This is a genomic window from Pseudanabaena mucicola FACHB-723 (assembly GCF_014696385.1).
GTDB lineage: Bacteria > Cyanobacteriota > Cyanobacteriia > Pseudanabaenales > Pseudanabaenaceae > Pseudanabaena.
The window spans coordinates 1-56,192 of record NZ_JACJQB010000010.1 but is presented as its reverse complement, the minus strand read 5'-3'; the positions used below and the strand labels follow the sequence as shown (position 1 = coordinate 56,192).

The following is a 56,192-nucleotide window of genomic DNA, read 5'->3' as shown; positions in this document are numbered from 1 at the left end:
ACCGCTTTGGATTCCCTTTGGGGTTGTGGAATATCTCAAGGAAACAGGAGATTTTTCAATTCTTGAGGAAGTGGTGCATTACCATGATGATACGTCAGGGACAGTATATGAACATTTGGTGAGAGCGCTGGACTTTGCGATCGCAAATACAGGTGAGCGAGGAATGCCGCGCATTTTCACAGGTGACTGGAATGACACCCTTGACCATGTTGGCTCACAGGGCAAGGGTGAAACTACTTGGGGCGCATTTTTCTTGGGGTATGTACTCAAAAAATCTCTGCCAGTCTGCGAACAACAAGGCGATCGCGAGGCTTTTGAACGGTTCCAAAAGTTTTATGAGCATCTTCGCAAAGTAACTAACGATATCTGTTGGGATGGCGAATGGTATTTACGAGCCTTCCGTGACAATGGCGAACCGATCGGCGTAGCTGCCGCAACTCAGGGCAAAATCTTTTTGAACGCGCAATCATGGGCAGTTATTTCCGAACTCGCGCCACAGGATCGCGCCGATAAAGCGATGGCAAGTAGCCGTGAATATTTAGCAACTCCCTTTGGAATGCAAATCGTTGCGCCATCGTTTACAGAAATTGATGACACAGTAGGTTTAATTAGCCGTTGTGTGCCGGGCAAGAAAGAAAATGGCGCAGTATTTAACCATGCCTCTTCATGGTTTGTGCTAGCTTCTTTACTCAATGGTGATACTGAATTTGCATGGGAAATCTATCGCCGCATGATGCCAATAAATTCCTCACAGGCGACTGAGGCAAAATGCGATCGCTTTGAAACCGAGCCTTATGTTTATCCTGAATATGTGACTAGCCCAGATCATGAAACCCAAGGTCAGGCAAGCCATTCATGGCTTACAGGTACGGCTGTATGGATGTTACGCATCGGCATCGATCATATTTTAGGATTTCAACCCACCTTTGAGGGCATGATTATCGATCCTAAAATTCCTGCGGCATGGTCAGGATTTACAGCCCAGCGCAAGTTTCGCGGTAAAACTCTCTCTTTGACCGTGACCAATCATTGCGAAGTCAAACAGATGACGGTTAATGGCGAGGTCATAGAGGGCAAGTTGATCGATCTGGCTAAATATGCAGATGATGAAATTGCGATCGCAGTTAGTCTCTAACCTTAAACAGGCATAAAAAAAGCGCCGCATTGCGGCGCTTTTTTTATGCCTGTTTAATATTCTCTTCCCATTTCCGAGGCTCACTCGCACGGCGAATATTGCGCCAGATTTGAGTTGCCGCCAAAGTGCCATCAGCCACTGCAATCGACACTTGATTCAAACCTTTTTTCAAATCACCAAGGGCAAAAATGCGATCGTGACTGGTCTTGCACATATCGTTAGTAACAAGGCTCTGCCCATCCCATTCCAAGCCTTCGATACCCTTGAGGTATTGATTATGGTAAATCGAACCCATACCCACTAAACCAGTAGTCGCTTCCACGATTGTACCGTCGGTTAGTTCTACACCACTGAGTTTATGGTTTTCCCCATGAAATTTTGCGATCGGTGCTTCGTACAGAGGATAGCCATGGTCTGCTAATTTTTGCTTCATCGCATCGCTGACAGAACACAAACCATGGGTCAGCACAGAAATATAAGGCGTGAACCAGTTCAATACGAAAGCTGCCCCAATCTGCCCTTCCGTATTCGCAATTAGCACTGCTTTTTGATCCCACATGTCAAAGCCATCACAGATCATACAAACATGAAGCGTATAGCCAGCATAGTCATAGACATTCTGCATATCTTCTAGCTGAGGCAAATGGTCAATAATGCCCGAAGCTGCAACTACATACTTACTGCGAAATATGGGATAAATGCTGTCTTTTTTCCCAACTTTTACCTTAACAGCAAAGGTTTCACCTTCATCGGTTACCTCTTCCACATAGCCACGCAGATGATCAGCTCCCCAATCTAAAGAAGTCTTAGTAGCATGGTTTAAAATATCGCGGCCGGGGGTATGGGGATCTAGTCCTACATAGTTCCGCAGATCCTGCATCCATAGCGATCGTCCTTTTCCCTTCTCAATCACTAAGCATTTCAGACCGTAGCGAGCCAAATAGATTGCCGCCGATAGCCCGCCCATGCCACCACCAACGACGATCGCATCGTAAACCGTCTCAAGGCGCTCATTTAGATTTTTGCTAGAGAGTTTCATAGCACCCCATTTTAAGTACATTAATAAAAATAAGAAAGTACGCTGCGCGTACTTTCTTATTTTAGTGATTAGCCTTCAAAAGCTAGACGAGGAGAGGATACGCCAGCAGGAGCAGCACCCTTTAGGTAAGCCAACATGGTGTCAGCGTCAGAAACTTCAAAAGGATCGGTTTCACAGTTATCAGAAAAACCAGGCTCAACGAAGATCTTCTCGATCTTGCAATCGTTTACGAGCATAGAATAGCGCCAAGAGCGAAGACCAAAACCGATGTTGGACTTGTCAACTAACATACCCATCTTGCGGGTAAATTCGCCAGCACCATCGGGGAGCAAGAATACATTCTTAGCGCCGATTTCCTTGCCCCACTTGAACATTACGAAAGCATCGTTAACAGATACACAGATAACTGCATCCACACCTAGACCCTTGAATTCTTCATAAAGCTCTTCGTAGCGGGGTAAGTGATTGGATGAACAGGTAGGAGTGAATGCACCAGGTAGAGAGAAAACAACTACTTTTTTGCCAGCAAATAGATCTTGAGTAGTTTTGTCTTCCCAACGATAGGGGTTAGGACCACCAACGGACTCGTCACGTACACGGGTCTTGAAAACTACGTTTGGTACGGTTTCGATAACTGCCATATTTTTTCTGGTTTTAATGCTTATCTGAACAAAACTAAGAATAGTTCTTATTTAAAAATTAGTCAATACCTAGATTAACTCAAATCTTTGAAAAACTTTAATAAATTTGTAGTTCCTAAATAGAGATGATATAGTTGCAATCCAAGTGATTAGAGATTTCTATAGCACTTGAACAAGGGATCAAAAATTTTAGTGAAATCTTTTTGGTAAATTTCCCTAACTGGGATGTAGGGAAATACAGAAAGAATTTAGGAGGAAGTCTATATGCAAAAGCAAGCAGATCAGGTTGTCCAAATATTGAAATCAAAGGGTTTGCGGGTCACCCCACAACGTTTTGCTGTGTATGCAAATTTGCTTGAGCGCCAAGATCACCCCACTGCCGAGCAAATCTTGCATGATCTCAATCAAAATGCACCTACTTCCTCTCAAGCAACGGTTTATCTATCACTGCAAACCTTGCGAGATGCAGGACTAGTGCGTGAGGTGCTGCTAGAGCAGGGTGTCTGTCGTTATGATGCCAATATTGAACCACACCATCACTTTCGCTGTCGGTGTTGCGGTGAAATAGAGGATATTGAATGGAATGCTTTTCAGGGTTTGGGTTTTCAGCAAGTTCGTGCAGGCTTAAAGGTGGATAGCTATGAAGTAACCGTGAGTGGCGTTTGCGATCGCTGTCATAAATAAAAATGAGGGTCGCTTTGCAACCCTCATTTTTTAGTCATCGTCACTGTCACTTAAATCTCCCATAAACCCCTCAGAGCGAATATCATCTGGGGTAATCAACCTTTGTTGCTCAGTAATATCATTATCTTCATCTTCCTCTAATTCTTCCGCAGGGACATTACCAGAACGTAAATTGTCTGCATACAAATCTGACGCTGATCTCTGTTTGCGACGAGGGCGACCAAGGGACTTTAACCCCGCTTTAATGCCAGCAAAGGCACTTTTAGTGGCAATTGTGGCATTAGAAGCCCCTTGACGTACTCCTTTAATCCCATCATTAACCTGTTTCACCGCTTCACCCGCGCTTTTTGCCCCCTGATTTAGCTCATCACTTAACTCACTTAGCTCTAAACCTGTCATGCGAATTGCCTCAAGGGTTGCAGGCAACTCTCGCGTTAAGGTGTCAGCGAGCCTAATAATGCTATTTGCTGCCTTCGCTAATTCTTGGAATGTGGGGATTGCGGTTAGCAAGAGAATTGTCAGACAAACAACTACTAACAAAAATGACAAACCCAGTAGAAAGATTGCTTCTGACATAATTTCTTATAAGTAATTACCCTTGAAAGAACTCTTTAGAGAACGGTGCAAGCAGCTATTGTTCATCATCTAATTGATCATCTTCTATCAATGAGCCAATTGATGAACTGCTCATTGATGTTGCTAATTCTTCCTGTAGCCTGCGACTAGCTTCTTGTCCTGTTGCGATCGCTTCCTGTAAGCGGACTAGAGCTTCATCGATAGTACGTTGTGCCTGTTCTGTAAAGCGATCAGCTTGATACTGCACGGTTGAACCCAATTCTTCAGCTATTTGGGGTAAATCCTGCGCTGATTTTTTTAGAGCTAGACGGGTTTGCTTTCCCGATCGCGGTGCAAATAGAATGCCCACTGCTGCACCGATCGTCGTACCGACTATCAGTCCACCAAAAAATTTACCTGCGCCGTTTGACATTTTGCTTGCTCCCTGACGACTTGCTGCCTGACGACTTTTTGTTGAGTTTGTTGTTTAGAGAATTTGACGTGCCTCTCGTATTTTTGCGAGATTGCTGCCAACGACTCCCTAAAAAGGATACACCACGGGCTACTACAGACAGTAATTTACGGATTTTATCCAGTTGCGTTTGTAAAATTAGATATTGTTTACGAGTTGTATCAACCCCACCGCGAGCTACCTCAAGACTAGGGGTGGAGACTTCTAAGCCATTTTGACAGGCTTCTGTCCAGCCATCTACGGTTTTGACCGTCGCATTTAGGGCTGCCCGAAATTTCCAGACTTGCCATGAAGCCCATAATAATCCTGCGCTCAGTATTAATTGTGTTGCGATCGCAATCCAAATCATTTTTTAGTAGTAAATAATAATAAATATCAAAATTTTTAGGATTTATAATAGAGGGAACAATAAATTAATTACTCCATCCTTTACTATTTTTGCGAATTTCTTAAATCTTCCTCTATTACATTCTTCGATCTTGATCAAATTAGGTGTTTTACTAAAAATACAAGCTTTCGACAGACAATCCCATAAATTGTCTGGGACTGAAGTCTAGGTATTTTCATTATGGCCAGCTATTGCTAAAGTAATGCCTTCTCATTGCTATGTTAAGTGAGACACAAAATTATTGAATTTTATTAGTTGCTTTGATCTAAATTTGGGCTAAACAAGTGACATAATATGCCATCAAAAGCCATGGATTTGCAAAAGGAACTCAAAATTCATTAAACTAGTCTCACAATATAGAAATAGGTTATATTGGCAATTGATTGAGATGCACACAACAAAGTTGTCTAACGGTTCAGTGACCCTTTTATATCCATACCCATATCTGATTATTTACGCAGACGAGGGGCAGCAGACAGTTCCACTCATAGACGCAAATTATTGGACAATTGGGAGAGGCTACGATAACTCAATTGTACTAAGCGACAAATGTGTCTCGCGCTACCATGGTGCGTTGCAGGTTGCTGGCGCTAACCCTGAACATGCTGACATGAATAGCAAGGGAGACTTAAAAAATCGTAACACTAATGCATCGAGCAATTTCTACCTAGTAGATTTTGATAGCTGCAATGGCTCCTTCATTCGTGGTCAGCGCATTACTGTTCCTGTCTTGTTAAAAAGTGGCGATCGCGTAACCATCGGCAAGACTGATATAGATTTTTTCTCTCCCCATAAGCGTGAGCCGCATCGACCATCAAGCGCCCCTCTACGTTGGCTAAAAGATACCCGAAGAGTTTTCCATCAAAATGATCACCCGCTCACACCGTCTGAAGACAGAGTGTTCCAACAGGTTGTCAAAGGTTTTACCAATAAAGAAATTGGCAAACGCCTCCAAATCAGTCCAAGGACTGTCCAAACCCATCTCAGCAGCATTATGACTAAGCTCAATCTAGAAAACCGTTCTCAGATTGTTAGGTATGCTTTTGAGCAAAGTTATCGACCTAAAGCGGGTGATAGCGTTGATAGTTCTGATGCAGTGGATGCGATCGAAAACTCTAGCAATACTGATGAAAGCAAGTAAAATTTGCAGTAATTCCAGATAAGTAAGGGCGGCGCAGAGCGCCGCCCTTATTTATTTCCTAGCAATGGTTCTAAAAACTAAAAATGCCATATTCGCTCTGCCAAATCTTAAAAAACAAGCTGTAGGTTGCTACCTCCGTCTAATTTGACATTAAAATAAGCTCACAGTTTTCTTTTATTCTTTACCTAACTCAATTAACTGATCAACATGCTTGACCTTAAAGTGATTTTGCCAGCCTTGACAATTTTATTTACCGTTAGCTGCCTATTCTTTGGTACTCGCAACGGATTTTATGACACTGATAAATATCATGGCAATGGCTCGGCCCATTAGACAAGATAACTAGAAATGCTCCGCCCATAAAGCCCCAAAAATCGTGGCGTATACTGCGCGTACGCCACGATTTTTGGGGCTTTATATTTAATTGCACCTAGCTGCTTATATAAAAATATCTGCTCAATATGTTAAGCTAGTTTGTCTGAAAGTTAAAAGCTTTAGAAAAAGGCGATCGCATCGTCACGCAAATGTACTCAGAGACTACTGAGGAAAGGAAACCGCCTAAGCAGTCGTTCTATCAGGACAAGAGCTTCTATATTCTGATAAGTGGCGCAACCCCAACTATGACAGTAGGCAAAGATGGGAATAACTAGGAAATCTCAATCGAAAGGTTGAGAAGCTCGCATCGTAGCGCCTTAGTGCGCTTAATGTCGGGTACATGTCACGTACACCCTTAAGACACGTCAAGTTTTTATCATGGCACTTTTGCAAGAACGCAAATTAGAAATATTCTCCGAATATCAAAAACATCCTACCGACACTGGTTCATCTGATGTGCAGGTTGCTTTGCTAACCGAGCGAGTAATTCAGTTGACTGCTCACCTCAAGTTACACCCAAAAGATTTTTCATCTCGCCGCAGCTTGCTAAAGATTATTGGTCAGCGTAAGCGTTTGCTGTCCTATGTTCGTAATCAAGATCGTAATCATTACAAACAGCTAATTCAAAGCCTTGGTATCAGAGGCTAATGTAAAAAACAGCCGACGCGAGGAACAAAAGTGAGTAAGCCAAACGAGCGCATTCCTTTCGAGCCTAATAACCGCAACAAAAAGTCAAAGGAAGCAAAAAAGCCTTCTATTGCTCCTGTGGCTGTAAAAAAAAGCAGCGCTGACACCAAGCCAACTGGCAAGCGTAGTAACTCTTTGGGCATACCAGATGAAGTAAATCGGCGCATTATCCGCCGTGCAGCTTTATTTTGTGGTATTCCCACGGGGCTAGGTCTAGCAACTTTTTTTGTTAGCTACATCCTCGTTAGTAAGCACATAATTGATCTACCAACTTCAGCAGTTGTGTTAGTGAGTATGTTGTTTTTAGGGATCGGTGTTGCGGGACTCAGCTATGGAGCAATTTCTGCATCTTGGGATGAGGGAAGAGTTGGTAGTTGGTGGGGTGGCGAAGAATTTAAGAAGAATTTTGGCTATTTAACTGAAGCGTGGAAATCACAGCAACAGATAGCCAGAGCTTCCCAGAAACCTCCAAACAAATAAAAACTTAATCCCTGTGGCGTAAGCCACAGGGATTAAGTTTTTACAGATCAAAAAGGCTAGCCTAGCTAGCCTTTTTGATTATTTGAGAATTCTCTGGAGGATTGTTTCGTGGGGTAAACCTTCAGCCAAAAATGAATCAACGATTTGTAGTCTTTCAGGTAGCCCAATAATATAGGTATTGCAATCAGCCCCCAAAGACTCACAGGTTGTCTGGACAGCGAAAAGTTCACGACCTGTAAGCCGACTAAAAAATGATGTCAACACACCTGCTTCTAGATAACCCGTTGGCATGGTGTTACCCACAACAGCACGGACATAGGGGGAATTGAATGTTTTGATGAGAATAAATCCTTGGGCTTGGTATTGGGGATCAAATTCAAACTTGCCCCAACCATGGGTACGCCAACATTCCTTTAAGCTTTGAATGAAGGTGATCATATTCATCTCAGCAAGATTCTGAGAATAATATTCTTCAATTGATTCCGTGAATCTGGTGTAAAAGTTTTTGCCCCACCACTTACCACAATTAAATAAAACCAATTTCGATGCTTGTCCCGTCTCTTTTGCCAAGCCTGCATAGAGTGATGAGATCAAGGTTTCTGGTACTGCCAATAGCCGATCGCCACGACGATTTTCTAACAGACCAATTTCTAAGTCCCCTTTGACATAGGCATTGTAGTCAAAAAAGTTAGAGGGGATACGATTTTCTTTGATGATATCGGCGACAGAAATCATAGTTTTTTGTCTCTAGTAGATTAACGTGACTTGGGCAGCAGTAATCAAAGGCTGAATCAAGGTAAGTTGGGTAGGACTTAACTGTTGACGCAATTCTTGGTTTAGCAATTTATAAAGAGTTTCGTTAAGACGACGCATGTCTCGCATAGACATGATGCCCTCTAACCAATTCAGCAATCGCTCCTTTAAAAAGTTTTCGTCGTTCAATAGCATTGCCATTGAGCTATATCTCAGAACCAGAATCAAGTTTCTGACTCCAGTTTCAAGATCTTCGTCAGTGATGCTTGGCAACTCATTGGGTACTGAGTCTGCTACGGCTTGTAAAATTGCGATTTCGCGATCGCGAATTAGTTTATAAAGCTTGAGACGATCAGGTAATGAACTAATGTAGCTTTCCATTAGTCCTAGTTCATCGGAGGCAAGATAGCGATCCTGCGCTTGATTAATTAGTTCTTGAATCTTCGGAACCATAGTTCTTGTATTGCGTGCTTAGAAAAATTTATAGATATCGTCAAGAAAATCTTCAAGGGTTTCCTTAGTCTCATCGATCGGCTCGCTGACCTTTGGTGCAGCCGTAGCTGCGATCGCAGGGATTCCTGTCCAAGAAATAGCTCGAAAATATTCCCTGACTGACATGGAAAAACTCAGCGTTTGGGTGACTTTGCCATTGCTGTCATTGCTCAAAACTGGGGCAATCTCACGATTTTCCCAATTAACATCCTGCCAAAAACTGCGTAGTGGCAATAACCTCCAGTCTGGGATGCTCATTTTAGAAATTCTCCGTTTCGCAGGCGACCTTCAATATCACGGGTAGTCGCACCTTCATTGAGCCAGAACGAAGCTGCATCAATACGGTTTTTGCCACCGAGCAAGAATTTACAGTAATTTTCACCCATGGAATAGCATTGAATCTCGATGCACTCCAACTCTTTATTAACTAGGTGGGTAAAGAAGCCCGAAAACAGTCCTGCATAGAGGTGACAAACTGGCTTGCCCACGTCACCAAGGCTACGCGCAACGGCGGAGTCAAACACACTAATAAACATGAACCCCTGCTTGCGATCGCTCATGTCTACCTGCCAACGTCCCCACCCTTGCGATGTAAACGGCCACCACCAAGTTTCTAGCAAAAATGGCAGATTGGTTTGACGAATACTACGCCCAAAATCGCGTTCAAACCATTTCGTAAAAAACAGTGCATCCTGTTGTCCCCATTCGCAGCCAATTGAGTACATAACTGCTGCTGATGCATCACCAACTTCGTCCTCTAGCCCTTCCTGTAGGCCAATAATAAAATCTTCGCTGGTCAGGATATTTCTAGAGCCATTCCAATCCTCGATAATTCCCTGTTCGAGATTAGGAATAAAGAAATCTTGCAAACTGTAATGATTGTTTTTTCGCTTGCCTCGGCTAGCACTATTGGGACGCTCTACAGCAACAGTCATGAGTAAATACTCCTATCACTAAAAATTTGTTTTGAAATACTGATGTGGATAGCAAGCAAGTTAGTAACTTGTTCGAGTAATGCAGTTACTCTTACTCAAAAACATCGGCTCTTTTGGTATTTGCCAATTGTTCACCAACACTGAAATTAGTATTTTCAAGCTGACGCACAACCGATCTGGTAATTAGTTGTCCAACTTCTACCAAGGTTTGACCAGTAATCGGGCTAAGTAATGGTTTTTCGCATCTTCTGCCAATAAGTGCTTCGATATCTTGAATCGACTGCACATACATACCGACAGGTAGCTCAACGACAACCCCTTCACCCATAACTTTGGCTTGGCAAGCTAGTCTAGAGTTGGGTTTGCACGTGGTAATTACCTCTAAAGTGCGTTGTTCGCGCTTGCCCATAGGACTAAGCGAAGACATGCCCTCTTGAATATAAACGTGACAGGTTGCACACATGCCACGGCCGCCACATTCCTTTAAAATACTTAACTCGTCTCCCATTAAGCCAGAGAGTAATGCCCCGTTTGTTGCAATATCTGCTACTTGGGCAATTGGCTCGATTCTTACACGCTTCGCCATTATTTAGCTCGCCTCTGCGATGGTTCCCCTTAGTATTAAAGATTAGTTTAGCTCATTTAAGGTATAGGCTTTAGTCAGTTTCCGCCAAAAAGCCTAGAGAAGCAATTGCTTTTGTCTTGCATCAAGACAATCTTCACCTAGCATTTGATCAAAATTACGGATTACTTGTTTGCAACGTTTTATGTAGGCAGAGACCCATTGATGAATTTGTGTAAGTTGCTCAGGATTGCAAACAATTGTAGTTTGTTTGGGGTGGGATACTTGACCACTTCGATCTACCTCAAACTCACCCAGCCAAGAGGAATCAGGGCGGCTCGATTTCCAATAATTAGTGACTACAACTTTACCTAAATATTGAGTCGTAAAGCTGCTGAGCTTATTCATGGCGACCACAAGTTCATCTAACTTATAGTCCTGTGGGTCATTTTTCGCTGATACTGGGCTAGGGCTGACACTTTGAGTAGTGACAGCAGCCCTAGTTGTTGGAGTCGTCGCTGTAGGAGGTGTTTGTGGTTTGGCGGTACTTTGAGGAGCGTTCTGGGCTGGCGAATTTTGGGTTTGGACACCAGCAGATGGCTGTGGGGTTTGTCTTTGCGGAATACCTGTTTGTGTAGCTGATACATTCTGTTGTGGTGCTACTCGTGCATCGATATTACTGGAGCTAATCGGGCTAGCGACAGGAGCAGACCTCGCAACTTGTTGGGTTCCCGTAGCTGGACTAGGCGATGGCTTATCAATAGTTGGAGGAGAATTATTGTTTTCATTCCAACTCGAACTTGGTAAAGAATGCTGGGTGACCGCCCCTAATAAAACCTTAAAGTATGCGACTGTGTTGTAAGTATCTGTTTCAATCAGATATTTGACTTTGGTAATTACGCCTTGATACTCAACTTTTTTGATGTCTCTGTCTGTTAGCACAACTAAAACCATTCCATGGTTTAGCTTGTAAATAAAAACAGTGTTAACTCCAAAGTGAAATTCAAATGACTCAAATCCCTCTGGCACGTTCTCAACAACTTGTAAAACTCCTTGCCCTAATGCTTGCTTTGTCCGATCTAATACGGTATCTAATCCGTAAAAATAAGGACGCATACGGCGATTTGTGAGGGCGATCCCCACAACTCCTGCTAAATTCAAGAAATCCTGAATAACCTCCCGACTCATCTTTTCTCACGCTGCTTCTATGATCGACATACCGTTCACCCTAGACCAATTACGCATTCTCAAGGCGATCGCTGCTGAGGGTAGCTTTAAACGCGCCGCCGATAGCCTGTATGTGTCTCAACCCGCCGTTAGTTTACAAGTGCAGCATCTAGAGCGACAGCTCGATGTACCTTTGTTTGATCGTGGGGGCAGAAGAGCACAGTTAACAGAGGCTGGACAGTTATTGCTTTCCTATGGTGATCGCATTTTAAGCCTTTGCCAAGAGACTTGTCGTGCCATTGATGATTTACAAAATCTCAATGGTGGGACTCTAATTATAGGTGCTAGTCAAACGACAGGAACCTATTTAATGCCACAAATGATCGGGTTGTTTCGTAAGAAATACCCAGAAGTCTCAGTGCAGCTCCATGTTCATTCTACAAGGCGAACGGCATGGAGTGTTGCTAATGGACAGGTGGATTTAGCGATTATTGGTGGAGAAATTCCTGCGGATTTACACGACTCATTAGAGATTACACCCTATGCTGAAGATGAGCTAGCCCTAATTTTGCCGACTTCGCATCCACTGGCTCAGGCAGGAGCTTTGCCGATTGAAGAGTTGTATAAATTGCAATTTATTACGCTCGATTCGCAATCAACGATTCGTAAGGCAATTGATCGGGTGCTACTTGATAGTGGGGTTGATCCGAGGCAATTAGCGATCGCAATGGAGTTAAATTCGATTGAGGCGATTAAAAATGCAGTACAGGCAGGGTTGGGGGCAGCATTTTTGTCGGTAACTGCGATCGAGAAGGAGTTGCAGATGGGAGCATTGCAGCAAATGCGGATTGATGGGGTGGTGATCAAGCGGATGTTATTACAAATTCGTAATCCTAATCGTTATCGCTCTAAGGCAACGGAGGCTTTTTGTAATGAGGTCTTGCCAGTTTTCCGAGATAAAGCTACTTAAGCAAAAGGGGACGCATAGCGTCCCCTTTTGCTTGAGGATGATTGAGATACAATGATAGACCTGACATAAATTTCCACCTTGAGCTATGAGCTATTTTCGCCCCGCTATTGATGCAATGACTGGCTATGTTCCGGGGGAACAGCCAAAGTCTGGGATCAAAGTTATTAAACTAAATACCAACGAAAATCCCTATCCACCTTCACCAAAAGTGATCGCAGCTTTACAAAATATCGATAGTGATGCTTTGCGCCGCTATCCTGACCCCTTTGCCCATGAGTTTTGTCAGGCAGTCAGTGAGGTCATGGGTGTGCCTGCGGATTGGGTGATTGTTGGTAATGGTAGCGATGATGTGCTGAATATTTTGATTCGAGCCTGTGCGGAAGGTTTTGAGCGGAAAGTGGTTTACCCGATGCCAACCTATGTGTTGTATCGGACGCTCTCGGCAATGCAACCTGCGGAGGTGGTGGAGGTTCCCTATGGTGATAATTTTCAGTTACCCATCGAACAGTTGGTGGCGGCTAATGGTGCAGTTACCTTTATTGCTTCACCCAATAGCCCATCAGGGCATGTTGTACCTTTGGCGGATTTACGCCAATTGGCGCGGCTAGTGTCAGGGATTGTGGTTATTGATGAAGCCTATGTAGATTTTGCGGAAGGTTCGGCTCTAGAGCTAGTTAAGGAATTTGACAATGTGATTGTGTTACGCACTTTGTCGAAGGGATACTCTTTGGCTGGCTTAAGACTAGGGTTTGGGATTGCGAAGCCGCAGCTTTTGGCGGGATTATTTAAGGTCAAGGATAGCTATAACATCGATGCGATCGCAATTTCGATGGGGACGGCGGCGATGCGTGACCAATCCTATAAGCAGGATTGTGCTGAAAAAGTCAAAATTTCGCGATCGCAATTGACCAAGGATCTGAGAAATCTTGGCTTTAAGGTTTTTGAGTCCCATGGCAATTTTGTATTGGCAACTCCTGCAAAGGGCAATGCTGCGGAAATTTATTTAAAACTAAAGGAATTAGGTATTTTGGTGCGCTATTTCAATCAGGAGGGACTGGCGGATAAGTTGCGGATTACGGTTGGCACTGATGAGCAGAACCAAGCTTTGATAGAGGCTTTGGGTAACTTGTAGACGAGATGCGGCGCAAAGCGCCGCATCTCGTCAGTTTTGTTTGGCTAAAAATTCACCAACCAGATAAAGTGATCCACAAAGAATCACGATGTCGTCGCCAATGTCATCAAAGGCTGTCTCTAGTCCCAATGGCAAGCTGTTATAGGCTTGCGGCGTGGTTTTGAGGATGGCGGTGGCAATTTTGGCTAAGGATTGCGGCTCTGTGGTGGCAGGGCTAGATACTGGGACTGGAAAAAATAAATCATCGGGATGCAAAATTTCCTTGAGGATGCCTGATTGATCCTTAGTGTTAAGGATGCCAACTACCCAGCGCTTGCGTTGACTGGGGAACGCCTCATCAACAAATTGGCGCAGATATTTCGCCGCCGCCACATTATGCGCCCCGTCAATCAATATTTTTTGAGATTTGCCCTGTAATTGCAACTCTATCCATTGCAACCGTCCCGCCCACTGGGTGTTTGCCATGCCTGTGATGATGGCATCACGGCTAATTTGCCAGCCTTGACTTTGTAAGGATTGAATAACGGCGATCGCGATCGCCGAATTGATCAGTTGATGGTTTCCTAATAGCGGTAAAGGATACTCAAAACCTTGCCAGCTTGCCCCCGTGGTAGTGCGCTTTGCGGAACTAACCCAAGTGACGGGAGATTGTAAATCTGCGGATCTTGCCTGTAAAACTGCGATCGCATCAGGCTCACCCCCCGCCATAACCACAGGACATTGCGGCTTCATAATTCCTGCTTTTTCTGAGGCGATCGCCCCCAAAGTATTGCCCAACTGTTGGCAATGGTCTAAACCAATCGAGGTAATTGCACAAACAAGGGGATGATCGCAAACATTGGTTGCGTCAAGTCTGCCGCCTAAACCTGTTTCGATGATGGCAATATCAACTTGCTGCTCGGCAAAATACCACCACATCGCGGCGGTAATTACTTCAAACTGGGTGGGGGGAAATTCAGGTGCGATCGCATTTTGGACTGCACTTAAAGCTTTGCCTAGATCTTGATCACTAATCCATACTCCATTGATGGTGATGCGCTCCCGCCAATCCAGTAAATGGGGGGAGGTGTAGCGCCCGACCCGATAGCCTGCTGCTTGCAAAATTGACAGCAAAAAGGCACAAACCGAGCCTTTGCCGTTTGTGCCTGCCACATGAATGACGGGAACCCGTTGATGGGGATTGCCCAGAGCATTGAGCAATTGATGGATGCGGTCTAAACCTAAATGAATACCAAACTGCTCAAAGCTAGCCAGATATGCGTCGGTTGATTGATTAAGTAGCTGTGGAGACATGAACTTCTAATGCGTAGATTTTGCCTTGGGCATCCACTTCGGCAATATGTCGGCCTTGCATGGCGAATAGTTCGCCACTGTTGCGTTTGCCTGCGACTGCCCAAATAGCTTCTAGTCCATTCTCTGTCTTTCTGGTTGTCCAGACCCTGTTCATTCCTGAATAGGATTGAAAAAATTGCCGATATAAATTTGCGATCGCATCTCTGCCCACCACTTTACGCGCCCCCGCAGGTTGAACTTCGGCTTGTTCCGCAAACAATTCTACCAATGCGTTAAATGCGCCTTCATCAACACTAGCGCGATCGGAAAGTTCAAAATATTTGTCTAAAACGGTCATAGTCTTTGCCTCAGCATCTCTGAATCTAAAGTCTTTGCTGCATTGCAGATTTGCTTTAGATTTATTTGGTTGTAAACATATGTTAAGCATTGCAGCGCAAAATGACTTCACCCAAAGGATGGTAACTAATAAAAAAGCGCCACCTGCATCGCAGGTGGCGCTTTTTTATTAGGTTAACCCCAAACCTTTAAACTACCTAAACTCAGAATCAGGAAACCCACAATTCCTAACAAAGTTTTTTGCAATCGGTTGACCACAGGCTTGATTTCATAGGCAACTAGGAGCCGATCCTTAGCGAGGTCAGCTTCAGGCTTTTCCCATGTTTGTCCGTCATACCAACCCGATTCTTCATAAAAAATCTTGGCACTATCAAGGCGTTGTTTCACATGATTCCATCCCGATAGCATGAGCAATACGGGTAAAATCAAGCCCACACTGCCGCCAATACTCGCCACACAGATAAATTGCCACAAATGCCGACTCGGTGACTCAATGCTCATGGCAACTGGCAAAAATATAATCGTGAAGCCTAGCCACATTAATAATAAAACGCGCAAATATTGCGATCGCGTTTTCTTTGCCCAACGATAAAAGAAAGCTTCCTTCAGCTCGACATATTCATTTAGGGGTTGTTGATCTTTAGGAACAGGACAAGTCATGGCTGATTTGATAATGAGCGGATATTTTTTCACTCTAGCCAATTTAACCTGATTTTTAAAGGGATGATTTTCATTTGCTGAAAATTATCCCTTAGATTTAAGTCAGGCGATATGCCTGAAAGGCTATCCAAAGCTGATATCAAATTAACAAAGTTACAAATCACTAGGGACTATACTAATATTTACCTATTCGTAACTTCTGAACTTTGACGAAGATTCATGCCATCTCCTACTTCTTCTCTCCGAAATACCTTTGCCAGAACAGAGATCCGTCGTCTGCAAGATTTGCTGCCGCCCGAATTGCAGGCATGGGTAAAAGTGCTTAACGCTGATGGTGTCCGCCCCCCATTGATTACCTGTGAAGAAGCGGGTGGTGATGAGGTGGTAATTTTAGTTGATATGGTGCGCTGGGAAAGATTGGCTGAAGATCAGCGTAATCTTTTGTACTGGCATGAAGTCGCCCGCATTCAAAACGATGCTGTCCCCAAAGATGGTTGGGAGGTCGCAGCCCTAGCGATCGGTTTAGGTGGTGCTGTGGGTGAACTATGGGTACAGAATGGCTTGCTATTTGTCCTCGCTCTAGGAATCTGTGGTATTGCAGGTTTTCAACTATGGCGCAAAGGTACGAGCAAAAAGGATATTCGCAATTTGATCGAAGCTGACCAAGGGGCAATTCGCCTAGCTGTCCGAAACGGGTATCCATTACCTGCGGCATACAAAAGTTTGGGCAGTGCGCTCAAGATTATGCTGAGTGATGTATCTAAAGGTCGTTCACGGACGTTAATTGAAAAGAGACTAGATGCTCTGCGTGCTGAAGCTAACAAAGCAAGACGCAATTACGAAAACTGAAAAAACAAAAAAGTTGGCTAAGCCAGCTTTTTTTGTTTTAAACCGATCGCAATTCTAATCCCAACACTTGCGTATGCTCGCCGCGTGCTTGAGTTACACCGATCGTGCGCTCTGATGCTTCGATCATGGGGCGGCGCAGGCTGACTACGATAAATTGTGCGAGATTGGCTTGCTTACGTACCATTTTTGAGAGGCGTTCCACATTTGCCCCATCGAGAAACATATCGACTTCATCAAAGGCATAGAAAGGTGATGGACGATAGCGTTGGAGCGCAAAAATAAAACTAAGGGCAGTGAGGGATTTCTCGCCCCCAGACATGGATGCGAGGTGCTGCACAGGCTTGCCTTTGGGGTGAGCCACTAGGGTCAAGCCACCACTGAGCGGCGCGTTAGGATTTTCTAACTGCAAATAGCCATCACCATCCGACAATTCGGCAAAGATTTCTTTGAAATGTTCATTTACCGCATCGAAGGCTTGCATAAAAGCGCGTTGCCGTAATGTCGTGAAATTCTCAATCCTAATTAAAAGTTCCGTGCGTTCTTGATTGAGGGTTTCTAGGCGGTTGCTCAATTCATCAAGCCGCTCGGCAGTTGCCTCGTATTCGGTGATTGCCATCATATTGACAGGCTCCATCGACTGAATCCGCTTGAGCAAACGACGTTGCTCTAGTTGCAACTGCTCAAGGGTCATGGTTTCGGGGACTTCAGGCAATGGATCAGGTAGCTCCAGTTGTTCTAGTTGTTCAGCAAACTGGGCAAGTTGTTGTTCTAATTCAAGTTGCCGTTCCCGATTTTTTTGCAACTGCCATTGTTGCTGATGCTGTTGTTGTTGCTGAGCGCGGAGTGAACGCTCTACGGAGTCCCGTTCTTGCTTGGCTGCACCAATGGTTTGCTCCAGCACATCCAGTCGAGACTGATAGGAGACAATCGCTTGCTCAGTTTGCTTAATTTGATTCTGGACTTGCGAGGTACTGTTAATTAATTCCGATTGGGTACTGCGTAACTCCTGTAAGCGAGTTTGTCGCTGTGCCATTTTTTCGAGAGCTAATTTATGCTGATTTTCTAATTCTCCTAGTTGTTGTTTAGCCGTTCTTAGTTCAATCTCCGCAGTATTTAGAAGGGCTTCTTGACCCTGTAAGGCATCCTGAGCCTGTAACCAACGACTATGGGTTCCCGACTTTTCGAGTTCGGCTAGTTCGGCACGCTTTACCAATAATTTTGCTTCAATTTCGGCAATATTCCCATCGAGGGTACTCAGCTGGGCTTGCCCAATTTCGATCGCAGAACGGGTTTGTTGGATTTGAGCTTGGAGACGATTGCGATCGCGACTATTGCGTTCAATTTGCTCATAAATGCGATCGCGTTTTAGCTGCGATTCACGATGCGTAGTTCGGGCAACTTGTAGTTGCTCTTCGTATTTAGCAATCCCTGTTAATGCGCCCCTTAACCTTTGATTGAGTCTGGCAAGCATTTGATCGATTTCCATGAGGCGATCACGCAGTTGCTTTGTCTCTGCTGACTCAGTGGGTGTAGAAGTGCCAAAATGTAAACTCGTGTGATTGGGCGAGCTGCCACCCGTCATTGCCCCTGATGTTTCGAGAATTTCACCTTCAAGGGTGACCATGCGATATTTACCGATGTGAAATCGCGCTTGGTCGAGATGTTCGAATACCAGCGTATTACCAAACACAAAGGAAAATACATCTTGGTAGCGATCTTCATAGGTGACCAGATTAAAGGCATAGTCAATCGCACCGAGTTTTTGAGCTTCTTTACGAGATGGGAATCGGGCGGACTGTAATTTATTTAAAGGCAGGAAAGTCGCTCGTCCAGCTCTTTCTTTTTTGAGTAAGGCGATCGCTTCGGCGGCAACTTGATCATCTTCTACAACCAAGTTCCCTAATCGTCCACCTGCACAAATTTCTAGTGCTAATTGATAGCGAGGTTCGACTAGTCCCAATTGCGCGACTAGTCCATACACACCCGATAGGTTTGATTCGATGACAACCTGCGAGGCTCTAGTGCCTTGGACTTCACGACTAGCTTGAACTTGCGCTTCTAACTTATCAAGTTGACGGGTTTTGACGCGCTGCTCTTGTGTAATCCGTTCAATGGTTTCATTTTGCAGTTGCACTTCTAACTGTGCTTCAGCCAAATTTTTGGCAAGGGTCTGCACCAAAGATTCCGCGCCACTCACTTCTGCTTCTTGCAGACGCAAAGCATCTTCTAGGGACTGATTGGACAGCATATCTACGGCATAGCGACCCTCTCCTGCAAGAATTTCCTGTAGCTCCCGCTCTTGAGAATCTAATTGCAGCGATCGCTGATTGAGAACTTCTCTAAGTCTGGTTTGCTCTTGCTTTTGCGGATCGAGTTCACTCTGAAGGCTATCAACATCTTGCCTGATTTGGGTTTGTTGGCGCACCCAATCCGAGGAGGCGGAGGCAATTGCTTGGACTTCTTTACGGTATTGGGAGACAATTGCCAACTGTTGATCCCGCGATTTTTCAGTAACGACTACCGCTTCTTCTTTAAGGCTTTTTTGTGACTCTAAGGATGCAGCTTCTTTTAAAAGATGATCAATCTCTTCTTGCGTGCTGACAATATGGTTTTGGTTGTTTTGATAGGCACTGGTTAACGATTGTTGTTGACGCTGTAAGCCGCGCAGCTCGGCCTGTTGTCCTGATAAATTACTAGAAACTGATAGATATTCTTCTTCGCCAAGGGTATGCACGCGATCGCTTAATTCATTAAGCTGAACTGTGCCTGCATCAATCACTTGCGCGATCTCAGTTAAGGCTTTTTCTAGGTTCTGGCACTGGTCTTGATTATTCAGTAACTCAACATTGCGAACCGATTGTTGATATAGGATGTCTCGTTGTTGCAGCACCACTTCCGATGCTTCCATTTGTTCATATTCTAAACGCAGGGCTTTATATTTTTCCGCCTTAACGCGATCGCCCTTAAGTTTCTCTTTGTTGGCAATTAATTCCTGCTCCACAATCCGAAATCTTTCTTCTTGGGCTTTTACATCATCTAATTTATTTTTTGCCGTTGTAATTTTGCGATCGAACTCACCCACACCCGCCAATTCATCAATGATTTCTCGTCGTTCGCGAGAGTTCATCGAGATGATGCCCGTGACATCCCCCTGCAACACCACGTTATAGCCTTCGGGATAGATCCGAAATTTGGCGAGCTGCTCATGCAATTCACTTAAATTACAGGGTGTGCCGTTGATGTAATAGGTAGAAGTATAAGTACCTTGACTGGTCACCCGCAGCTTTCGCATCACTGTCCATTCGCCAACGACCTGCCCCTCGGCGGTAGGGATTTCTACGCCTTCAGCCTGTAGTGCAGTGATTTCTGCTGCTTCCAAAGCAAAGGTGACAATCACACTCGCCTCTACCATTCGCCCTTTCTTACTATGGGCTTGGTTGACCAGATCGGGCAGTCGATCGGCACGCATCCCCTTAGAGCCTGCTAGTCCTAGCGCAAACAGTAGCGCGTCAAGGATGTTGGATTTGCCAGAGCCGTTAGGCCCTGAAACAACGGTGAATCCTTGCAAAAGGGGGATCGAGGTGGTCGAGCCAAAGGACTTAAATCTGGTAAGTTCTACGTTTTTAATGTACATATTGCGATCGCAGGCTGACCGAGGATTAACAGGCTATGGGGAACAGCACGAAAGTGCCAATACGTTATCATAACTTGCACAAAATGGCGTAGGAGTCGGCAGTTTTTTTGACTAAAATTTGACTAATACTTTGGCTAAACTAAGCCTGTACTACCAAATCCACCTGTACCGCGATCGCTGTTGCCTAGTTCCCCTTCGATATAGTTTGCTCGAATGACGGGCTTTAAAACTAACTGAGCAATCTTTTGTCCTTTAGCAAAAGTATAGGCTTCTGTCCCCAAATTGACCATAATCACCTGAATCTCGCCACGATAGCCAGCATCAACTGTTCCAGGGGCATTGAGAACCGTCACCCCATGCTTAAGAGCCAAGCCACTTTTAGGACGAACTTGAATTTCATAGCCTAGAGGAATGTCAACAGCCAGTCCTGTAGGAATGGCGGCGCGTTGCTGTGGCTGGAGCGTTATTTCGTCAACTGTAAAAACATCTGCTCCTGCATCACCCGTATGGGCATAACTAGGAATTTGGGCATCAACATGGAGCTTTTGGAACTTGATATCTACGATTTGCATGGAATCAACTTAATTTCTACAGAAAACTCAATACATTCTACATTGCTTGCATTCCTAGCCTGCGATCGCAAAAAGGGATTGGAGTGCTTCTGCGGGTACTGCTTCCCAAGCATCAACTTTTAGCTCTTGCAAGACATCCTGCCCCGTTGGATCGTGGACAGTGAAATCAAGATGACGGTTGAGATACTTGGGAACCTTAGAAAGAGAGATTATCAGGACTTGGTTTTGGTCTAACTGGCTCAGGAGCAGGTTCAATGGGAACTGGCAATGGTGAAGGATCAGGAACTCTCGTTGGTTCAGGAGTAGGGATTGTTGATGGTTCTTCTGTTGGCTGTTCCGTTGGTGTTACCGTTGGCTCAGGCGTGGGGGAAGTCGTAGCCGTTGGCGTAGGAGTCGGCGTGGGAGTTGGTGTTTTGGTGGGCAATGGCTCTGGTCTGGAAGCGGCTTTTAGTTGCACATCAAGTTTGTAACTGCTCTCAACGTTACTATTGGTTTGGATTTTGATGTAATAAACGCCACTTTTTTTGAGAGTGCCTTGCCAATAGCCACTCAGGTTATCGATCGCTTTACTGTCCAAAGGAATTTCGTCATCGGTTTGGATTGTCATTTGTAATCCTGTGCCTGACAAATCCACGGTTAGTAATTCATTCCTTTCGGCATTAAAGCGAACGTTAATAACTTGCCCTGCGGAGATACGACCACTCAGCTCACCGCCAAGCCCGTTAATCGTGGGTCTGAGATTAATAGAAGTATTGGTGTTAACTGGATTTGTGGCATCTACCGATTCTGTCGGCGATGCAGTGGGGCTTTGAGTAACCTGAGTGCGGCTAAAGAATAAAGAGGTAATTGCCCAAGAAGCAAATCCAGCCAGCAAAATCAGAAAAATGCCCAAAAACCAGTTGATGCCCCCATCATTATTGGCTTTATTGGACTGACTAGCCCTGTTGGCATTGCCATTGTTGTAAGGAGCAGGATTGCGATTGCTAGCACCCGCAACAACGGTGCGCTGGGGTAAAGTCGCGGCAACATTGGATGGTACTGGTCTGCCCACAGCATAGGTTTTTGCTCCCGAAAAAGAAGCTTGAGCAACTTGTAAAGCTTGCATCACCTCATCGGCAGAACGATAGCGATTGGTGGGCTTATAGCTCAACATTTGGTTGATGACTCGTGCAAAGGCAGGATTGACATTGGCAAATTGTTGCCAATTCCACGCGAGATTAATGCTATCGAATAGTTCGGAAGGCTCACGACCAGTTAGCAGCACAATCGAGGTAACGGCTAGCGCATAAAGGTCACTATTGGCATAGGCATTGCCAGACTGGAGCTGCTCAGGTGGGGCATAGCCAGCTTTGCCCGCAACCGTTGAGGCGGGAATACCCATTTGGCTACTGAGTTTGGCATTAGTTTCTTGCACCACCCCAAAGTCAATGAGTACGGGCAAGTGATCTTGCGATCGCAACATTAGGTTTTCAGGAGAGATATCGCGGTGAATAATGTTGTGGCTATGTAAGTAACTCAGCACTGGCAGAAGTTGCTGCATCAGCACGAAAATTTCATTCTCCGAAAAAGTTTGTCCAGTTTTTAAGCGCTCTAGTAGTAAATTGCGATAATTTTGCCCTTCTACATAGTCTTGTACCAAGAGCAATCGCCCTTCAGACTCAAAGGTGGCACGAAATTCTGGCACTTGAGGATGCCTAATTTGATAAAGTACCGATGCTTCGCGACGAAACAGCTCCTTCGATTTTTCGGTTACTTCTTGGGAGTCTTGAGGCGGAATAAATTCTTTGAGGACACAGGTTTCGTTAAAGCGCTCTAAGTCTTGAGCTAAGTATGTGCGCCCCATACCTCCCTGCCCGATAGTAGCTCGAACAGCATAGCGACCTTTAAGTATAAAACCTTGAGGAAATGGGGGTTGCATAGTTAGTACCTCACCGCCATAGCACTACCACGAATGATATATTTGGGGCCTTCAATATCGATTGATGTACCGACCTTGACCTTTTCACCTGCAAATACCGCACCGTCATTGGTGATTTGAGCAGTTGCTTCGAGGGTGATCGCGAGATCGGTTTGGGAAGTCGCCGCCGCACGGGGGTCATCAAAATAAACAGCAGTGCCATCTGCTTTGGCAGCCACGATTTTGGGAACGGCGATGTCCACCTTGGCAATTTTTACTTCACCACGGGGTTGATTGCGAATGATGATATTGACCTTATCGCCAACTTTGACTAATTCTTGCGGATCGATCGCACTTAATCCGCGCACATTCATAATCACTTGCACGGTTTTGTTTTCGGCAGCGAGCATTTGAGCGATCGAACTGCCGCTATTGCCCGGGACGATGAGTAAGCCCAGCAGGACAATCAAGATCGTGGCGATCGCGCCGATGTCCAAGATGCTAAATTTGCCAAATAAACGACCTTGCCGATCTAAAAGTGCCATGCGTATTTGTCTGCGTATTGGTTGAGTATGAGATTAAAAGTTTGATGAGAAGCTTGTCGGAAGCGACAAAGCACTTTCAGCATTACAGTATAAGTGCAAATTGAAATTCTTCAAAATCGATCAAGGCGATCAAGGTAGGCTAGGCTTGCAGTCTTTGTTTAAGTATTGTCTGCCTTCAAAAAGGCTTACAGATCAAGCTTTCTTGAGTAATAAATATTGCTCATTTTTTAACGGCATTGATAATCTCTTCGGTGATGATTTCCGTCATGATGCCCGATAACTGTGGCAATAAAATTTCGTTGGTACGACTCATCGAGTCACCGACAATTTGAGGCAAAACACTAATTGCTTTTTTGCCTGTGGATGACTTGTAAAAGCCAATGATGTCACGCAGTTCTGATTCTGTAAAATATTGATCATAGATAGGATAAGAAACCTGCTCGATTAGTTGATCGACATTAATCTTTTTAATGACGCGATCGCGATATTTGCTGGCCATTCTAGACACGATATTGCTAAATTGCTGCTGCACTTCAGGACGATCACTATCGAGGGCAGGATTATTTTGCAAAAGCGTTGATACTAATTTCGGCAACTCTGACCGCATCATTGCTTCCATGACTTGCTGAGCATTTTTAGTTGATTCCGTAATTTCCAATAGCTCTTTGATCAAGGCACGTTTTTCGGGAGATATGGCGGCGATACTACGCTTCGTTACCTGTGTCGCCTCATTACTTTCTTGAGGAATTTGGGCGATTGCTGCTAAATGGGACAGGGGCAGAACTGCGATCGCAGATAGCAATGCCGATAGGGTCACAGTTGGGAAAACACTTAAAAAAATACGGTTTAGCATAGGTTTTGGGAATTAGTGCTTAATTAGCTTTTGGGGCGATATTCTCAAGGCTTACACCAAGATTTTCGAGATTATAGGTGAGTTTGTCTGCGATCGCAGTTACCCAATTTTCATCTTGTTTAGTATAGCTACGCGGAATATTGGCTCCTAAAACCATGACTCCTTTTGCGCCCAGAGGTTGCACAATTACGCCTTGAGTATTTTCGGGCAAGTAGTCAAACTCCACTCGTCCCGGATAAAGCTCTAATTTGACCAAATACACTGGCTTTTGGGTTTTCATTACCCGCTCAGCAATCGTCCCTATATTTACTTGCTCACTTTTGCCTAAAATGCCGCGCCGCAAAATGGTTTTGCGATCGTAATAAACGGCTACGACTTTAGTCACCGTATTGGTGAGCAAAATATGCGATGCCCAAGCTAATTCCGTCTTAACTGCCTCTGGTAAATTTTCATCAAGTTCAAAGCCTTCTTCACCTAGTAAAGTTACGGATTCGGGCGGTTTTGGTTGCACTTGCTGCCATAACAACCCAATCAAAATCAAAACCGCACTTAATAAAACCCCCAAGGCATCAGCCCGTGACTGACTAGTGGTGAGATTTGCCGTTACCATCCGATTAGCCAATAGTGCCAAACCGCCCACTGTCCCCACCACAAGGGGCAAATATCGAATCATCATATTTAAAACCAATAAAATCAGAGGTGATGCAAAGCATCACCTCTGATTTTATTGGTTTTAAAACATTTCTTGCCATGAAAAACTGATATCAGGAAAGGCAAGCATAAAAAATTGATCATCTTGTTCATAACGCTGCATTTGCTTGTATCCCCTTGCCGCAGGCTGTGAGTATCCAAAAATCACCTGCTCATTTAGATCAAACAACCACATTTCAGGAATCCCCGCCGCCGCATACAGTGGCATCTTGACTTCGCGATCGTAAGCGATCGTGCTATCTGCAACCTCAATAATCAGCAGAATATCATTAGGTGTTGGCAATCCTTCTGCATAGTAATCATCACGAGGCTTTAGAACAGAAAAATCAGGCTGAGGCTCTGAAACATCATTTAAAAAAATTGAATTTTGAACTGAAATTAAAACAAGATCGCCTAGTTTTTTTTGCAATAGCTTAGTTACACGAATGACACATGCTGCATGTTTTCTGCCAATTGGTGACATTTCTGTAATTTCTCCATTGATTAACTCGAAGCGATCGCCTTGGTCAAAAACACCAGCTTCATGCATCAGGTGATATTGCTGCGTTGTGAATTTGTGGGTGAGCAGTTGACCTGTCATAGAATGGAGGCTCCTGACGATGAATACACTGCTTATAAATTAGCATTTCGGTAATGAATCACAACGTCCGCGTGCTGCGCGGTGATTCATTTGCGCTCAGCTACTTATCAAGCCCTCTAGAGATATAATTTAGATGTTATTTGGCTAAAAATATAATGTCAAACCAAAATCCTGAACAAATCGCGAGAGATAAAATCGATAGTATGTTGATTTTGGCTGGGTGGGTGGTGCAGTCAAAAAACAAGGTGAATTTAGCGGCAAATAAAGGGGTGGCGATTAGGGAATATCAGACTGATGCGGGAATTGCGGATTATGCGTTGTTTGTGGACAAGAAACCCGTGGGCATTATTGAGGCTAAGCGCGAAGAAGCAGGGGAACAACTCACCGCCCATGAGGAACAGTCGAAGTATTACGCAGTCAGCAAACTGAAGTATTTAAAAAACGATCCTCTGCCCTTCGTTTATGAAAGTACGGGCGCTTTAACCAGATTTACCGATTATCGCGATCCGAAGCCCCGATCTCGTCCAGTTTTTCATTTTCATCGTCCCGAAACCTTAGCGGAATGGATTTCGCAACCTGAAACTTTGCGATCGCGATTAAATAAAATCCCTGAATTAGATCCAGCAGGTTTACGCCCTGCTCAGATTAAGGCGATCGCTAATCTGGAAGCATCCTTTAAAGCCAATCGCCCCAGAGCTTTGATCCAAATGGCAACGGGTGCGGGGAAAACCTTTACGGCTTGTACTTTTGTGTATCGGTTGTTGAAGTTTGCCAGAGCCAAGCGGGTTTTGTTTTTAGTCGATACTAAGAATTTGGGAGAACAGGCGGAACAGGAGTTTTTGAAATATCAGCCGACCGATGACAATCGCAAGTTTACGGAGCTTTATAATGTGCAGCGTTTGAGTTCTAGCTATATTGCCTCTGATAGTCAGGTTTGTATTTCCACAATTCAGCGACTCTATTCGATTTTGCAAGGGAAGGAATTGGAAGAATCTGCCGAAGAGACGAATCCGAATGAATCGAGTTGGCAGAAAAAAGAACCTCTGCCCGTAAGTTATTCCATTAAGAACTTCATCGAGCAGTTCGATTTCATCATTATCGATGAATGTCATCGCTCCATTTATAACGTTTGGCAGCAGGTTTTGGAATACTACGATGCATTTTTGATTGGGTTGACGGCTACGCCCGACAAGCGGACTTTTGGCTTTTTCAATCAAAATGTGGTCAGCGAATACACCTATGAGGAGTCGATCGCGGATGGAGTGAATGTGCCGTATAACGTCTATACGATTGAGACGGAAATTACGAAAAATGGCGCAAAGCTGAAGGCGGAGCAGTACATCGATAAGCGCGAGAAGCTGTCTCGGAAAAAGCGTTGGGATCGACTCGATGAAGATTACGAATATAAGCCAAGTAAGCTTGATAAGGATGTGGTCAATCCTAATCAAATTCGGTTGATTATTCAGGAATTTAAACGCGCCTTAAAAGCCGATATTTTCCCCGATCGCATTGATGAGCTTGGTGAGTATGAAGTCCCGAAAACGCTTATTTTTGCGAAGACGGATAGCCATGCTGAGGATATTATTGCGATCGTGCGCGAGGAATTTGGTGAGGGCAATGAGTTCTGTAAAAAGGTGACGTATAACGCCGAAGACCCAAAATCAGTATTAAATCGATTCCGTAATTCATGGAATCCACGCATTGCGGTAACGGTAGATATGATCGCCACAGGAACGGATGTGAAACCGTTGGAAGTGTTGCTGTTTATGCGTGATGTGAAAAGTGTGAACTATTTTGAGCAGATGAAGGGTCGCGGGACAAGGACGATCGCTTTTGATGATTTGCAAAGGGTGACGCGCACGGCGAAGTACACAAAAACGCATTTTGTGATTGTCGATGCTGTCGGCGCGATTAAGTCCAAGAAAACCGATAGCCGACCTTTGGAGCGTAAGCCGAGCGTGCCTCTAAAGGATTTATTAAATGCTGTGGCGATCGGAGCGCAGGATGAGGATTTATTTTTGACTTTGGCAAATCGGTTGCTGCGTTTGGATAAACAGTTAACGGAACCTGAACAGGTGAAGTTTGCAGAATTATCGGGCGGTAAAAATATCAGTGCGGTGGTTAAGGATTTATTGAATGCTTACAATCCTGATGCGATCGCAGAAAAAGCTACGGCTTTGGTCAATGAGATAGCGGTAGGCGATCGCAATCCTGCATTAGAAGAATCTGCCCAAAAGCAAGCTCAGTCTGAGTTAGCTGATCTTGCCTCAGCAAATTTTAATGGCGAGTTGAATAGCTATCTTGATAATTTGCGAAAGGTGCATGAGCAGATTATCGACACGATCAATCAGGATCGGGTTTTGAAGTCCGAGTTTGACGCTTTTTCCATTGATAAGGCTAAAGCGATGATTCAGGATTTTGCGGATTATATTGCGGCAAATAAGGATGAAATTACGGCTTTGAGTTTGTTTTATGGTCAGCCCTATCAACGGCGGGAGTTGACTTTTAAGATGATTAAGGAGGTTTTAGAACGTCTGAAATTAGATAAGCCGATGCTTGCGCCTGTGTATGTGTGGGAGGCTTACGCACAGTTGGAAGGTTTGCGCGTTGATAGTCCTAAAAATGAGTTGGTGGCGCTGGTGTCTTTGATCAGGCGGGTGACGGGTTTGGATCAGGGCTTGACAGCTTATGACAAGACGGTGGACAAAAACTTCCAGACTTGGGTATTTGGGAAGCAGGCGGGGGCGTTGAAGTTTACGGAGGAACAGATGCGCTGGTTACGGATGTTGAAGGATCATGTGGTGACGAGTTTTCATGTGGAGTTGGATGATCTGGACTTTACGCCCTTTGATCGCGAGGGTGGTCGAATGAAGATGTATCAGCTTTTTGGCGATCGCATGGATGAGATTATCGAGGAGTTAAATGAGGCTTTGGCAGCGTAATTTTGTTAGATGATGTCTATATGATGGAAATGAAATTGATCATTGCAGGAGGATAGTATGCGTAAACAAGTCGTGGAATATACTTCTTTGCTAGATGCTTTTGTGGCGGTTGTAAAGCAATTGAAAGAGTGCGAGATGAAATATCAGATGGATTCTGAAGATTTCTTTGCTAGATATCAACAGGGTAAAACGTCTGATGATGAGGATTTTGTAGAGTGGGCAGGGAATTACAAGCATTTTTTGGATTTACGTCAGGCGATCGCAGGCAAGATGAAAAATGTCGCGTAGGATTTTAAGGGATTATTTTGAGGAGATTGATTGTCTTTTAGAAGCTTTTCAGAATGCTTATGTCGAGAATTACAATGCGGCTATATTGACTGAAGAACGAGCTAATTTAAAACTGAGAGTGCGTTTTTATTTTAAATATTTGCTATCTGTTAGTGAGGCTTTGATAGTGATGGATGACCGAGTTATAGCGATTGATTACCGATATCATTTTCAAGATGAGCAAAATAACTTGATTTTTCGCTATGACAGTACGCCACATTTTCCTGATTTAGATAGTTTCCCACATCATAAACATTTAAGTGATCGCGTGATTGCTTGCGAAAAGCCAGACATAGCGAGAGTTTTGCAAGATGTGTCAGATTTTCTAGAAAGCGTTATGTAAAATCACTTTCTGCTAAGCGATCGCTATAGTTTTTACGGACAGCTTGACGGATGGTGTCCCAATCGTTTTCTTTCATTGGGGTTGCGTCACCTGAAGCGATGCCTTCGAGGATTAGAGGTTCAAGGTATGTTTTGCGAGCTTGGTCTTGTTGGATGAGAGTTTGAATATAATCGTCGGTGTTGTTGTAATGTCCTGATGCGATTTGTTCTTGCAAATATTGGGTTAGTGCTTCGGGGAGGGTGACGGTTAGGGTTGTCATGACTCATTCAGCGTAGGGATTATTTTTGAGTATATGTTATTTGTCTGATGAGATGATTTTGCCGATCGCCTATTACTGCGGGTTGGGGTTTGGGGTGAATGTTGGAGCTTTTGGGCAAAGCATTACCAATTGGGGCGGATCGGTGATTTTTGGAGATGGTGGTGGTAATGCTATGCCTCTAGGGATTTTTGTTTAATTTCATCTATAATCTTTAGGCATTTGTCGGGATTTTTGGGCGATAGGTTAGATTAGTGATGATGAGAGAAGATTGGATTGAGGTTGAATTGGGGGATGTTTGTTTTACTACTTCAGGAGGAACACCAAGCAGAAGTAAATCAGAATATTACAAGGGGACGATTCCTTGGGTTAAATCAGGTGAATTAAACTACAACATCATCTTAGATACTGAAGAACATATTTCTGATGAAGCAGTACAAAAATCAAGTGCAAAAATTTTCCCAGAAGGAACTTTATTAATTGCTCTTTATGGTGCAACTATTGGGAAACTTGCTATTTTAGGTGTTCCTGCAACTACAAATCAGGCAATATGTGGTATTTACAAAAATGAATTATTTGAAACTAAGTTTTTGTTTAATTATCTATTGCATAAAAGACAAAAATTGATTGAGCAAGGTACTGGAGGCGCTCAACCAAATATAAGTCAAACAATACTTAAAAAGCTTCCATTACCTCTTGCGCCACTGCCTGAGCAAAGGGCAATCGCAGCCAAAATCGAGCAACTATTCAGCGAACTAGACAACGGCATAGCCAACCTCAAAACCGCCAAATCCAAACTAGAAATCTATCGCCAAGCCATCCTAAAACAAGCATTTGAAGGCGAACTAACAAAAGAGTGGAGACATCAGCAAAAAAAATTATTAGCTGTTGACGAACTTCTAGCACAAATCAAAAAAGAAAGAACAAACTATTATGAAACCGAGATTAAAGAATGGAACAAGGCTATTTTAGAATGGGAAGCAAATGAAAAAAAAGAAATTAAACCTACCAAGCCAAGAAAGCCAGAAGAGCCTACTAAAGCTAGCTCAGAACAATTGGATAGAATGTGGACATTACCTAAATTTTGGACTTGGACGCAACTAGGTTGCATAGCTTTTGTAACAAAATTAGCAGGATTTGAATATACGAAATATGTCAAATATGATGAGAGTGGAGATTTAGCAGTTATAAAAGCTGAAAACGCATCCAAAAAAGGGTTTAACTATACTAATTTTTCTAAAATAAAGTCAGAAACTGTCAAGCATTTAAAACGTTCTCAAATTAAAGGTGATGAACTTTTAGTCGTATTTGTTGGTGCAGGGACAGGTAATGTTGCACTTGTCCCGCAAAATTCAAAATTCTTTCTTGGTCCGAATATAAGTATGGTCAGACCGTATTTTTCTGTAAACACAAAATTTATTGAATTCTTTTTGAGATCTCCAATAGGAAATAACTTGTTAATGACATCAGTTAAAGCTGTAGCACAACCATCACTATCGATGGAAACAATCAGACAAGTACCTATAGCTTTTCCAAATTTAATTGAACAAGACCAAATTGTCCAAGAAATTGAAACCCGTCTATCAGTTTGCGACAAACTTAACGAAAGCATCGATCAAAGCCTAGAAAAAGCCCAAGCATTGCGACAAAGCATCCTCAAAAAAGCATTTGAAGGTAAACTCCTCAGCCAAGACGAACTCCAAAACTGTCGCCAACAGCCCGACTGGGAACCTGCTGCTAAACTATTAGAAAGAGTTAAAAATTTAAAAAAGCAAATGTAATCAACCATGAAAAAACAACAAGTCCTCGAACTTTTATCTAATAGTAAATCACTACTAAAAGACCAATTTGGCGTAACCAAAATTGCCCTTTTTGGCTCAACTGCCAGAGATACCGCCCAACCCCACAGCGATATAGACATCCTCATAGCCTTTGACACCCCCGCCAACTCAAAACGTTACTTCGGTGTTTTATTTTATTTAGAAGATCTATTACAACACCCAGTCGATCTCGTCACCGAAAAAGCACTTCGAGCAGAACTAAAACCATATATCGAAAAAGAAACTATTTATGTCTGACATACCCGAACGCGCATGGAATTTTTATATAGATGACATGATCCGATTTAGCGAAAAAGTAATTCGCTATACTCAAAATCACGATCAAACATCCTTTATAGAAAACGAACTAGATTACGATGCCACATTAAGAAACATCGAACTAATTGGCGAAGCCGCTACTCATATTCCACCAGAAATAAGAGCAGAAAATACAGAAATTTCTTGGCGACAAATTATTACTACCCGTAACCGTATTATTCATGGCTATCTAGGAATTGATAATGATATTGTTTGGAGCATTATTACCGAAGATATTCCAGAATTGCTAAATTTATTGCAAAATCTCAAAAATAAAATATAGAAATAATGAATCAAGATATTCGCTGGCAACAGAGATTTACTAACTATAAAAAAGCCCTATCTCAACTCACCAAATTTATTGACAAAGGCGAACTAAACGAACTCGAAGAGATGGGTTTAATCCAAGCCTTTGAATATACCCATGAGCTAGCATGGAACCTATTAAAAGACTACTTGCAAGACCAAGGAACTCAAAATATTACAGGCTCTAAAGATGCCGTTAGAAACGCTTTTAAAGTCGGCTTAATCGAAGATGGCGAAACTTGGATGGAAATGATCCAAGATCGTAACCGCACCAGCCATACCTATAATGAATCCACAGCCAAAGCGATCGCCACCAATATCACCAGTCGCTACTTTGCCCTATTTGTAGAATTTTGCGATCGCATGGAGAACCTCAGCCATGAATACAACTGAACCAGAAATATTACGATTTGGACTCAAAGAATCAACCATTGACAAGATTATTGCTGTATTTGCCAAATATCCCCAAATACACAAAGTTATACTTTACGGCTCACGCGCAAAGGGAAACTATCGCAAGGGTTCAGATATCGACCTGACCGTAATAGGTGAAATCACATATACTGATCTCGCCAAAATAGAAGATGAAATCGACGATTTATTTCTGCCCTATACCTTCGACATTTCCATTTTCAGCGACATCGATAATCAAGACCTCATCGACCATATCAATCGCGTTGGCATAGTTTTTTACGAAATACAACAATAAAAGTAGCTAGCTCACTTTTGCCAATAGCTTGTCCGAAAATCTACTGTTAAACTATTAGAAAAGTTAAAAAAGATAGTAAAACCAAGATTCAATTATGAATAACGCCACAAAACCATTAGAAGAAATGATTCAAGAATTGCCGCCCAACCTCAAAATCGAGGTAAAAGCATTTGTAGAATCACTTTTAAATAAGTCCCAAGAACGCCCCAAGCGAAAACTGCGCCAAGACTGGGCAGGCAAACTCAAAGCAAAAACCTATACATCCGTTGACTTACAGCATCTAGCCAACGATTGGAGATCTAGCTAATGTTTCTTTTGGATACAAATATCTGGCTAGAAGAACTATTAGGACAACGACAAGCTAAAACCGTTGCAAAAATGCTAAATATGCTGGATCTAGCAGAAATATGTATAACAGATTTCAGTTTGCACTCCATAGGGGTTATTTGCGATCGCTTACAACAAAGAGATGTTTTTGTTCAGTTTGTCCAAGATGTCCTCATAGATGGAGAAGTCCTAATAGTTAGTGTCCCTCCTAACCAAATGGAAAAATTAGTGAAAGTCATAGACAACTTCAATCTGGATTTCGATGACGCATATCAATACGTTGCTGCTGAGATTGAGAAAGCTGTAATTGTCAGTTTTGACAAAGATTTAGATAGAACTGATCGGGGACGGTGGAAACCAAGTCAAGTAATAGCTAGTAAAAATAATCCGTAAACATGAGTAACGAATCAAACCTAATCTCCAAAGTCTGGAACTTCGCCAACATCCTCCGCGATGACGGCGTGAGCTATGGCGACTACCTCGAACAAATCACATACCTGCTATTCCTAAAAATGGCAGATGAAATGTCCAAACCACCCTACAGCAAAAAGATTAAATTTCCACGCATCAAAGACGCAGACAATAACGAAATTCCTGACGGTGAGCTATGTAACTGGGCAACCCTCACCAATAACAAACGCGGCGCAGAGCTTGAATCCTATTACAGCCAAATGTTGCGATCGCTTGCTACAGAAAAAGGCACATTAGGGCAGATCTTCACCAAATCCCAAAACAAAATCCAAGACCCATCAAAATTGCTCAAAATCATCGACATGATCGCTAAAGAGCAATGGACAATGGTGGGAACCGATGTCAAAGGTAACATTTATGAAGGACTACTAGAGAAAAATGCTGAAGACACCAAAAGCGGCGCAGGGCAATACTTCACCCCCAGAGCCTTAATCAAAGCGATGGTCGCCTGTATCCATCCACAACCCAACAAAACCATCCATGATCCCGCCTGTGGCACAGGGGGATTTTTTCTCGCTGCCTACGACTACATCACCGCCAATCATTCCCTAGACCGCGAGCAGAAAGCCTTTCTCAAAAATCGCACCTTCTCAGGTAACGAAATCGTCGCTAGCACCCGCCGCCTCAGCCTCATGAATATGTTTCTACATAACATCGGCGAAATCGATGGCGAGAGCTTTATCTCTCCCAACGATGCCCTGATTGCCGATAGCGGTATTCGCGTGGACTACGTTTTAGCCAATCCTCCCTTTGGCAAAAAAAGCAGTATGACCATCACCAACGAAACAGGAGAACAGGAAAAACAAGACCTCAGCTATAACCGTCAAGACTTTTGGGCAACCACTTCCAACAAGCAACTCAACTTCCTGCAACATATCCGTACCCTCCTCAAAATCAACGGTGAAGCCGCTGTTGTCCTTCCCGATAACGTTCTCTTTGAAGGCGGCGCAGGCGAAACCGTTCGCAAAGAGTTAATGAAAACTACGGATTTACATACGATTTTGCGACTGCCCACAGGTATCTTTTACGCCCAAGGAGTCAAGGCAAACGTTCTCTTTTTTGACAACAAACCCGCCGCCAAAGAACCTTGGACAAAGGAAGTCTGGATCTATGACTACCGCACCAATGTCCAGCACACCCTCAAGAAAAATCCCCTCAAACTATCAGACCTCCAGCCTTTTATTGATTGCTACAATCCCACCAATCGCCACGATCGTCATGAAACATGGTCAGAAACCAACCCTGAAGGACGTTGGCGCAAATTTGGCTATGACGAAATCATGGCGCGAGACAAAACCAACCTCGATATTTTCTGGCTCAAGGACAAAAGCCTCGCCGATCTCGATAATCTTCCCGATCCTGATATCCTTGCTAACGAAATCATCGAAAACATCGAAGCAGGACTAGCCAGTTTTCGGGAAATTATGGACACAATCAATGCGATCGCTCTAGATACTCGATAATTGCTGTAATTAATCTATAAGCCTTTTCTTTTATGCTGCCTAGCGAACTCCTGATGCATCGACTGAATGGCGAAACCGTCGTTCCTAAAAAATTAAAAGTAGATGATAAGCATCAGGCGATCGCCACAGAATTAATCGCAATTTTTGAGAATGCTAAGGGTGGGACACAGGGCGAACTTGATCGACTATTGCAAGAACTTGAAGGCGATACTCCCGACTATCGGGTAAAGCGCGGATTGGCTCATATTCTCAAATCTAGCTTCAGCAACTTTGAAATTATGAGTCCCCTTGAACCACAGGAATTACGCCGCCGTATTTTTGAACTGTCGGCGCAAGTTATCCCTAGTCAGCAAGCTACGCAGCAAACCCTTACCAAACTTGCCGATAGCCTAACGGAAGAACTGACGCGTGAAGTCTTGCCTTCGGAAATTACCGCAGGGCTTTATGCCGATCTAATGGAAAATCGGATTCTGACCGAATTTGATAGCCCAACACCTGAAGCCCTTATTCATCGTTATAATCTCTCGCAAGTGCAGGGGATTTTCTATCGAGCAAGTCATATGACGCTCAAAGTCCACCGCAACGATCCAGGGGAATATAAGCTGCTATTCCGTTATCTCAAGCTATTTCAATTAATGTCTTATATCGAGGGTGATGTCGATTATGGCTTCACGATTACCGTCGATGGCGCAACGAGTTTATTTGGCACAAGTACCCGCTATGGACTTGCGATCGCAAAACTTTTGCCTGCACTACTCCATGTCACTAAATGGAGTTTAAATGCAACTCTAGTCGAAAAAGATAATTATTCCAAACAAAAGCGTACAGGACTATTCACCCTTGATTCTGAGTGTGGATTGGTGAGTCACTACCCTGCGGGAAAAATCTATGACAGTGCGATCGAGTCTTCATTTGCGGAGCGATGGGATGCCATGAAAACAGAATGGAAACTAGAAAGAGAAGTGGATTTAATTCCCATTCCCGGAAGTGTTATGATTCCTGATTTTCGACTGGTACATCCTGACGGGCGGAGTTATTTATTAGAGATCGTTGGTTATTGGCGACCTGAGTATTTACGAAAGAAGTTCTCGCAAGTGCGACAGGCTAATTGTGAGAATTTGATTTTGGCGATTTCTGAACGTCTAAATCTGGAGAAGGCAGGTGTAAAAGTAAGCGATACGCCTGCGCTAACGGTTTGGTTTAAGGATAAACTTTCACCTAAAGTGGTTTTACAAGCGATCGAATCGCCATCCTAAGAAGTCCAAGGCACTTGGTCATAATCACCTTCCCACCTTTGATAGAGACCATTAACCTTGCGGTATAGTGGCAGCACTCTTACGCAGCCAGATAGAAAGTACAATGAATTAGACTAAAAAAGTATTGTTGATTTAGATTGAAATCATAATTTTTACTTTAGCTTTTCGTGATTGCAATATATCGCGTTCTCACACAATAAAGATATGGAAGAACTTTTGACGTTAAGGGAATTGCTAACTAAAGGCGATATGACTGGAGCATTGGCAATTGTTGATGAATTAGAAGAAATGAGCCGCGACGATAAAATTAACAACATTCGTAGCTATGCAGTAATTTTGCTCATGCATCTCATCAAACAAAAAGCAGAAAATCGCACCACCAAATCTTGGGAGCTATCAATTCGTAACTCGATACGCGGTATTCAAACCAAAAACCAGAGACGTAAAGCTGGCGGAACATACCTCAATACCGAAGAATTATGCTTAGCAATTTCCGAAGCTTATACTGAAGCGGTCGATCGCGCATCGGCAGAGGTTGAGGAAGGTCGCTATGAACCCAAGGAGTTAGCCAAATTAGTCAACCGTCAAGAAATCTGCGATCGCGCCATGATCTTAATCTCGACAAATCTAGAAATTTAATCAAACCCCAAATATAATTCGGCAGGCTAAGCTCGCCTAATCATATTTGGGGTTTATTTCATTTGTGATCCTAAGGATTGCAATAGGAGCAGTACATCGGATCGGCTAACTGGATGCCATCAGGAAAGAGAACTTCTTGTTTAAAATCACAGCGATCGCACTTGTACAAATGAGCGCGAGTTACCTGAGTTGGCAGTCCGCAAATCTCACAGCGTAAACCTTTCAATTTTTGAACTACATCGAAATTCACAAAATTACAATTGGGACAGAGTTGTTGTAATTTGCGAACAAGATCTTCGGTTGCTTTGGCAATATTTTTCATGCGTGTGGGATTGTACAGCGCCCGCATGTCTGTTTCTATATGGAGTTGTGATGTTTTTTGCAATAAATCATGGACAGATTTCTTAAGCAATTCCTCTGAATTAATGCCTTTATAAATTGATTCCTTTGCCGAAGTTTGGGCATTTGGCATCAATACAACTGCATGATCAGGAAATCCAATTTTGATCGCAAAATCATAGGCTTGCTCATAGCTAGAAATTACTTGATGGCGAAAGTTGGTGTCAGAGGAAAGCGCTTCACCATAAACCGAGAAATTATGTTTTTTATCTAGCAATAAAACCAGTTCCCGATTGTACGCAATGCCGAGCAGGGGATGGGGAAAGAAGCTGCCCTCACTGGCGATCGCCAGATCGCCATTACTAATTTCTAAAGCTCTTGCCGCCTTAATTTTTGCGGTTTCGATTTGATTAGCAGGACGATCAATGTCGCGGGTAAATGTACCAAATAGGTCACTATCAAAATCATGAGGAACTGTAGCCTTGATTCCTAATGATGTTTGTAAGATCGGCGCGATCGCAATTTCTTTACGGTGCATTGTCGCGATGACAGCAGTGCGATCGGTAAATTCTATAGCGGTCATAAACTGATCCCGTTAATGATCCCGTCACTAATCCCGTCAATGATCAAATCGGTGATTAGTTTTGCCGTAATTGGTGCAAATAGAATGCCATTACGATAGTGACCTGTCGCCAAAATTAGATTCTCATAATCACTAGCTCCTAATATGGGAATTTCATGAGGAGCATGGGGACGGAATCCCCACCATGTTTCGGTGATGGGCATATTTGCGATCGCAGGATATACCGATATAGCTCTGTTTAATAGTTGGGCAATTCCTGCGGCAGTATTACCTTGCGAGAATCCATTATCCTCAACCGTTGCCCCAATCACAATCGTGCCGTCCTGACGCGGCACAATATAACAACTAGGCGCATAAATGACCCGTTGCAATTTGCGATCGCAATCATATACCGATAGCATCTGCCCCTTAATTGGCTTGATCGGCAAAGGTAACAATGATTGCGTCCATGCACCTGTGGCTAGCACATAGCAATCCGCTTGCAATTTACCAGCACTAGTATCCAGATGCGTAACGCGATTTTGATCGCGCACAATTTGATAAACGGTTGTGCCTTCTAAAATTTTGATTGATAGGGATTTAGCGGCTGTTAATAGGGCTTGAGTGAGTTTGCGATTATTTACCTGTCCATCCGATGGCAACCACAGAGAACCTAAAACTGATTCTCCCAAGCCAGATTGCCGCTTATGGGATTCTGCAAGATCGATGTATTTGGGATGTATGGATATGGCTTGGAGATCGCTTTCTTCGACCGCAGGCGCAATTATGCCACAACACCAGTAGCCGCAGTCTTGTCCTGATAGTTGCATTAAGTTAGCGATCCAATGGGGATACATATCACGACTACGCACCCCAAAGGATAAAAGGTCTCCTTCCAAGCGTTCCGCTTCAGGAGCCAGCATTCCTGCCGCCGCCCATGTTGCCCCCCGTCCGCACCTATCTCGCTCAACTATGGTGACATTTGCCCCTCTCTGCGAAAGGGAAATCGCTGTCGCCAAGCCAATAATGCCACCACCAATCACTAAAACATCAGTCATTTCATATCACCCAATTCGGTCTCTAAAAATTGTCTGTGTCAAGCGCAAACAATTTTTAACTATCAAGTTCACAACGAGTTGCTACTACAGCATAAAACGGATCGCTGCTAGCCATACCAAACATTGCTAAAAAGGGAGAACTGGGCGGCACATTTGCCACTAGTTCAGGCTTGGTGAAACCCTTGGGAACTGAGGCAAAATATTTAAATACCAACTTGGTGCGATCGCTTTCTTCAGCATCACGCCATGCTTGAATTGCCTTTTGGTAAAACATCCGATTGGAGAAACTAATGATCGCAATACCGCCTACTTTAAGAATGCGATGAATTTCGGCAAATACCGCTTCAGGATATTGCAAATACTGCACAGAGACAGTGTTCAGAACTGCATCAAAGGATTGATCGGCAAAGGGTAATGACTGATTTTGATTGAGATTTTGGACAAAATAATGATTTAAACGAGGATTACGCGCTAATTCTTCTGCATTCAGTCCATGTCCTTCCACATGGGCAAATTCTATTTCTTCGGGCAAGTGAGATACCCAACTACTCATCAAATCGAGAATGCGCGTATTGGGTTGCAAACGCTGACGATACAGATCGGTGAGTTGCTGAATGAAACGATCATCGACATGGTTAACAAAGCGGGGATAGTCATAGAACAGCGCATCATCGGCGTTGTCCAGTTTTTTCCTCTGTTCGGAGGCAAGTTGCATATTCATTTCGAGTCAAACACCAGTTCTTAATATTACTTAACCTATCTTAACCTACAACAAAATCATTAAAAGCGTTGCGAAGCAACGCTTTTAATGATTTTGTTGTTTATGCAACGTAAAGCGATGTAATGAACGATGTAATAAATAGGGCAATAATTGCGATCGCAATCTTCAGTCAAAAATCACACTATCGAAGATCAAAGTTGCAATCTCGCCCTAATGTCGGTAGCATAGGGCATAATAAAAAATGTAATAAAACTAAACAATCAAATATATGCATTAAAGGCTACATAGCCCGACTGTATTTGAGTTGTATAAACTGGCAAGTCCAAACCAAAAACTAAGATAGGAAACTGACTAAGGAGTGACACAATGCAGCAGCAGGGCAAAGCCCTAACTGTTCCAATCGGTCTGATGGGCGCAGCGCAGGGATTTAATCCGACAATATTACTGCTACTAGGTTCAATTGTTTTAGCAACTGCATCAACAACAGGGTATTGGGTATGGGGCTGGTCACACTGGCTCGTATTTATTTGTAATTTCTCGGCGCTTTATGTACTGGGAACAGTGATCCATGATGCTTGCCATGGTGTTGCTCATCCCAATCGAATTGTAAATGCTGCAATCGGGCATATTTCCGCAATTTTGCAAGGGTTTGTGTTTCCTGTGTTTACTCGTGTTCACATGCAGCACCATGCCAATGTAAATGATGAAGAACACGATCCCGATCACTTTGTATCCACAGGTGGGCCATTGTGGTTAATTGCGATTCGTTTTTTCTATCACGAAATTTTCTTCTTTCAACGCCGCTTGTGGCGCAAGTATGAGCTACTAGAATGGGCGATTAGCCGATTAATTGTGGTAGCAATGATTATTTTTGCCTATTACCATGGATTCCTTGGTTACATGATGAACTTCTGGTTTGTACCAGCCGCCGTCATGGGACTTTTGCTAGGTTTGTTCTTTGACTATTTGCCTCACCGCCCCTTTGTCGAAAGATCACGCTGGAAAAATGCCAGAGTTTACCCAGGACGCTTTCTCAACATCCTTTTGTTAGGTCAAAACTATCACTTGGTACATCACCTATGGCCGAATGTGCCTTGGTACTACTACGAGAAGGCATATTATCAAATGAAGCCTCTCTTGGATGCCAATGGCTCACCGCAGACATTAGGTCTACTAAAGATGCCCGATCTGGCGGGATTTTTATATGACTTGTTCTTAGGAATTCGTCTACACGGTCATAAGAAGTCATAAAAAAAGAGAGGGTGTGTTGCACCCTCTCTTTTTTTATGACCAAAACCAAAATAGAGTTGCGGCGCAAAGCGCCGCAACTCTATTCTGGTTTTAGGATTAATCTAGACTTGATATCGAATCTAAAGAGCGATCTAATTGCATTCTTGTTTCCATCTGGCGAATGAAGTAACCTGTCATCATTGCCGAGCCAATCAGCCCTGCTAAGTTTTCACGATCGGTAGTAATGCTGACATTAAAATTTTGCGATGGCAGAATACCGAGTAAATTTTGAATATTTTGACTGATAATTTGTTGGGCTTCAGGGGTGACGGACTGAGCGACAGTGGCTAAAGTTTCAGGTGCTTGCTGTTTGAGATATTCCAAGAGAAGGTTGTTGCTAGACTCGAGTTCACCAAGGTTAAACATAATGATCTCCCCGCATTTGGTATTCGCTAATTTGGTCTAGATATATTCTTACTGATGCGATCGCAAATTTTTAAGTAGGAAAACCGTATTTCAACCGAATCAAGAAAACAAAAAAGCCCTTGCTTGGCAAGGGCTTTTTTGTTTGTTAGATGTTAAAAATCGTCGTCGTAGCCGCCGCTATTGCTTTGAGCAGCTTCGTTATCTTTGCGAGAGCCAAGCAACTCTAGACGATCCACACGGATGACAGGTTTTTGTCTTTCATCGCCTGTGGTGCGGTCATTCCATCGATCAAATTTGAGAGAACCAGAAATACCGATCAAACTGCCTTTTTTGACATAATTAGCGGCAACTTCGGCGGTTTTATCCCATACTTCTAGGTCAAACCAATCAGGTGGGTCGTCACGATTGCTCGTATTCCGATTGACTGCGATCGCAAAGTTGCATACCACTTTTCCAGACTCAAAATATTTGACTTCGGGGTCGCGTCCTGCCCGTCCTACTAAATGAACTTTGTTGAGGGTCATAAGACAAGTTTCAGGGAAATTTATAGATAGATGCCTGCATTTTATCTGTTTTTTTGCGATCGCAAAGCTTACACAAACGCAAATTTATACAGTTGACATAGATCTTCGGCTATTTTTTGTGATACTTTTCATGACAACCGTGCGAATTGTGTCAGGAGGCAGTTATGACTGAAAACAAAACTAATGAGGTAATTGGGCAGGTCTCTCAACAGATTGGGAAGACTTGGACAAAGGTACAACCACAGTTGCAGGCGCTATTGCTAAAACTGATAAAAAGTTTGCTGCCTGCACTGCGTAATCTGCAAACTAAATTAGTCAATGTAGAAGCATCAACGGGAGAGCCAGCCAGCACTAGCACCAGTAATCCTAATTTAGAAAAGGCTTTGCAAATAGGTAAGGCAATTTCCGCCAAGACCATTGCCACGCTAATTGTGGCTCTGACCAAGTTACAAAAGAGCTTAGAAGGCGAAGGTGCATTAGATGCCACGGAAGAAGCTGCTCTACTCAATGCTGCCCCAACCATTGATTCTCCCTTGGTAGCACAGGTCAAACAAGAATTTGGCATTGCTTGGAAATTTACCCAAGAGCAAGTTGTTCCCAAAATTCTGGGCTTCCTCCAATTGTCTGTTGATAAACTTGACCCGATTGCTACCAATATTTGGCAAAAGGTTTCCACGAAGGCTGCCGCCACACCATCCCTCGTCAAGTCTTGGGAAGATTTGCAAGCCAATGATGCTTGGAAAAAGACAGTGACGGCAACTGCCCCCATTTGGCGCTCGATTAGTGGAATTGCTACCCAGATTCCCCTGTCCGATGAGGTAAAACTGATTCTTGAAAAGCGGGCAGGGACGGTCGCTTTAGTCACCCTATTTTCATTGCTGGTCATCCTCAAGCCATCCCACGCTCACAGCAAAGTTGTTAAAAAGGTAGCTGTCACACCAGCGCCCATCAGTCAGCCTGTCACTAAAACTCCTGAGAAAAAAGCGCCCTCAGTTAGCGATTTGGTCAAGCCAGAGAAGGATGATGCGCCTTTAAGTGCCGAACAAATTGCGATCGCAAAGATTCAAACCCAAGTTTCTGAGGTCGCCAATCAATATGGCGAATCGTTGCTAGGTTCAGTCCAAACCAACTTTAAGCGGGGACGCTTGATTGTTGTCCTAAATGATGACTGGTACAAGTTAACCCCAAGCCAACAGACCCAACTGGTCAAAGATCTCCAAACTCGTTCCCAATCCCTCAATTTCAAGAAATTATTTGTCGCTGATGCCGAAAATCATCTAATTGCGCGTACTCCTGTCACTGGTACTGAAGTGATTATTTTGAGGCAATAATATCTCCCAAAGTGATGCCAAACGCTTTGCATTTGGCATCACTTTGTTTTAAAAAATCGGCAAAACAATATTTCTATGGCAGAAGTCAAAGATCAAAGACATCCTCAATACACTAAAGATCGCCAGATAGTTAATGATCTCCTCAGCCAGTCCACACCTACTAAGCGTGACTATGCCGATCTTGCGCGTCTAATTATTCGTTACAAAAGCTTTGTAGGAGCGCGAGATATTCAAGCAGATTTGCTCAAGGTACTTAGCAGTTGGCATTTAACCGAAGAAGAGTTATTTGCCAAAACCAGAGAAATCCATGCAGTCGGCAAAGTCTATATGTCACAGGATGAAGGTCAAGATGATTGGGCTTAGTTATTTGTTGATCAAACAATCAATTACTTCACTAGACTAGAAAGCATGATTTACAAAAGAGCGCACTCTTAGAGTGCGCTCTTTTGTAAATATATAAATCTATAAATGATTTAGGATTGCTATAAATCCATAAAATATCTATAAGATTAGCCAGAATACTCAAGGCATCCGCTTATGTCAGACGCAAATAAAAAGTATCGATTAATTACTCGCAGTGACTTTGATGGTGTGGTCAGTGCCGTGCTACTCAAAGAACTGGATATGATTGATGAAATTCTCTTTGTCCATCCCAAAGATGTGCAGGATGGCAAGGTAGAAGTTTGCGATCGCGATATTTTAGCTAACTTGCCATACATCGAAGGGGCAGCGCTGATTTTCGATCATCACATCAGTGAGACAATGCGTGTTTATGACAGCCCTGAAAATCACATTATTGAAGGTGAAGCCCCATCCGCCGCAAGGGTAATCTACAACTACTATGGTGGCAAACTCAAGTTTCCCCATATTTCTCAAGAGATGATGAAGGCAGTGGACAAGTGTGACTCTGCCCAATTTACGATTGATGATATTCTGCATCCCCAAGGATGGGTATTGCTGAGCTTTTTGATGGATTCTCGCACTGGCTTAGGCAGATTTCGTGAATTTACGGTCTCTAATTACGCACTGATGATGGAGTTAGTGGAGGCATGTCAAACTCTATCGATCGAGCAAATTATGGAGCTGCCCAATGTCAAAGAGCGTATAGACATGTACTTTGTGCAGCAAAAAATATTTACCAAACAGATTGAGCATTGTGCCGAAGTGTACGACAAGCTCGTCGTGATTAATCTGCAAAATGAAGAAACGATCTACGCGGGTAATCGTTTTATGGTTTACGCGCTCTATCCTGATTGCAATATCTCTATGCATCAGATGTGGGGCAGACAGCAGCAAAACACCGTTTTTGCTGTTGGCAAATCCGTACTCAATCGCACCTGTAATCTCAATATTGGCGAATTAATGCTGAAGTATGAAGGTGGCGGACATGCCAATGCAGGGACTTGCCAAATCGATGTTCAAGATAGCGATCGAGTCAAGCAAGAGTTAATCGACATCATCACCAAATATAACAACGTCGAATCCACACCTTTATCGCTGTAAATAAAGAGCTTGCTTAGCAAGCTCTTTATTTACAGCGCTTTGCGCTCAAAGAAGATGAGTGGCAACGCGAAGCGCTACCACTCATCTTCTGGCTTTATGTTTGCTATATTTAAACCTTGGCTAAGCCACTATGACGCAGTAATGGCTTGGTGCTAGGCTCACGCCCACGAAAAGTCTTGAAGACTTCCATCGGATGCTTACTACCACCAAGGGCGAGCACCGTATCACGGTAGAGTCTACCGATTGCCGAAATTGCTGCTTCATCTTCCAATCCTGCTTCCTCAAAGGCAGCAAAGGCATCGGCACTAAGCACTTCTGCCCACTTGTAGCTGTAGTAACCTGCGGCATAGCCCCCTGCAAAGATATGACCAAAAGAGCAAAGGAAATTATCTTCGGGCAAGGGAGGGATCACCATCGTGGTTTGAGCAAGTCGAGATCGCAATTGCATCGGCGTTTCTGCGCCACCAACCTCATAGCGATGGTGTAGCTCAATATCGACGAGGCTGAAATGCAACTGGCGTAACATTGCTGAGCCACTCATATAGTTTTTAGAATCAATCAGCTTTTGGAAATAGCTCTCTGGCAAAGTTTCACCAGTTTCATAATGCTTTGCCATGCCAAATAAAGTGGCGCGATCATAGCACCAGTTTTCCATGAATTGACTGGGCAATTCCACCGCATCCCATTCCACATTATTGATTCCTGAAGCACCCGCATAATCAACCTGAGTCAACATATGCTGCAATCCATGACCGAACTCATGGAAGAGGGTCTCCACTTCGCCAAAGGTCATCAAGCTAGGCTTGCCATCGACGGGTGGTGATTGATTGCAAATCAAATAGGCTACTGGCAAACGGGTGATAGGCTGACCATCTTCGATCACCTTGGCACGACCAATACAATCATTCATCCATGCCCCACCCCGCTTCTCCGCAGGACGGCTGTAAGGATCAAGATAAAAATATGCGATCGCAATATTCTGCTCATTCTGAATTTCAAAAAAGCGTACAGTTTCATGCCAAATCGGCGCTTTGCCATCCGCAGGCACAACGGTGACTCCAAACAAACGATTAACTAGCGCAAATAAACCTTCCAGCACTTGAGGCAATGGGAAATAAGGGCGCAATTCCTCAACGGTGAAATTAAACTTAGTTTCGCGCTGACGCTCAGCCCAATAGGAAGTATCCCAATGCTTGAGTTCGATCGTTTCGCCCTGAGCCTTGGCAAATTCTTTAAGTTCTTCAAATTCAGCGACGGCGGCAGTATAGCTCGACTGACGTAATTCCTCCAGCAAGTTATCGACAGCTTCAACATTGGGAGCCATCTTTCGCGCCAGACTTAGTTCGGCATAGCTAGGGTAGCCAAGTAACTCCGCTTTTTGTTTACGCAACTCCAAAATGCGATCGATCAAAGGCGAATTATCAAACTCACCACTTGCCGCACGACTAACAAAGGCACGATAGAGTTTTTCCCGCAAATCACGGCGACGGCTATGCTGCATGAATGGCACATAGCTAGGATAGTCGAGGGTAATGCACCAAGGTCCATTTTCAGGTGTAGCTTTATCATCACCATCTAGCCTTGCTGCTTGAGCTGCTTGAGACAAAAGACTAGGGGGCAAACCATCAATTTCTTCGGGCAAAGTCAGCGTCATGCTAAAGGCTTTCGTCGCATCCAAAACATGATTAGAAAAATCCGTGGAGAGCTTCGCTAATTCCATTTGAATCGCATTAAACTTCTCCTTCAAGTCACCTTCTAACCCAACACCCGACAACTCAGCATCCCGAATCGCCGCTTCGACAATCCGTTTTTGAGCAGGTTCAAGGCTATCCCACTCCGCCGATCCGTAAATTGATTTATAAGCCTTATAAACCGCTTGGCTTTGGCTAAACCGATTAAAAAACTCAATTACTTTTGGTTGCACAACCTTGTGGGCTTCGCGCAATTCCGCATTATTTTTGACACTGAGCAAATGCTCGACTGCTCCCCATGCCCAGCCAATCCGCTCAGTCAGACGTTCTAGTGGCTCGACCAAGCCAGACCATGTGGGCTGTAGATCGGCTTCAAGTTTACTCAGTCCCGCATTAGTTTCTTCCAGCAATTGCGTAATTGCTGGGATCACATGGTCGGGCTTAATCTCCGTAAAAGGTGGTAATCCTTTACCAATTAAGAGAGGATTTGTAATTTCACTCATAGATAATCTAATCTTTAAGATTTGTAAATAGCTAACTCAATTATATAGCGATCGCCACTTGTACCCGCAAAAAACAAGTACCCGCAAAAACAAGAATTGTGCCCAGTTACTTATGGGTTTTCAGAATTATTGACAAGTTTATTTGTTTTTATTTCTTTAGGGGGACGATTTTTGCTAGACTAGGAAAAGTGTTTGAAGGCAATTGACAATAAATCTTCCAAACTACATTACAAAACTAATCACTCAATCTTTTGTCTCGGAGATAACCACACTATGGCTCGGATGTACTACGACACGGACGCAAATCTTGAATTTCTAGCAGGTAAGACAGTCGCAATTATCGGCTACGGTTCTCAGGGTCACGCCCATGCCCTTAACCTCAAAGATAGCGGCGTGGATGTCATCGTGGGGTTATATCAAGGCAGTCCCTCATGGCAAAAAGCAGAATCTGACGGTCTCACAGTCAAAACTGTGGCAGACGCATCGGCAGCAGCAGACCTGATCATGATTCTCTTGCCTGACGAAACCCAAAAAGCAATTTACAACACGGAAATTGCACCGAACTTAAAGGCTGGCAATACCCTTGCCTTTGCCCATGGCTTCAATATTCACTTCGCGCAAGTTGTTCCCCCTGCCGATGTTGATGTGATCATGGTTGCGCCTAAGGGGCCTGGTCACTTGGTACGTCGTACTTACACCCAAGGTCAAGGCGTTCCTGCGTTATTTGCAGTTTACCAAGATGCCACTGGTCAAGCTCGCGATCGTGCGATGGCTTATGCCAAAGGTATCGGCGGCACACGCGGCGGTATTCTCGAAACAACTTTCCGTGAAGAAACCGAAACTGACCTCTTTGGCGAACAAGCTGTACTTTGCGGCGGTTTATGCGCTCTGATTAAAGCTGGCTTTGAAACCCTCGTTGAAGCTGGCTATCAACCAGAACTAGCCTACTTCGAGTGCTTGCACGAAGTTAAGCTAATCGTTGACTTGGTTGTTGAAGGCGGCATGTCGAACATGCGCTACAGCATCTCTAACACTGCCGAGTATGGCGACTACACCCGTGGTCCTCGCGTGGTAAATGAGCAAACCAAGACAGAAATGAAGAAGATTCTTTCGGAAATTCAGTCTGGTCAATTTGCCCGTGAATTCGTTCTTGAAAACCAAGCTGGTAAACCTGGATTCACCGCAATGCGTCGTCAAGAAGCAGAGCATCAAATTGAGTCAGTTGGTCAAGAGCTTCGCGCTATGTTTAGCTGGTTGAAGAAGATCTAGTGATCACATTTCTCTAATAAAAAAGCGGCGCAAAGCGCCGCTTTTTTACTGTGGTATTACAACTCTGTAGTTACAGACGGTACAGGAGGATTATTGGGGGAGTTCGGCATTTTCTTGATTTTCATATAGGCTTCAACTGTCTGTACTGCCAAGGGTGCGGCGATCGCACTGCCACCACCGCCACCAGCATTCTCGGCAAAGACAGTCACCACGATTTCGGGTTTTTCGTAAGGGGCATACACCGTAAACCAAGCATGGTTTGGACGTGGTGGATCTTGAGCTGTCCCAGATTTCCCAGCCATCGATACTTCAGCAGAACTGAGAGAAGCCGCTGTACCGTAGTCAAATACAGATTTAAGGGCTTGCTGCAAAGCCGCCAAGTTAGTTGGCGATATATTCAAAGACTGTCGCCATTCCCTAGCATCATTGTCCTCTAAAAGTAAATGTGGTTTGATTTTGAAGCCACCATTGCCCACTGCCGATGTCATCATTGAGACTTGAACAAGATTCGCTTGGACATCACCTTGACCAATCGACATGTTTAAAGTGTTGCCAACATACCAAGGTTCACCAATTACGCGCTTTTTCCATTCTTCATCGGGGACAGTTCCTTTGCTTTCTTCTTCTTTAATCTCAATGCCCGAATATTCACCATAGCCAAATTTATGTGACCATTCCGCTAATTTTTTTTCACCTACGCGCATTCCCACCTGACCAAAGAAGGTGTTGCTGCTGTATGCCATCGCCTCAGAGAAGCCAATTGTCCCAAAGCCCGCTTTATTGTGATCCCAAAACTGAAAACCGCCGACATCAAGATAGGGATAGGTGGGCAGCAAATCATTGATGCCAAATGAACCAGTTTCTAGACCTGCTGCCATAGTTACCACTTTAAATGTGCTTGCGGGTGGATAGACCTGCAAAACTCGATTCACGAAGGGGTGATCTTTTTCCTGTAGGCGTTTCCATGTTGCTTCTGAAATTTTGCCTGAGAAAAGATTTGGGTCAAAGGCAGGATGGCTGACCATGGCAAGAATTTCACCATTATTGGGATCCATGGCAATGATGCCGCCCTGTTGCTCACCGAGCAATTTTTCTGCTGCTTTTTCTAGATCTAGATCAATGGTTAATTTGACAGCATTACCCGCTTTTGGTGGCTTTTGACCTAAAACTCGTAATACCTTACCAAAAGCATCAACTTCTACTTGCTGACCGCCCCACTCTCCTCTTAGTTGATTTTCAAAGGCATACTCAACCCCTGCTTTGCCAATAACGTCTCCTGGACGATAGCCTTTTTCTCGTAATTTAGGTAATTCTTCCGCCGTTAATTCGCCTGTGTAACCAAGTAAATGGGCAGCGATATCACCATTGGGATAATAGCGTACTGCTTCGGGTTCTACCTTTACGCCTGGCAAGTCAAGACTATGCTCAGAGAGCATGGTGACTAACTTGGGGCTAATCGATGTAGAAACGCGCACAAGGTTCGGTGAGTTATAGCCTTCCTGTTCTAGTTTTTGAGTAATCGTCTCTGCCGAAACATCGATTAACTTGGCTAGACGATTAATAATTGGCTGCCATTTTTCCTTGGATTGGGCAATTGGCCAGAGATAAACTACGTGCGCCAAACGACTGGAAGCAAGAATATTACCTTTACGATCAAATAGTCTGCCTCGTTCAGGTGGTTTGGCGATCAGTCTGATCCGATTATTTTCAGCAAGCTGTTGATTGCGATCGCCCTCAATGAGCTGTAAATAAAACAAACGTCCGCCCAAAAGTCCGATTAGCACTGCGATGCTTACAAAAAACAGAATTGCTGCACGCATCCCTTTGCCCATTGTGCGGGTGTTTTCTGTGGGATTAAAGGGAGAAATTCGTCTTTGCGTAAAGGTCATACTGCTTAGGGAAGATTTTTCGCTAGAATAGGATCTAGATATATTGTATTGCGATCAGGAATTGAATTAATTCCCTCGCCCGTTTAGTGAGTGATTTCGCTATTCATAAATTTCCAAAGCAAGCTATAGCAGTTTTTCAGAGGAGTTAAAAGTCCGTGATTGTGACACCTGTACGTCCTGTAGGACGAAAGTGGAGTAATCTCAGTTTTACTTCAACCCTCTATCTTGCCCCAGTATTAGATCTGTTGCTAGATGAAGTACCACTAGAGTGGCATCCTGAGCTAAGACTTGGTTTACAAGAAGCATTGGTCAATGCCGTTAAACATGGCAATTCTCTTGATCCATGTAAACAAATCACCGTTAAGTTTTCGATTGTGGCACAAATGTATTGGTGGGTGATTACGGATCAAGGTAATTCACCACAGTCTTCTGACTGTTCTGAGGCAGATCCGACACCTTGTCATGATTTGGAATGTGGCAGGGGGTTTTATATTCTCTATAAAATATTTGAAAATGTTTATTGGGATCATGAAATGCACCGCTTGACTCTTTGCAAGCGTATTGATCGATCTACGAAACCAATGATTCTCTAAAAAATCATTGAATTTTGTGGTTTTTGACAAAACTAAAGACAAAACTGCATATTTGACATAGAGTTTAAAATAAGGTTATGAGAACTTTATAACTATCTTTGCTAGGGCGAAATAAAACCTATGACTCCAATCACATTATTAGCTGAAGCTCCTGTAGAACATCTAGGTAATCCTGTGGATGTGGAAGTAGATAGTGAGCAAGTAGGCGAGTGTAATGCTGTAGTAGATGCTTGGATCCCAGATTGGCTAAGGGGTGGTTGGGAAAAGTCGCAAAGGAGGGAGATTTTAGAACAGGAAGATATCGTTAGTCGGGCATTGGATTTTGCCTATCGCTTGCATGATGGGCAATGTAGAGCTTCGGGGGAACCATACATATTACATCCGATCGCAGTCGCATCAATTCTAAAAGATTTGGGTGGCAGTGATGCCATGATTGCCGCAGGTTTTTTACATGATGTGGTTGAGGATACGGAAGTATCTTGCGAACAAATTGAAGAAATGTTTGGCAAGGAAGTTCGTCAACTTGTAGAAGGTGTGACTAAGTTATCAAAGTTGAGTTTTGCGAATAAAACTGAAAGTCAGGCTGAGAATTTTCGGCGTATGTTTCTTGCCATGGCTCAAGACATTCGGGTGATTATCGTTAAGCTTGCCGATCGCCTGCACAATATGCGAACGCTACAACATTTGCGACCTGAGAAGCAAGTTCTGATTTCCAGAGAAACGCGGGAGATTTTTGCTCCTTTAGCCAATCGATTGGGGTTAGGGCAAATTAAGTGGGAATTAGAAGATATTGCTTTTAAATATATTGAGCCAGAGCAGTATCAAATGATGGAGTCTCTCGTTGCCGAAACCCATGAGAGCCGCCAAGAGCAACTTACAGAAGTTACGAAGATTTTGGGTGAGCGTCTTGCCGATATGGGAATTGAGGACTTTGAGATTAGTGGTCGTCCTAAGCATTTATATGGCATCTATCGCAAAATGGAACGCCAGAAGAAACAATATAACGAGATCTATGACATTCAGGCGGTACGGGTGATCGTCAATACAAAGGAAGAATGTTACCGAGTTCTTGCGGTTGTTCATGATTATTTCTGTCCAATTCCCGGCAGATTTAAAGATTACATTGGTTTACCGAAACCTAACCGCTATCAATCTCTGCATACGGCGGTGATTGGACCGAAAGGACAGCCTGTCGAGGTGCAGATTCGGACATGGGAAATGCATCATATTGCTGATTATGGAATCGCGGCTCACTGGAAATATAAAGAGAGTAATTCAGAGAGCAAGCCACTCAAGGGGGATGATCAAAAGTTTACTTGGTTACGCCAGTTGGTGGAATGGCAGAGAGAACTGAACGATCCACAGGAATATCTCGATAGTGTTAAGGAAGATTTGTTTGATAGTGAAGTTTATGTGTTTAGTCCCAAGGGTGATGTGTATTGCTTGCCAAGGGGGGCAACTCCTGTAGATTTTGCTTATCGTGTACATACTGAAGTAGGAAATCACTGTTCTGGAGCTTTGGTGAATAATGTAATGGTTCCTTTACAGCGTCCACTGAAGCATGGGGATATTGTCACCATTCTTACCCAAAACAATGCTCATCCCAGTACCGATTGGATGAACTTTGTGGCTACTAGTTCCGCCAAGAGTCGAATTCGACAATGGTTTAAGCGATCGCGACGGGATGAGAATCTTGCCCTAGGACGCAGTGCTCTAGAACGAGAGTTGGGTAAGGCTGGCTTAGAAGCTTTACTCAAGTCTGACCAGATGCAAAAACTGGCTGAACGATGTAACTATCACAATGTTGAAGATTTAATTGCTGGTATTGGCTATGGCGAGACTTCAGTTAATGCGGTGGTCAATAAGCTGCGCGAACATCAACACAATGAAAGAGGTTTGCATTCCTATAAGGTTGAGCCTCGTCATCAAGAACATGTCCATAGCCATAGCCATTCTAAATCACCAATTTTGGGATTGGATGGTATGGTTTACTCGATCGCAGGTTGTTGTACGCCTTTACCTGGAGAGCCAATCGCTGGAGTGGTTGCGTTAGGCAGTAATCGCGGTATTACCATCCATCGCCATGATTGTCACAATTTAACGAGTATTCCTGCGGATCGTTTGCTGCATGTGGGTTGGAATCAAGATAAAGAGCATGATCATGTCCAAACCTATCCCATTGATATTCGGGTGGAAGTGATTGATCGGGTCGGTATATTGCGTGATATCTTATCTCGACTGTCTGACAACAAAATTAACGTACGCCGTGCCAATGTGCAGACGAAAAAAGGCAAAGCGGCCATTATTGATTTGAGCATTGATATTTGCGATCGCAATCAGTTTGATCGTGTGTGCAATCAAATCAATAAGCTCTGTGACATTCTCTCTGTTTCTCGCGTTGTCGCTGAGTAAGGAATACTTTTCAATAATTCCACAGGGCAAGCCCGCCGCTTAGTCCCAAATCATTGGAGACAATCGCCACTCTTGCAGGTAAATCTACCGAGATTAACCGAGCATTACCGCCGCCGATGTAAAGCTTGTCATAGTTAAATAATTTATATAGTGATGCGATTGCCTCTAGTAACCTTTTATTCCAGACTTGCACACCAACTTGTTCCAGTGCGGGTTGACCTAATCTGTCTTCATAGGTTTCGCTGCCAATAAAAATATGTTGTCCTAGTTCTAAATTGGGTAACAATTTACCATCAAAAAACAGCGATGAACCAAATCCAGTACCTAGCGTAATTGCTAGCTCTACGCCATGCCCTACGATCGCGCCACAGCCCTGCACATCAGCATCATTAGCAATTCTGATCGGTTGATCACACTTACTTTGTAATACTTGCAGCAAGGGAAAGCCATCCCAGTCTGGGTGTAAATTAATTGCGCCTCGCGTTACCCCATTTTCGACGACACTGGGAAACCCAATGGAAATGCGATCGCAAGTGCTATGGGTTGATATTAGACTAGTTAATATTGATACGATGGCATCGGGAGTAGCGGGATGGGGGGTAAGAATTTGCGATCGGGCAGAGACCTTAGCACCTGTGTTGTCTAAGAGGATTGCCTTAATACTGCTACCACCAACATCAATTGCCAAGGTTAATAAATTCATCCTAGCTCCCTCAATAATTTATCAATAATTTAAGACAACAGCAATCATCTGATTTTGTTAGAATATCCCAGAAATAATTGACGCAACCCCATGAATAATCCTCTAATGCTAAAAGCATCATCCGAACTGATTGATCAAGCTCAGAGTGAGCTGTTAATTAGAGGAGATAGTTATTTACAGCTAGCCGAAAAACTAGAAATTGCAGTTCAATTGGTTGATAATTTTTTTAAAGGGGAAATTGTCGATATTCACACATACAACTTAATTTGTAATTACTTGGAGATAGAATTCACTTCTAGTTCAGAGGAAACCCCTGATATCCAGGAAAATAATGATATCTCATTGGCATACCTTAATGGAGAAAGTGCGGTTGTCAATCAAGATGATTATGGAGATTTTGGAATTGAACTTGTACAAGATCAGGATCTAGATAGTCAAGATATTGTCATTGAGCAATTGCCATCGGACTATACAGATATTGCCGTAATTTTGCCAATTATACGGCAAAGGATATCAGCTAATTTAATTAATCAGTGTGACCGACTAAGAATAATTAATGTAAATACACCACTACATTTACATGATTTATACACAGAAATTAATGTGTTTAACGGTTTATTGAGTAGCCAATATCTAGATCATAATATTGATGATATTGATGAGTCGAATAAACATCTAAATCGATTCAGTCGTGGCAATATTTCTTTAGAAAAAATTGCGGCTGACCAAGCTTTAGATGAATCTAAACAGATTTTATTAGTAGGTAGTTTAGGGTCAGGAAAGACCACATTGCTCAAGTATTGGGCAATTGCCTGTATTACCGAACAGATATTACCAGAGTGTTTGCCCATATTTGTGTCACTGCGATCGCTAAACTCAGTTAGTGATCTGCAAAATCCTGTAGTTTGGCTAAAACAACAACTTAATAATTACGGTTTATCCGATGAACTAATCAGCAATCATATTCTAGAGCAACTTATTAGTCAGGGACGCTTATTACTGCTTTTAGATGGTCTGTATGATGTGCCAGAAATGCAGAGGGTAGAAGTTACTCAGCAAATTTTACAATTTTGCGATCGCTATCCCGACAATCGTGTTGTAGTTACTAGCCGTAATCCAATTTATAGCCATATTCTGGAATCATTTCTAACACTAGAAATTGCTCCATTTGATGCCAATCAAATTAGTACATTCGTGAAGAAATGGTTCCATCTTACCTGTCCTCAAGAACCTCAAAGAGCTACTGATTTAGAACAATTATTTATAAAAAATCCATCACTAAGAGAAGTTGCTAAAAAACCATTGTTTCTCACTTGCCTTTGCAATGTTTTTCAGAACAAAAAATCAATTACGGCAAGTTTTTATCGAGAAATTATTGATTTACTCTTAACCACATGGGAAGAGACTAAATGTTTATTAATTCCTCCTACTTCCGAACTGTCAATCACGCAAAAGCTAGACTTACTCTCCCATGTTGCCATCGTGGCACTTGATCGCCAAGGCTATATGTGGGAATCCGAGCAATTAGTAAAAGACTTTCAATCATGTATTACTGCTAATCAAAACATTGCCTCGACTATCAACCCCAATCAAATTATTCAAGAATTCAAATGGCAACATGGCTTATTGACCGAACCTGCTAAGGGTGTGTATACCCTCAGTAATGCGCCAATATTGCATGACTATCTCGCAGCCTATCGACTAGCCTATAGTCGTCCCCACATTGTGCAGAAATATTTACTCGATAGAATTCATCTCAAGCATTGGCATGGCGTAATTGTCATGTCGCTCAGTATTTCGCCCCAAGCTGAACAAATATTACTAGAGCTTAAACAAAGAATTGATCAATCCATAAGTAAAGAGCAACATCTTCAAGCCTTTTTAACATGGATAGATTTCCAAGCTAACCAGATGCAAGATATCTATAAACCCGTCACAATTCGCGCATTGTATTTAGATATTGATTTAGAAAAAACGCGATCGCTAGATCGGGCGCGCGCCTTAGATGTCTCCCATTCCAAATCCTTAGAACGGGCAAAAAAGAGAGCTATGGGAATAGAAAATACCATGGACACCGAAATGGATGTCGATCATGCAATTCACCTTGCCATCAATCTCGATCTTGCCCTTTATTTCACCAATCATCGGGTTTTAGAGTTAGCTAGTGCTTTAGATCCGATTCTCAACCAAGGTTTACAAGCACTGCGTCAAGAGCTTCCCAATCCCCATGAGGATCGTGCCAAATTTGCGAAATGGTGGCAAGTCAAAGGATTGGAATGGTCTAAGTCATTTCGCAGTTTGATTATTCAGCATCGGAAAGGGTCGCAAGCATGGCATTTTACGGAAGAACAAACACGACTGTTACGCACATATCACGATGCCAATAAACTGCTGGTTGATTGTTTAAATAATGCTGAGCATATTAGCCCATCGGTTAAAGCGCAGATCGAATCTAGCTTATTCTTGCCTCTGGAAGTTCCCAAACTAACTCCAAAATCAAGTAAGTAACTGGGCGCAATTAAAGATAAAACCCTAAGTACAGGACAAAAAGTTGCAAAAGTAGAGAGAAAGGGGTTTTATAAAAGATAACCACATCTAACCATAAAACCCCTATCAAAGAGATTAACCTATTCCGAGAAATGTTGCAGCAGCATCTGCAATGGAATGCAGCAAGACTAGCATTTGTGTCGGCATTTCTGATCGCGCTAATACGAGTAAGGACA

Annotated in this window: 62 protein-coding genes and 1 pseudogene (1 of these 63 running past the window's edge); 32 read left to right on the top strand and 31 right to left on the bottom strand. The window is 43.4% G+C overall.

The annotated features are described in order from the left end of the window. Positions 1-1,135, top strand: the 3' end of a protein-coding gene (locus H6F41_RS19250) for a GH36-type glycosyl hydrolase domain-containing protein (protein ID WP_190402848.1). Its footprint begins 1,283 nt before the window's first position; the window shows 1,135 of its 2,418 coding nt (coding positions 1,284-2,418); its start codon lies off the left edge, out of view; the stop codon is at positions 1,133-1,135. 43 nt (positions 1,136-1,178) lie between these two features. On the opposite strand, the gene H6F41_RS07465 is transcribed toward H6F41_RS19250, so the two are convergent. After that, entirely contained in the window at positions 1,179-2,174 is a 996-nt protein-coding gene (locus H6F41_RS07465) for an NAD(P)/FAD-dependent oxidoreductase (protein WP_190402847.1), read from the bottom strand. A 68-nt stretch (positions 2,175-2,242) separates the two neighbouring features. Then, positions 2,243-2,815 carry a peroxiredoxin gene (locus tag H6F41_RS07460; protein ID WP_190402846.1) on the bottom strand — a complete coding sequence of 191 codons (573 nt, stop codon included), beginning with the start codon at positions 2,813-2,815 and terminating at the stop codon, positions 2,243-2,245. Positions 2,816-3,079: 264 nt separating this feature from the next. Between H6F41_RS07460 and H6F41_RS07455 the strand changes: the two genes are divergently transcribed. Next, positions 3,080-3,499, top strand: a complete 420-nt coding sequence (locus H6F41_RS07455) for a Fur family transcriptional regulator (protein ID WP_190402845.1) — start codon at positions 3,080-3,082, stop codon at positions 3,497-3,499. A 30-nt stretch (positions 3,500-3,529) separates the two neighbouring features. Here the strand turns inward: H6F41_RS07455 and H6F41_RS07450 are convergent, their stop codons facing one another. From H6F41_RS07450 to H6F41_RS07440, 3 genes are read right to left on the bottom strand one after another with little or no spacing between them, the layout of a single operon-like run. Next, complete coding sequence (locus tag H6F41_RS07450) at positions 3,530-4,075, bottom strand: DUF948 domain-containing protein (RefSeq protein WP_190402844.1); 546 nt, start codon at positions 4,073-4,075, stop codon at positions 3,530-3,532. A 55-nt stretch (positions 4,076-4,130) separates the two neighbouring features. Further along, complete coding sequence (locus H6F41_RS07445) at positions 4,131-4,487, bottom strand: YtxH domain-containing protein (RefSeq protein WP_190402843.1); 357 nt, start codon at positions 4,485-4,487, stop codon at positions 4,131-4,133. Next, complete coding sequence (locus H6F41_RS07440) at positions 4,468-4,875, bottom strand: hypothetical protein (protein ID WP_190402842.1); 408 nt, start codon at positions 4,873-4,875, stop codon at positions 4,468-4,470. Before H6F41_RS07440 ends, H6F41_RS07445 begins: the two co-directional genes overlap by 20 nt. 427 nt (positions 4,876-5,302) lie before the next feature. Here H6F41_RS07440 and H6F41_RS07435 point away from each other — a divergent pair, with 427 nt between their 5' ends. From H6F41_RS07435 to H6F41_RS07425, 4 genes are all read left to right on the top strand, one after another. Next, entirely contained in the window at positions 5,303-6,055 is a 753-nt protein-coding gene (locus H6F41_RS07435) for a LuxR C-terminal-related transcriptional regulator (RefSeq protein ID WP_190402841.1), read from the top strand. 207 nt (positions 6,056-6,262) lie between these two features. After that, positions 6,263-6,388 carry a hypothetical protein gene (locus H6F41_RS19150; RefSeq protein ID WP_277873985.1) on the top strand — a complete coding sequence of 42 codons (126 nt, stop codon included), beginning with the start codon at positions 6,263-6,265 and terminating at the stop codon, positions 6,386-6,388. A gap of 420 nt (positions 6,389-6,808) precedes the next feature. Then, entirely contained in the window at positions 6,809-7,078 is a 270-nt protein-coding gene (gene rpsO, locus H6F41_RS07430; RefSeq protein WP_190402840.1) for a 30S ribosomal protein S15, read from the top strand. 30 nt (positions 7,079-7,108) lie between these two features. Beyond that, positions 7,109-7,597, top strand: a complete 489-nt coding sequence (locus tag H6F41_RS07425) for a PAM68 family protein (protein WP_190402839.1) — start codon at positions 7,109-7,111, stop codon at positions 7,595-7,597. Positions 7,598-7,675: 78 nt separating this feature from the next. Here H6F41_RS07425 and H6F41_RS07420 read toward each other — a convergent pair whose 3' ends face one another. From H6F41_RS07420 to H6F41_RS07395, 6 genes are all read right to left on the bottom strand, one after another. Continuing rightward, on the bottom strand, positions 7,676-8,332 hold the full coding sequence (locus H6F41_RS07420) for a V4R domain-containing protein (RefSeq protein WP_190402838.1): 657 nt from the start codon (positions 8,330-8,332) through the stop codon (positions 7,676-7,678). Positions 8,333-8,344: 12 nt separating this feature from the next. Beyond that, positions 8,345-8,803, bottom strand: coding sequence for a globin family protein (locus tag H6F41_RS07415; protein WP_190402837.1), 459 nt, complete (start codon positions 8,801-8,803; stop codon positions 8,345-8,347). Positions 8,804-8,821: 18 nt separating this feature from the next. Then, positions 8,822-9,100, bottom strand: a complete 279-nt coding sequence (locus tag H6F41_RS07410) for a hypothetical protein (RefSeq protein WP_190402836.1) — start codon at positions 9,098-9,100, stop codon at positions 8,822-8,824. Next, a complete protein-coding gene (locus tag H6F41_RS07405; RefSeq protein WP_190402835.1) occupies positions 9,097-9,777 on the bottom strand; it encodes a V4R domain-containing protein in 681 nt (226 codons plus the stop codon). The genes H6F41_RS07410 and H6F41_RS07405 overlap by 4 nt, the downstream gene beginning before the upstream one ends. Before the next feature lie 91 nt (positions 9,778-9,868). After that, a complete protein-coding gene (locus H6F41_RS07400) occupies positions 9,869-10,363 on the bottom strand; it encodes a 2Fe-2S iron-sulfur cluster-binding protein (protein ID WP_190402834.1) in 495 nt (164 codons plus the stop codon). Between the two features lie 93 nt (positions 10,364-10,456). Beyond that, positions 10,457-11,527 carry a hypothetical protein gene (locus H6F41_RS07395; protein WP_190402833.1) on the bottom strand — a complete coding sequence of 357 codons (1,071 nt, stop codon included), beginning with the start codon at positions 11,525-11,527 and terminating at the stop codon, positions 10,457-10,459. Between the two features lie 19 nt (positions 11,528-11,546). Here H6F41_RS07395 and H6F41_RS07390 point away from each other — a divergent pair, with 19 nt between their 5' ends. Further along, on the top strand, positions 11,547-12,476 hold the full coding sequence (locus H6F41_RS07390; protein WP_190402832.1) for a LysR family transcriptional regulator: 930 nt from the start codon (positions 11,547-11,549) through the stop codon (positions 12,474-12,476). Positions 12,477-12,561: 85 nt separating this feature from the next. After that, positions 12,562-13,608 (top strand): histidinol-phosphate transaminase, encoded by a 1,047-nt coding sequence (gene hisC, locus H6F41_RS07385; RefSeq protein ID WP_190402831.1) that lies wholly within the window; start codon positions 12,562-12,564, stop codon positions 13,606-13,608. 30 nt (positions 13,609-13,638) lie between these two features. Here the strand turns inward: hisC and H6F41_RS07380 are convergent, their stop codons facing one another. From H6F41_RS07380 to H6F41_RS07370, 3 genes are all read right to left on the bottom strand, one after another. Continuing rightward, the gene (locus H6F41_RS07380) at positions 13,639-14,901 is read right to left on the bottom strand and encodes a bifunctional folylpolyglutamate synthase/dihydrofolate synthase (RefSeq protein ID WP_190402830.1); all 1,263 of its coding nucleotides are present in this window, start codon (positions 14,899-14,901) and stop codon (positions 13,639-13,641) included. Beyond that, a complete protein-coding gene (locus H6F41_RS07375; protein ID WP_190402829.1) occupies positions 14,882-15,238 on the bottom strand; it encodes a nuclear transport factor 2 family protein in 357 nt (118 codons plus the stop codon). The genes H6F41_RS07380 and H6F41_RS07375 overlap by 20 nt, the downstream gene beginning before the upstream one ends. Positions 15,239-15,411: 173 nt before the next feature. Next, entirely contained in the window at positions 15,412-15,930 is a 519-nt protein-coding gene (locus H6F41_RS07370) for a CGLD27 family protein (RefSeq protein ID WP_322095890.1), read from the bottom strand. A 186-nt stretch (positions 15,931-16,116) separates the two neighbouring features. Between H6F41_RS07370 and H6F41_RS07365 the strand changes: the two genes are divergently transcribed. Continuing rightward, positions 16,117-16,746 (top strand): DUF3318 domain-containing protein, encoded by a 630-nt coding sequence (locus H6F41_RS07365; protein ID WP_190402828.1) that lies wholly within the window; start codon positions 16,117-16,119, stop codon positions 16,744-16,746. 37 nt (positions 16,747-16,783) lie between these two features. Here the strand turns inward: H6F41_RS07365 and smc are convergent, their stop codons facing one another. From smc to H6F41_RS07325, 8 genes are all read right to left on the bottom strand, one after another. Next, a complete protein-coding gene (gene smc / locus H6F41_RS07360; RefSeq protein ID WP_190402827.1) occupies positions 16,784-20,380 on the bottom strand; it encodes a chromosome segregation protein SMC in 3,597 nt (1,198 codons plus the stop codon). A gap of 134 nt (positions 20,381-20,514) precedes the next feature. Next, on the bottom strand, positions 20,515-20,952 hold the full coding sequence (gene dut / locus H6F41_RS07355) for a dUTP diphosphatase (RefSeq protein WP_190402826.1): 438 nt from the start codon (positions 20,950-20,952) through the stop codon (positions 20,515-20,517). 54 nt (positions 20,953-21,006) lie between these two features. Continuing rightward, positions 21,007-21,207 carry a hypothetical protein gene (locus tag H6F41_RS07350; protein ID WP_190402825.1) on the bottom strand — a complete coding sequence of 67 codons (201 nt, stop codon included), beginning with the start codon at positions 21,205-21,207 and terminating at the stop codon, positions 21,007-21,009. Beyond that, positions 21,149-22,870, bottom strand: a complete 1,722-nt coding sequence (locus H6F41_RS07345) for a protein kinase domain-containing protein (protein WP_190402824.1) — start codon at positions 22,868-22,870, stop codon at positions 21,149-21,151. Before H6F41_RS07345 ends, H6F41_RS07350 begins: the two co-directional genes overlap by 59 nt. Before the next feature lie 2 nt (positions 22,871-22,872). Next, a complete protein-coding gene (locus H6F41_RS07340) occupies positions 22,873-23,394 on the bottom strand; it encodes a DUF4330 domain-containing protein (protein ID WP_190402823.1) in 522 nt (173 codons plus the stop codon). Positions 23,395-23,614: 220 nt separating this feature from the next. Next, the gene (locus H6F41_RS07335; RefSeq protein ID WP_190402822.1) at positions 23,615-24,247 is read right to left on the bottom strand and encodes a DUF2059 domain-containing protein; all 633 of its coding nucleotides are present in this window, start codon (positions 24,245-24,247) and stop codon (positions 23,615-23,617) included. A 19-nt stretch (positions 24,248-24,266) separates the two neighbouring features. Then, complete coding sequence (locus tag H6F41_RS07330; protein ID WP_190402892.1) at positions 24,267-24,920, bottom strand: cofactor assembly of complex C subunit B; 654 nt, start codon at positions 24,918-24,920, stop codon at positions 24,267-24,269. Between the two features lie 60 nt (positions 24,921-24,980). Next, positions 24,981-25,538, bottom strand: coding sequence for a Uma2 family endonuclease (locus H6F41_RS07325; RefSeq protein ID WP_190402821.1), 558 nt, complete (start codon positions 25,536-25,538; stop codon positions 24,981-24,983). Positions 25,539-25,693: 155 nt separating this feature from the next. Here H6F41_RS07325 and H6F41_RS07320 point away from each other — a divergent pair, with 155 nt between their 5' ends. From H6F41_RS07320 to tumE, 3 genes are read left to right on the top strand one after another with little or no spacing between them, the layout of a single operon-like run. Beyond that, positions 25,694-28,480 carry a type I restriction endonuclease subunit R gene (locus H6F41_RS07320; protein ID WP_190402820.1) on the top strand — a complete coding sequence of 929 codons (2,787 nt, stop codon included), beginning with the start codon at positions 25,694-25,696 and terminating at the stop codon, positions 28,478-28,480. Between the two features lie 57 nt (positions 28,481-28,537). Beyond that, entirely contained in the window at positions 28,538-28,768 is a 231-nt protein-coding gene (gene tumA / locus H6F41_RS07315; protein WP_190402819.1) for an antitoxin TumA, read from the top strand. Beyond that, positions 28,758-29,150 (top strand): toxin TumE, encoded by a 393-nt coding sequence (gene tumE, locus H6F41_RS07310; RefSeq protein ID WP_190402818.1) that lies wholly within the window; start codon positions 28,758-28,760, stop codon positions 29,148-29,150. The genes tumA and tumE overlap by 11 nt, the downstream gene beginning before the upstream one ends. Here the strand turns inward: tumE and H6F41_RS07305 are convergent. Beyond that, positions 29,143-29,409 carry a type II toxin-antitoxin system ParD family antitoxin gene (locus H6F41_RS07305; RefSeq protein ID WP_190402817.1) on the bottom strand — a complete coding sequence of 89 codons (267 nt, stop codon included), beginning with the start codon at positions 29,407-29,409 and terminating at the stop codon, positions 29,143-29,145. The two genes, tumE and H6F41_RS07305, sit on opposite strands and share 8 nt — an antisense overlap. Positions 29,410-29,449: 40 nt before the next feature. Here H6F41_RS07305 and H6F41_RS07300 point away from each other — a divergent pair, with 40 nt between their 5' ends. The 11 genes from H6F41_RS07300 (at position 29,450) to H6F41_RS07250 (ending at position 36,715) form a co-directional block, all read left to right on the top strand. Continuing rightward, positions 29,450-29,605: a hypothetical protein gene (locus H6F41_RS07300; protein WP_190402816.1), complete on the top strand. Its 156-nt coding sequence runs from the start codon at positions 29,450-29,452 to the stop codon at positions 29,603-29,605. Between the two features lie 58 nt (positions 29,606-29,663). Then, positions 29,664-31,187 carry a restriction endonuclease subunit S gene (locus H6F41_RS07295; RefSeq protein WP_190402815.1) on the top strand — a complete coding sequence of 508 codons (1,524 nt, stop codon included), beginning with the start codon at positions 29,664-29,666 and terminating at the stop codon, positions 31,185-31,187. Between the two features lie 6 nt (positions 31,188-31,193). Continuing rightward, on the top strand, positions 31,194-31,484 hold the full coding sequence (locus tag H6F41_RS07290; protein WP_190402814.1) for a nucleotidyltransferase family protein: 291 nt from the start codon (positions 31,194-31,196) through the stop codon (positions 31,482-31,484). Beyond that, positions 31,477-31,827, top strand: coding sequence for a HepT-like ribonuclease domain-containing protein (locus tag H6F41_RS07285; RefSeq protein WP_190402813.1), 351 nt, complete (start codon positions 31,477-31,479; stop codon positions 31,825-31,827). The genes H6F41_RS07290 and H6F41_RS07285 overlap by 8 nt, the downstream gene beginning before the upstream one ends. A gap of 5 nt (positions 31,828-31,832) precedes the next feature. After that, on the top strand, positions 31,833-32,243 hold the full coding sequence (locus tag H6F41_RS07280; RefSeq protein WP_190402812.1) for a nucleotidyltransferase substrate binding protein: 411 nt from the start codon (positions 31,833-31,835) through the stop codon (positions 32,241-32,243). After that, a complete protein-coding gene (locus H6F41_RS07275) occupies positions 32,230-32,559 on the top strand; it encodes a nucleotidyltransferase domain-containing protein (RefSeq protein ID WP_190402811.1) in 330 nt (109 codons plus the stop codon). The genes H6F41_RS07280 and H6F41_RS07275 overlap by 14 nt, the downstream gene beginning before the upstream one ends. Before the next feature lie 94 nt (positions 32,560-32,653). After that, entirely contained in the window at positions 32,654-32,866 is a 213-nt protein-coding gene (locus H6F41_RS07270; RefSeq protein WP_190402810.1) for a DUF2281 domain-containing protein, read from the top strand. Continuing rightward, the gene (locus tag H6F41_RS07265) at positions 32,866-33,279 is read left to right on the top strand and encodes a PIN domain-containing protein (RefSeq protein ID WP_190402809.1); all 414 of its coding nucleotides are present in this window, start codon (positions 32,866-32,868) and stop codon (positions 33,277-33,279) included. The genes H6F41_RS07270 and H6F41_RS07265 overlap by 1 nt, the downstream gene beginning before the upstream one ends. Before the next feature lie 2 nt (positions 33,280-33,281). Next, positions 33,282-34,820, top strand: a complete 1,539-nt coding sequence (locus H6F41_RS07260; protein ID WP_190402808.1) for a type I restriction-modification system subunit M — start codon at positions 33,282-33,284, stop codon at positions 34,818-34,820. A gap of 32 nt (positions 34,821-34,852) precedes the next feature. Continuing rightward, a complete protein-coding gene (locus H6F41_RS07255; RefSeq protein ID WP_190402807.1) occupies positions 34,853-36,076 on the top strand; it encodes a DUF790 family protein in 1,224 nt (407 codons plus the stop codon). Between the two features lie 204 nt (positions 36,077-36,280). Next, a complete protein-coding gene (locus tag H6F41_RS07250; RefSeq protein ID WP_190402806.1) occupies positions 36,281-36,715 on the top strand; it encodes a DUF29 family protein in 435 nt (144 codons plus the stop codon). Between the two features lie 70 nt (positions 36,716-36,785). Here H6F41_RS07250 and H6F41_RS07245 read toward each other — a convergent pair whose 3' ends face one another. The 3 genes from H6F41_RS07245 to H6F41_RS07235 are packed head-to-tail and all read right to left on the bottom strand — an operon-like array spanning position 36,786 to position 39,389. Beyond that, positions 36,786-37,637 carry a DUF6671 family protein gene (locus H6F41_RS07245; RefSeq protein WP_190402805.1) on the bottom strand — a complete coding sequence of 284 codons (852 nt, stop codon included), beginning with the start codon at positions 37,635-37,637 and terminating at the stop codon, positions 36,786-36,788. Next, entirely contained in the window at positions 37,634-38,674 is a 1,041-nt protein-coding gene (gene thiO, locus H6F41_RS07240) for a glycine oxidase ThiO (protein WP_190402804.1), read from the bottom strand. The genes H6F41_RS07245 and thiO overlap by 4 nt, the downstream gene beginning before the upstream one ends. A 55-nt stretch (positions 38,675-38,729) precedes the next feature. Further along, positions 38,730-39,389 (bottom strand): class I SAM-dependent methyltransferase, encoded by a 660-nt coding sequence (locus H6F41_RS07235; RefSeq protein ID WP_190402803.1) that lies wholly within the window; start codon positions 39,387-39,389, stop codon positions 38,730-38,732. A 372-nt stretch (positions 39,390-39,761) separates the two neighbouring features. Here H6F41_RS07235 and crtR point away from each other — a divergent pair, with 372 nt between their 5' ends. Continuing rightward, positions 39,762-40,646: a beta-carotene hydroxylase gene (crtR, locus tag H6F41_RS07230; RefSeq protein ID WP_190402802.1), complete on the top strand. Its 885-nt coding sequence runs from the start codon at positions 39,762-39,764 to the stop codon at positions 40,644-40,646. Positions 40,647-40,742: 96 nt separating this feature from the next. On the opposite strand, the gene H6F41_RS07225 is transcribed toward crtR, so the two are convergent. Together H6F41_RS07225 and H6F41_RS07220 are read right to left on the bottom strand one after the other, a co-directional pair. After that, positions 40,743-41,051, bottom strand: a complete 309-nt coding sequence (locus H6F41_RS07225) for a DUF760 domain-containing protein (protein WP_190402801.1) — start codon at positions 41,049-41,051, stop codon at positions 40,743-40,745. Between the two features lie 152 nt (positions 41,052-41,203). Beyond that, positions 41,204-41,575, bottom strand: coding sequence for a single-stranded DNA-binding protein (locus H6F41_RS07220; RefSeq protein ID WP_190402800.1), 372 nt, complete (start codon positions 41,573-41,575; stop codon positions 41,204-41,206). Positions 41,576-41,739: 164 nt separating this feature from the next. Here H6F41_RS07220 and H6F41_RS07215 point away from each other — a divergent pair, with 164 nt between their 5' ends. From H6F41_RS07215 to H6F41_RS07205, 3 genes are all read left to right on the top strand, one after another. Continuing rightward, positions 41,740-42,906 carry a hypothetical protein gene (locus tag H6F41_RS07215; protein ID WP_190402799.1) on the top strand — a complete coding sequence of 389 codons (1,167 nt, stop codon included), beginning with the start codon at positions 41,740-41,742 and terminating at the stop codon, positions 42,904-42,906. 75 nt (positions 42,907-42,981) lie between these two features. Beyond that, positions 42,982-43,269: a DUF3288 family protein gene (locus H6F41_RS07210; RefSeq protein ID WP_190402798.1), complete on the top strand. Its 288-nt coding sequence runs from the start codon at positions 42,982-42,984 to the stop codon at positions 43,267-43,269. Between the two features lie 174 nt (positions 43,270-43,443). Next, on the top strand, positions 43,444-44,409 hold the full coding sequence (locus H6F41_RS07205; RefSeq protein WP_190402797.1) for an exopolyphosphatase: 966 nt from the start codon (positions 43,444-43,446) through the stop codon (positions 44,407-44,409). A gap of 109 nt (positions 44,410-44,518) precedes the next feature. Here the strand turns inward: H6F41_RS07205 and H6F41_RS07200 are convergent, their stop codons facing one another. Further along, positions 44,519-46,603, bottom strand: a complete 2,085-nt coding sequence (locus H6F41_RS07200) for a M3 family metallopeptidase (RefSeq protein ID WP_190402796.1) — start codon at positions 46,601-46,603, stop codon at positions 44,519-44,521. 273 nt (positions 46,604-46,876) lie between these two features. Between H6F41_RS07200 and ilvC the strand changes: the two genes are divergently transcribed. Then, entirely contained in the window at positions 46,877-47,872 is a 996-nt protein-coding gene (ilvC, locus tag H6F41_RS07195; RefSeq protein WP_190402795.1) for a ketol-acid reductoisomerase, read from the top strand. 56 nt (positions 47,873-47,928) lie between these two features. On the opposite strand, the gene mrdA is transcribed toward ilvC, so the two are convergent. Then, positions 47,929-49,761 carry a penicillin-binding protein 2 gene (gene mrdA, locus H6F41_RS07190; protein WP_190402794.1) on the bottom strand — a complete coding sequence of 611 codons (1,833 nt, stop codon included), beginning with the start codon at positions 49,759-49,761 and terminating at the stop codon, positions 47,929-47,931. Positions 49,762-49,916: 155 nt separating this feature from the next. Between mrdA and H6F41_RS07185 the strand changes: the two genes are divergently transcribed. Both H6F41_RS07185 and H6F41_RS07180 read left to right on the top strand, forming a co-directional pair. Further along, positions 49,917-50,354 (top strand): ATP-binding protein, encoded by a 438-nt coding sequence (locus tag H6F41_RS07185; protein ID WP_190402793.1) that lies wholly within the window; start codon positions 49,917-49,919, stop codon positions 50,352-50,354. A gap of 120 nt (positions 50,355-50,474) precedes the next feature. Next, positions 50,475-52,766: a RelA/SpoT family protein gene (locus tag H6F41_RS07180; RefSeq protein WP_190402792.1), complete on the top strand. Its 2,292-nt coding sequence runs from the start codon at positions 50,475-50,477 to the stop codon at positions 52,764-52,766. 10 nt (positions 52,767-52,776) lie between these two features. Here the strand turns inward: H6F41_RS07180 and H6F41_RS07175 are convergent, their stop codons facing one another. Beyond that, entirely contained in the window at positions 52,777-53,469 is a 693-nt protein-coding gene (locus H6F41_RS07175) for an ROK family protein (protein ID WP_190402791.1), read from the bottom strand. Positions 53,470-53,559: 90 nt separating this feature from the next. Between H6F41_RS07175 and H6F41_RS07170 the strand changes: the two genes are divergently transcribed. Both H6F41_RS07170 and H6F41_RS19485 read left to right on the top strand, forming a co-directional pair. Then, positions 53,560-55,977 carry an NACHT domain-containing protein gene (locus H6F41_RS07170; RefSeq protein ID WP_190402790.1) on the top strand — a complete coding sequence of 806 codons (2,418 nt, stop codon included), beginning with the start codon at positions 53,560-53,562 and terminating at the stop codon, positions 55,975-55,977. A 104-nt stretch (positions 55,978-56,081) separates the two neighbouring features. After that, a pseudogene (locus H6F41_RS19485) lies at positions 56,082-56,192 on the top strand (IS4 family transposase); the annotation flags it as partial.

Excerpts from the sequence above, each read along its gene's own strand:
- H6F41_RS07465 (WP_190402847.1), bottom strand. The coding sequence starts at position 2,174 with ATGAAACTCTCTAGCAAAAATCTAAATGAGCGCCTTGAGACGGTTTAC.
- H6F41_RS07460 (WP_190402846.1), bottom strand. The coding sequence starts at position 2,815 with ATGGCAGTTATCGAAACCGTACCAAACGTAGTTTTCAAGACCCGTGTA.
- H6F41_RS07455 (WP_190402845.1), top strand. The coding sequence starts at position 3,080 with ATGCAAAAGCAAGCAGATCAGGTTGTCCAAATATTGAAATCAAAGGGT.
- H6F41_RS07450 (WP_190402844.1), bottom strand. The coding sequence starts at position 4,075 with ATGTCAGAAGCAATCTTTCTACTGGGTTTGTCATTTTTGTTAGTAGTT.
- H6F41_RS07445 (WP_190402843.1), bottom strand. The coding sequence starts at position 4,487 with ATGTCAAACGGCGCAGGTAAATTTTTTGGTGGACTGATAGTCGGTACG.
- H6F41_RS07440 (WP_190402842.1), bottom strand. The coding sequence starts at position 4,875 with ATGATTTGGATTGCGATCGCAACACAATTAATACTGAGCGCAGGATTA.
- H6F41_RS07435 (WP_190402841.1), top strand. The coding sequence starts at position 5,303 with ATGCACACAACAAAGTTGTCTAACGGTTCAGTGACCCTTTTATATCCA.
- H6F41_RS19150 (WP_277873985.1), top strand. The coding sequence starts at position 6,263 with ATGCTTGACCTTAAAGTGATTTTGCCAGCCTTGACAATTTTATTTACC.
- rpsO (WP_190402840.1), top strand. The coding sequence starts at position 6,809 with ATGGCACTTTTGCAAGAACGCAAATTAGAAATATTCTCCGAATATCAA.
- H6F41_RS07420 (WP_190402838.1), bottom strand. The coding sequence starts at position 8,332 with ATGATTTCTGTCGCCGATATCATCAAAGAAAATCGTATCCCCTCTAAC.
- H6F41_RS07415 (WP_190402837.1), bottom strand. The coding sequence starts at position 8,803 with ATGGTTCCGAAGATTCAAGAACTAATTAATCAAGCGCAGGATCGCTAT.
- H6F41_RS07410 (WP_190402836.1), bottom strand. The coding sequence starts at position 9,100 with ATGAGCATCCCAGACTGGAGGTTATTGCCACTACGCAGTTTTTGGCAG.
- H6F41_RS07405 (WP_190402835.1), bottom strand. The coding sequence starts at position 9,777 with ATGACTGTTGCTGTAGAGCGTCCCAATAGTGCTAGCCGAGGCAAGCGA.
- H6F41_RS07400 (WP_190402834.1), bottom strand. The coding sequence starts at position 10,363 with ATGGCGAAGCGTGTAAGAATCGAGCCAATTGCCCAAGTAGCAGATATT.
- H6F41_RS07395 (WP_190402833.1), bottom strand. The coding sequence starts at position 11,527 with ATGAGTCGGGAGGTTATTCAGGATTTCTTGAATTTAGCAGGAGTTGTG.
- H6F41_RS07390 (WP_190402832.1), top strand. The coding sequence starts at position 11,547 with ATGATCGACATACCGTTCACCCTAGACCAATTACGCATTCTCAAGGCG.
- hisC (WP_190402831.1), top strand. The coding sequence starts at position 12,562 with ATGAGCTATTTTCGCCCCGCTATTGATGCAATGACTGGCTATGTTCCG.
- H6F41_RS07380 (WP_190402830.1), bottom strand. The coding sequence starts at position 14,901 with ATGTCTCCACAGCTACTTAATCAATCAACCGACGCATATCTGGCTAGC.
- H6F41_RS07375 (WP_190402829.1), bottom strand. The coding sequence starts at position 15,238 with ATGACCGTTTTAGACAAATATTTTGAACTTTCCGATCGCGCTAGTGTT.
- H6F41_RS07365 (WP_190402828.1), top strand. The coding sequence starts at position 16,117 with ATGCCATCTCCTACTTCTTCTCTCCGAAATACCTTTGCCAGAACAGAG.
- smc (WP_190402827.1), bottom strand. The coding sequence starts at position 20,380 with ATGTACATTAAAAACGTAGAACTTACCAGATTTAAGTCCTTTGGCTCG.
- dut (WP_190402826.1), bottom strand. The coding sequence starts at position 20,952 with ATGCAAATCGTAGATATCAAGTTCCAAAAGCTCCATGTTGATGCCCAA.
- H6F41_RS07345 (WP_190402824.1), bottom strand. The coding sequence starts at position 22,870 with ATGCAACCCCCATTTCCTCAAGGTTTTATACTTAAAGGTCGCTATGCT.
- H6F41_RS07340 (WP_190402823.1), bottom strand. The coding sequence starts at position 23,394 with ATGGCACTTTTAGATCGGCAAGGTCGTTTATTTGGCAAATTTAGCATC.
- H6F41_RS07335 (WP_190402822.1), bottom strand. The coding sequence starts at position 24,247 with ATGCTAAACCGTATTTTTTTAAGTGTTTTCCCAACTGTGACCCTATCG.
- H6F41_RS07330 (WP_190402892.1), bottom strand. The coding sequence starts at position 24,920 with ATGATTCGATATTTGCCCCTTGTGGTGGGGACAGTGGGCGGTTTGGCA.
- H6F41_RS07325 (WP_190402821.1), bottom strand. The coding sequence starts at position 25,538 with ATGACAGGTCAACTGCTCACCCACAAATTCACAACGCAGCAATATCAC.
- H6F41_RS07320 (WP_190402820.1), top strand. The coding sequence starts at position 25,694 with ATGTCAAACCAAAATCCTGAACAAATCGCGAGAGATAAAATCGATAGT.
- tumA (WP_190402819.1), top strand. The coding sequence starts at position 28,538 with ATGCGTAAACAAGTCGTGGAATATACTTCTTTGCTAGATGCTTTTGTG.
- tumE (WP_190402818.1), top strand. The coding sequence starts at position 28,758 with ATGTCGCGTAGGATTTTAAGGGATTATTTTGAGGAGATTGATTGTCTT.
- H6F41_RS07305 (WP_190402817.1), bottom strand. The coding sequence starts at position 29,409 with ATGACAACCCTAACCGTCACCCTCCCCGAAGCACTAACCCAATATTTG.
- H6F41_RS07295 (WP_190402815.1), top strand. The coding sequence starts at position 29,664 with ATGATGAGAGAAGATTGGATTGAGGTTGAATTGGGGGATGTTTGTTTT.
- H6F41_RS07290 (WP_190402814.1), top strand. The coding sequence starts at position 31,194 with ATGAAAAAACAACAAGTCCTCGAACTTTTATCTAATAGTAAATCACTA.
- H6F41_RS07285 (WP_190402813.1), top strand. The coding sequence starts at position 31,477 with ATGTCTGACATACCCGAACGCGCATGGAATTTTTATATAGATGACATG.
- H6F41_RS07280 (WP_190402812.1), top strand. The coding sequence starts at position 31,833 with ATGAATCAAGATATTCGCTGGCAACAGAGATTTACTAACTATAAAAAA.
- H6F41_RS07275 (WP_190402811.1), top strand. The coding sequence starts at position 32,230 with ATGAATACAACTGAACCAGAAATATTACGATTTGGACTCAAAGAATCA.
- H6F41_RS07270 (WP_190402810.1), top strand. The coding sequence starts at position 32,654 with ATGAATAACGCCACAAAACCATTAGAAGAAATGATTCAAGAATTGCCG.
- H6F41_RS07265 (WP_190402809.1), top strand. The coding sequence starts at position 32,866 with ATGTTTCTTTTGGATACAAATATCTGGCTAGAAGAACTATTAGGACAA.
- H6F41_RS07260 (WP_190402808.1), top strand. The coding sequence starts at position 33,282 with ATGAGTAACGAATCAAACCTAATCTCCAAAGTCTGGAACTTCGCCAAC.
- H6F41_RS07255 (WP_190402807.1), top strand. The coding sequence starts at position 34,853 with ATGCTGCCTAGCGAACTCCTGATGCATCGACTGAATGGCGAAACCGTC.
- H6F41_RS07250 (WP_190402806.1), top strand. The coding sequence starts at position 36,281 with ATGGAAGAACTTTTGACGTTAAGGGAATTGCTAACTAAAGGCGATATG.
- H6F41_RS07245 (WP_190402805.1), bottom strand. The coding sequence starts at position 37,637 with ATGACCGCTATAGAATTTACCGATCGCACTGCTGTCATCGCGACAATG.
- thiO (WP_190402804.1), bottom strand. The coding sequence starts at position 38,674 with ATGACTGATGTTTTAGTGATTGGTGGTGGCATTATTGGCTTGGCGACA.
- H6F41_RS07235 (WP_190402803.1), bottom strand. The coding sequence starts at position 39,389 with ATGCAACTTGCCTCCGAACAGAGGAAAAAACTGGACAACGCCGATGAT.
- crtR (WP_190402802.1), top strand. The coding sequence starts at position 39,762 with ATGCAGCAGCAGGGCAAAGCCCTAACTGTTCCAATCGGTCTGATGGGC.
- H6F41_RS07225 (WP_190402801.1), bottom strand. The coding sequence starts at position 41,051 with ATGTTTAACCTTGGTGAACTCGAGTCTAGCAACAACCTTCTCTTGGAA.
- H6F41_RS07220 (WP_190402800.1), bottom strand. The coding sequence starts at position 41,575 with ATGACCCTCAACAAAGTTCATTTAGTAGGACGGGCAGGACGCGACCCC.
- H6F41_RS07215 (WP_190402799.1), top strand. The coding sequence starts at position 41,740 with ATGACTGAAAACAAAACTAATGAGGTAATTGGGCAGGTCTCTCAACAG.
- H6F41_RS07210 (WP_190402798.1), top strand. The coding sequence starts at position 42,982 with ATGGCAGAAGTCAAAGATCAAAGACATCCTCAATACACTAAAGATCGC.
- H6F41_RS07205 (WP_190402797.1), top strand. The coding sequence starts at position 43,444 with ATGTCAGACGCAAATAAAAAGTATCGATTAATTACTCGCAGTGACTTT.
- H6F41_RS07200 (WP_190402796.1), bottom strand. The coding sequence starts at position 46,603 with ATGAGTGAAATTACAAATCCTCTCTTAATTGGTAAAGGATTACCACCT.
- ilvC (WP_190402795.1), top strand. The coding sequence starts at position 46,877 with ATGGCTCGGATGTACTACGACACGGACGCAAATCTTGAATTTCTAGCA.
- mrdA (WP_190402794.1), bottom strand. The coding sequence starts at position 49,761 with ATGACCTTTACGCAAAGACGAATTTCTCCCTTTAATCCCACAGAAAAC.
- H6F41_RS07180 (WP_190402792.1), top strand. The coding sequence starts at position 50,475 with ATGACTCCAATCACATTATTAGCTGAAGCTCCTGTAGAACATCTAGGT.
- H6F41_RS07175 (WP_190402791.1), bottom strand. The coding sequence starts at position 53,469 with ATGAATTTATTAACCTTGGCAATTGATGTTGGTGGTAGCAGTATTAAG.
- H6F41_RS07170 (WP_190402790.1), top strand. The coding sequence starts at position 53,560 with ATGAATAATCCTCTAATGCTAAAAGCATCATCCGAACTGATTGATCAA.